Below are 56,630 nucleotides of genomic sequence, written 5' to 3' on the forward strand. Positions count from 1 at the left end.
AACGCCATCTACCACGCCGAACTCATTCTGAAACGATCAGTAACTACGCCGCGGACTGGGAACGGTTCACCACCTGGTGCGCCCGGGAAGGGCATGTCGCGTTGCCGGCGCATCCGCTCACCGTCGCCGCCTACCTCCACGACGCGGCATCGACGGTGTCGGAGGCGGGGGAGCGGGCCTACTCACCCTCGACGTTGGCCCGCTGGGTCGCCGGCATCGGCTTCCACCATCGCCGCGCCGGCCATTCCGCCCCCGGGGCGGACGAGCTGGTCACCGCGACCCTGTCCGGGATCCGGCGGGACTATGCCGCGGCGGGGGAGCGGCCCCGGTCTCCGCGGGCGCCGTTGCTTACCGCCGACATCGTCACCATCGTCGAGAAGATGCGGGCGGACAGCGGCAGTTGGGCCGCGGAGGTGTTGGAACGCCGCGACTCCGCCATTTTCTTGGTGGGGTTCGCCGGGGCGTTCCGCCGCAGCGAACTCGTTGCGCTCACCTGCAGTGACGTGTCCTTGCATCGGCTCGATGGCCTGCATATCCGCCTCCGCAAATCCAAGACCGATCAGGAAGGGCGGGGGAGTATCCGGGCGCTGCCGTTCACGCACAGTCATGCGAGTTGCCCGCCGTGTGCGTGGCTGCGGTGGGCGCAGGTCGTCGCCGCCTTCGACGCCGGTGGCCGGCCCGCCGTCATCCGGCTGCTGCGCACCGCCCAGCAGTTCGAGGCGCACGTGTGCCGTGGGTCGCGGCCGCGTATGGTGCCGGGCTCGCCGTGGTTGCGGGCGATCCGTAAGAACGGCAACCTCTCCGACACCGCCCTGTCGGGAGCGGCGGTACACAAAGCGATCCGCCGCCGCGCCGCCCAGGCCGGCTACGACCCCGAGATCGTCCAGCAGCTCGGTGGGCATTCGCTGCGGGCCGGGTTCGTCACCCAGGCTTTCCGCAACGGCGCCAGTGCGCACGCGATCATGCGCCAGACCGGGCACACCACTCCCGCCATGCTCGAAACCTACGCCCGCGAACACGCCCCTCTCATCGGCAACGCCGTCACCAACCTTGGACTCTGAGCGCGATGACCGATGCTGATCGGACAGTCCACCGCCGCAATGATGTTCACGATGCCGACCTTGGTTTGCGCATCCCGAGTCGCTACCGGCACGACTGGGCGCTGTTCGCGGACTGGTGCTCTGCCGCCGACCACCGGCCCATTCCCGCCGCGCCTGAGACCCTGGCCATGTTCCTGCACGAGCACCCGGCCGCGGTCGCGACGCAGCGGCGTCGCCTGTCGGTGATCAACGCCGTGCACACCGGGCACGGCTACCCCGCCCCGGGGCGCACGGAGACGGTTCGCCGACACCTCGACACCACCCGCGCTTCACGTCTCGATCGGCTCGGCCAGCTACTGCTGCAGCGAGCAACCGAGCTGCCCACTTTAGGGTGGCCGAGTGGGCTGTTCGGCCGCCGCGATGCCCTGCTGCTGGTCCTCGCCGCCACCGGCATGGCCTTCACCGACATCACCCGGCTGCGCCGCCGCGACCTCCGCCTCGACAGTGGCGCCCTGGTGGCCACCACCCGCGCTGGTGAACGCTTCCGGATCGCGCCGGTTCCCGAGACTGGGGACAACCCGGCCGCCACGATCTACCAGCGCTGGGCGGAGATCCAGACGTTTCTCGATCAACACCCGGGCACCCATCTGTTGCGCCATCACCTCACCGACCCGGTCGAGATCATCGCGGATCCGCTCGATGCGGAGCAGGCCCGCCAGCCGTTGCTGTGTCCGATCGACCGCTGGGGACACCTCCCACACGCGCAATCAATGGCTCCGCAGTCGGTGTCGATGCTGGTGCGGGCACATCTGTCCGGCCGGGCCCCGGTACGGAAGGTGGTGCCCGTTCCTCCGCAAGACGACAGCGACACCTCGGTTGAGCTTGAGATCGAGCTGGATCCGGACTACTACGACCGCGGTACCACCGCCCGGCGTCGTGACCACGAGGCACTCGAGGACCTCACCGACGTCTTTGGTGACATCGAACAACGGGCCGACGCCTTGTTGGATGAGCTACTCGCGATATTGGAGGAGCCGCAAACCTGCCGTTGATCGAGCAACACACGGCGCACAGCGCTTCGGCCACGCCGGCGCGCACATTGCGTTGCATGCACGTCCCGAACTGACACTGCATTACAAACGCCGAGGTAGGACGAGGTGATGAGCGAAGCCGTCATCTTCGACAGCTATTGCGGTGAGCCCCTCGCCTGGTGGCGAGTCGGCGACCTATCATCGGGTCCGAGTGGACCGGGCACGGCAACCGGGGCGATTACCGAGCGTGTGAGCCCGGCCGACGAGGTACGGAAGTACGGTCCGGTCACCGAGATGGGGCTGGGTCCACACGACGGGTTCGAATCTGCCACCTACGGCGCCATGAAATTCCTCGCAAAGTCCCTGGACCCACGCCGTACCGGGTCGCACCACCGGCGAGTCGGACTTCGGTGGCATCGATCTGGTAGCAGTCGCGGGTCGAGTCCAGGCGAATCGTCGCTTCGACGACCGGGCGTTCGCGGGCCCGTCAACGATGAGTCCATGGCGACGCAGGATCTTGTGGATCGTCGCGCGTGAGGGAACGGTCCATCCTCGAGTGTCCCCTCGGGTGCTGCCGGTCGAGGCCGGCGAGGTGGTAGACGATGGGGTCGGCACCGTTGTCGTGACGCAGGGGCCATCGCAGCTGCACGATCTGCACTTCGACCTGAGGTGGAGGGTGGTGCGGGCAGCGAGAACGCCGGTGGGACCATGGGGTCCACCAGACTTCTTGCTCGATTCGTTTCTTGTGCCGGTAGGCAGTGACGCGGAATATGCCGTTGGTCTCGCACCAGCGCGCGAAGCTGCCGTCGAACACTCGGCGTCCCGAATCCCGGATCAAAGATGGCACACCAATCTGGTTGACCCGGGATCGACGTGCTGATGCAGAGGTGTCCCGCCAGGGCACCTGTGATCCACAGACGACGTCGGGCGGACGACCGCCAAATTCTCAATGCTCCTGTGAGTGTCGCCTCCCGTTCACAGGTACCTCTCGACCGGGACGAACATTTTGAGGATCTCGTCACGGTACAAGATCCGTTGAGCCTGGTGTACCAGGGATTCGTGCTCGCGGACGGTATGTGCGAGCCACCGCAACCACCGCCGGGGGTTCTGATATTCGGACTTTGCTGGGTTCGACCTAACAGTTGCCGTATTCAGTACTCAAGCACTGGTCTGGGCTATATCGCGACAACCAGCAGCATTGATTCTGCTTACTTCAAGCAATGACCGACCGACGGTCACGTAGGTGTCGCCCCGGTTCACTGGTCCGCTAGTCGAATCGCCGTCGCTGGGCAAGCATCGGCCGATTCCCGGACCGAGCTGTCCAGTTCGGATGCGGGGTTCTCGATCAACAGCATCACCACGCCGTCACCGTCGCGCTGATCGAACACTTCCGGCGCGTGCAGTACGCACATCCCGGAACCGATGCACTTCTGAGTATCAACGGTCACCTTCATGAGAGATCTCCTTCTCATCGTTCATATGCGGCGCACCTATATGAACGAAAACCATTGGCAGACATGCGCCTGTCGAGTACGGTACATCACATCTCAGACGCGTGTCTGAGATGTTCTCGGGGGCGCCGGAGCGCGAGGAGTGTCATGCACGACATGATGATGACCATGCCCAAGAACTCGTCCGACTTCTCCTCTCAGCCCGTTTCACGAAAGGAGCAGGGCGAGGCCACGCGACAACTTTTACTCACCACTGCAGAACGGTTGTTTGCCGAACAGGGCATGGCTCAGGTTTCGATGCGACACATCGTCGAAGCAGCTGGGATCGGCAACAATTCTGCGCTGAAATACCACATCGGCACCCGCGTAGACCTGGTTCGCGCGATCATCCGGCGACACGGTGAACCGATCGCCGCTCGCACCCGAGAATTGAGCGAACAGGTGCGCGACTCCGACGACCTGCGCGACCACGTAGCAAGCTTCATCCGACCGCATATCGAGCACCTGGCCGAGCTCGGAAATCCGAGCTGGCAAGCACGCTTCATCGCTCAGGTGGACGTCGACCCGGTGCTCCGTGACGAGATTTTGACCGGCGCGCTGGTGCAAGTTCCGCGATACGACAAATGGTCCGGTGTGCCCGAGCTTCCGCCTGCCGAGGAGGCCCTACGGAGGCGGGCGGTGCGAATGGTCGTCCTGCACACCTGCGCCGCGGAGGAACGTCTCGCCGCGAGCACAGGAGTGCCCGCCGACTGGCACATGGTCGGCGAGGCTCTGATCGACGCAGTCACAGGAATGCTCACCGCCCCCCGCTACCCCCGACGCGCTCACTTCGCCCCCACCGCACATGAAGGGAACAGTCCATGAAAGCAACTGCGACGACCGCCCCGATCGGATCATTGACCGGCCGGCGACCTCTACCCCCCGAAATGTTCGAAAGGACCGGGTGTCCCTTCGACCCGCCCCCCGCACGGTTCCGATTACAAGAGGAACAGGGCCCGGTCGCAAAGGTGCCACTGCTCAATGGCGCACACATCTGGCTGATCACCGGGTATCAAGAAGTACGCAACGCCATTTCCGACACCCGCCTCAGCTCCGATGTGGTTCGCAACACCAACGCCATGTCCCTGACCCCGGAACAGGTGACGGCCGGCAACTGCCCCGCCCAGCCGGACATGCAACGTGCCGACGGCATGTTCATCTTCATGGATCCTCCGGAACACTCCCGGCTACGACGGGTACTTGCCAGCCAGTTCACCGTGCGTCGCATGCGTGCCCTGGATCAGCGAGTGCACGAGTTCACCGACGAACTCATTACCGCCATGCAGGACTCCGGCACCACGGCCGATCTCGTGGAAGATTTCGCGTTGGCTCTACCGTCACTGGTGATCTGCGAGCTCCTCGGCGTGCCGTACGAGGACCGGGCCGAGTTCCAGGAACGGAGCGCGATCACTCTCAATATCAACAATACTCCGGAACAGCAGCGCGATGCTGGGATCGCACTGTGGGAGTTCATGCGCAATCTGGTCACCGCCAAACGCGCCGCGCCCGGTGACGACATGCTCTCGGGCATGATCAGTGGCGAATTGGCGGCCGATCCACCGCTGACCGACGCCGAATTGGTCGACATCGGCGTGACACTTCTCGGCGCGGGCCACGAGACGACCGCCAATATGCTTGCGCTGAGCGTTTTTGCACTGCTCGAACACCCGGAACAGCTCGCTGCACTCCAAAACGATCCGACACTCATCGACGCAGCCATCGAGGAGCTGTTGCGGTACCTGTCGGTGTCGCATACCGGTCCGACTCGCATCGCGTTGGAAGACATCACCCTCGGAGGGGTCACGATTCCGGCCGGCGACACTGTCGTGATTTCGTTGCCCACCGCTAACCGGGACGAGACGCGCTGGCCGGAACCCGGCCAGTTGGATGTCACCCGCCCGCGCGACACCGGACACATGGCCTTCGGCTACGGCATCCACCAGTGCCTCGGTCAGCAGCTTGCACGTGTAGAGCTGCGCGTGGGACTCATCGAACTGTTCAAGCGCCTGCCAGGTCTCAGGCTCACCGTTCCGGCCGCAGAGATCCCACTACGGACCGACATGGTGGTCTTCGGAGTTCATTCCCTGCCCGTCGCATGGGGCTGACGCACACCACATCCGCCGGAGGTAACTCCGCACGAAAATTCGGGGCCGCGACCGTTGCGCTCCGCACGCACCCAGTCATCGGATCGGCACACTCCACGCGGCCGAGCCGGTACTGGGTGCGTGCTCTCACTGCGTCCGTGAGGAGCCTGTCCCGGGATGTCCGGCTCACCCGTGTCCCCGATCCTGCAGTCCGTTACACCCATTCGCAGCAACACTTCTGGGCGTTCGTAAACCGAAGTGGTTTCGACATCCGATCGGTGATTGACACATCGTCCTCCAACCTTTAACTTGACCACTGAGTATTGTTTCTCCGGGTGCAACGAAAATCTTGCAGCCTCGATCGACGGCACTGCGATGCACCTTCGAATGTCTTGTCGATGTTCGGAACGTCTTCACACCATGCAGTTCGTTGTCGTCGGGTTCGAGCCCGCGATTACGTAGGACCACAGCGCACGGTCGCAATCTGCAAGTACCGAAAGGAGTCAGGTGGTGACCCACAGTTCTCGACGTCTGACTATGCCTGAGCCGGAAACAGCACAGTCCCGAGCAGGCCGATGACTGCTACCGAAAAAGACACGCGCAGCTCAGTCGGCACCCGTGTCCCACGGATCGAAGACGCACGGTTACTCACCGGCGCAGGGTCTTTCGTGGACGATATCGTTCGACCAGGCATGCTACACGCGCATTTCTTGCGCAGCCCCTACGCTCGCGCACAGATTCTCGGTATCGACACCTCGGACGCGCTCGCGCTCGAAGGAGTCATCACGATATACCTCGCTGCAGATCTGAATCCCGGCGTCCACGAGTTCAGATACACGGCAGAACGTGTCGTCGGCAAACCGGTACGTCCGCCGCTGGCCGAGGGCGAAGTTCGCTTCGCCGGAGACCCGGTAGCACTCATCATCGCCGAAGACCGTTACATCGCAGAAGACGCCGCAGAGCGGATAGTCGTCGAATACGAGCCCCTGACACCGGTAGTCGATTACGAAACAGCCTACGAGAGTGACAATCTCGTACACTCAGTGTTTCCGGACAATCTGGCCGGCGAGATGGCCGGTCGACCGATGTCGGAATTGGAACCCCTCTTCACGAATGCCGCGCACGTTGTCGAGCAGACAGTGCACCAGCAGGCCCATATGCCGATACCAATGGAAACTCGTGGCGTGGTTGCCGAATGGTCGGCCGCGACGGGCGATATGACGGTCTGGGCGTCCACCCAGTCGCCGCACGAGGTGCGGATGGTGTGTGCACGAGTCCTCGGAATCGATGAACATCGGGTACGAGTGATCGTGAAGGACACGGGAGGCGGCTTCGGACAAAAGGTGGTGCCGCAGCGCGAGGACATCTGCGTGATGCTCGCTGCCAAGAAACTCGGGTCCTCACTGAAGTGGATCGAAGATCGGCAAGAACATCTGATGTCCGCGGGAATGGCACGCCAGGAGCATGGTACCGGTCGCTTCGCCTTCGATGCCGACGGAAGGATCCTGGCCGCCGACCTCGACTACGTGCAGAATGTGGGCGCTTACCCGATCACTTCTCCGATGACTGCAGGCGCAGTGGTCGGCATGCTATTCCCGGGACCGTACCGAGTACCCGAGGCGACATTCAGAACGAAGTTGGTGTATTCCAACACAGTTGGACGCACAGCCTACCGCGGGCCCTGGCAGTTCGAATCCATGGCACGTGAAGTGGCACTCGACACCGCGGCGCGGCGCCTCTGCATCGATCCGATAGAACTTCGCAGGCGCAACCTGCTACGAGTCGACGAACTGCCCGCGACGAACCCCAACGGCATGCCGTACTCGAACATCACACCGCGTGAAACATTCGAACAGGCACTCGAGATCCTCGACTATCCTGCATTTCGAAGCGAACAGCATCTCGCACGCATGGATGGCCGGTTCATCGGAGTGGGAACATGCACGTATCTCGAACCCACCACAGGAGCCACTGCATACCACGCCACGGAAGGTGCAACGATTCGCATCGAGCCCTCGGGCAAGGTCAACGTCTACGTTGCCGGCGGATCATGCGGAAACAGCCTGGAGACCACCGTGGTGCAACTGACCGCAGACGCGCTCAGTGTCGAGATCGGGGACGTCAACACGGTACAGGGCGACACCGCGGTCACTCCGTTCGGTGCGGGAACCGGCGGTAGCCGATCCGCGTCGATGACGGCCGGCGCCGTGGCTCAGGCCGCGGCGGTCCTTCGGAAACGGATTCTGGCAATCGCTGCGCACACGTTCGAAGTCGACACCGACGATGTGGAGTTCTCGCGCGGTCGGGCCACCGTTCGCGGTGTGCCGAACAGGGAGTTGAGCCTGACCCAGATCGCCGACATCGCATACTTCCAAGCTCAGACACTTCCGCCCGACATACCCTCAGGGCTGGAAGTCAGCGAGCGTTACCGGGCTGCCAGTCCCTTGATCTGGGCCAACGCGACCCATGTGTGCACATGCGAGGTCGACGTCGAGACGGGCGAAGTAACACTGTTGCGTTACATAGTGAGTGACGATTGCGGCCCCATGATCAACCCCAACGTGGTCGAAGGACAGATCTACGGCGGCACGGTACAGGGCATCGGTGGCGCTCTCTACGAACATCTCGCCTATGACGACGCCGGGAACCCGATCACGACGACATTCATGGACTACCTCCTCCCGACGGCCAACGAGACCCCCGTGATCGAACTGGGTCACATCGAAACCCCGGGCCCCGGCCCGGGCGGCTACAAAGGCGTCGGCGAAGGTGGAGCGATCGGATCTGCTCCGGCGGTGGTCAACGCCGTCGTCGATGCTCTTGCGCCCTTCGGAGTGGAAGTTGATCATCTGCCGCTGAGCCCCTCCAGGATCATCGACATGCTCGATGCCGCTCGCACCAAGGCGGTGAACAAGTGAAACCCTCCGCGTTCGAATATCACCGGCCCACCACACCCGAGGAGGCAGCCGAACTCCTCGAGGAGTTCGGAGACGAAGCGAAAGTCATTGCAGGCGGACAGAGTTTGATGCCGATGCTCAACCTCCGGCTGGCCGCTTTCGATCACCTGATCGATATTGCGCGTCTGACCGAGCTCAGCGGTATCACGCATGATTCGACTTCTGTCACTGTAGGTGCCACCACGAAACAGGCAACGATCGGCAGGTCGACCACCATCCGTACCTCGGTCCCCTTACTCTCCAGGGCGACATCGCTGATCGGCCACCTCCCGATCCGCAACCGCGGCACCATCGGTGGTTCCGTTGCCCACGCCGATGCCGCCGCCGAGTACCCGGCGGTGGCGTTGACTCTCGACGCGGAACTCGAGGCACTCTCCTCTGCCGGCCGCCGCACCATACAGGCGGCGGAGTTCTTCACCGGGATGTGGAGTACAGCGCTACGTGACGACGAACTTCTCACGAAAGTCACCTTCCCGAGGTGGGAAGGCCGGAGCGGGTACTCGATCGCTGAATTCTCCCGTCGCAAGGGCGACTTCGCTTTGTCAGGTGCCTGCGTGGCCGTGAAGGTCGACGAGAATGCGCGAGTAGAGCAGTGCAATATAGGGCTCTTCGGGCTGGGACCGGTGCCGATGCGAGCGACCGCAATCGAACGGTCCTTGGTGGGATGCTCGATCGACGCGCTGGAGGTGCGCGAGATCGGGCACGCCGCGGTAGCCGATTTGAGTTCTGTCCCTGCCGATCTGCACGGATCTTCCGCATACCGCACACGAGTCGGAGCAACTATGGTGGCGCGCGCCCTGACAAGCGCCCTCGAGGAGGCAATCGATGACTGACATCGAGATCACGGTCGAGATCAACGGCGCTGTGAGACGCTCGTCCATCGCGCCGAGACTCACGCTGGCAGACTTCTTACGCGTCGACTGCGGGCTGACCGGCACCCACGTGGGGTGTGAACACGGAGTCTGCGGCGCGTGCACGGTGATGATGGACGGCGAGGCCGTGCGCGCATGCCTCGTCTTCGCAGTGCAAGCAGACGGTACCCAGATGACCACCATCGAGGGCATTGCTTCGCCCGACGGCACGCTGGCACCGATCCAAGAGGCCTTCCGTGAGCATCACGCGCTCCAATGCGGGTTTTGCACACCCGGTTTCATTCTCACTGCTACGGCCCTGTTGCAGGAGAACCCCACCCCGACAGACGAAGAGATCCGAGACGGCATCTCCGGAAGCATCTGCCGCTGCACCGGCTATCAAGGGATCGTGGCGGCCATCCGTGCCGCATCGACAGCCACCTGAACTGCTGATTCGACCAATACAAGGATCTGCATGAAACTGGAGAACACCTTCTGCATCGCCGTTCCGGTCGATGAGGCCTGGCGTGTACTACTCGATATCGGACGTGTCGCGCCCTGCGTTCCGGGAGCGGCCATCACTTCCCGCGACGGCGATCAGTATTCCGGCAGCATCAAGGTCAAAGTCGGCCCGATCGCCTTGAAGTATGCCGGTATCATCGAAACGCGTTCGAAGGACGAAACCGCGAAGGCGGTGGTCTTCGAAGGTAGAGGTCGCGAGGCCCGAGGCAATGGCACGGCGAGCGCGGTCATCACGTGTCGGCTGTCCGGGTCGGACGGACATACCGATGTCTTCGTCGAAACCGAACTCGAAATCACAGGTAAGACCGCGCAGTTCGGACGTGGAGCTCTTGCTGAGGTTGCCAACAAGCTCATCGGGCAGTTCGCCGCCAACCTCGCAGAACAGATCCTTGTGTCTGCAGGAACTTCGAACGTTGATGCCTCGGAGAACGCAGGTCCACGGCTATCGGATGGCGCAGACCCGACCGACGTGGTAGCAAGCCAGGGCAGCTCGACGCACATCGCCGACCGCACTGCTCCTGCACCGCCGATAGAACTCTTCGGTATCGGTGGCCGACGTGGCCGTATCACCAGAGTGCTCATCCCCGCAGCGGCGGTGGTGCTTGCGGTCCCTCTGTTGATCCGGCGGCGCCACCGCACTTCTGCCTGAATCTCGGATTTCCGCGTTGATCGACGGGATCCACCCATCCGGTCGGAACGAGCGACTCAGTGGAGCCGCTCATGAACAGAAATGAGGCACAACATGTCAGGAAAGCTAGAAGGAAAAGTAGCCTTCATCACCGGTGCAGCTCGAGGGCAAGGTCGGAGTCACGCGATCCGGATGGCGAAAGAAGGCGCCGACATCATCGCGATCGATGTCTGCAAACAGCTCGACGGCGTCAAGATTGCGATGTCGACACCAGATGATCTCGCCGAAACTGCCGCCCAGGTCGAGGCGTTGGGCCGTCGCATACATGCCGTCGAAGCCGACGTACGCGACGAAGACGTCCTGGCCGAAGTCGTCCGCGAGGGCGTCGGCAAATTCGGTCGCCTCGATATCGTCGTGGCCAATGCAGGATTGGCGAGTGAAGGCGCAACCCTTGACGAAATGACGCAGAAGGCATGGCGCGACATGATCGACGTCAACCTGACCGGTGTTTGGACCACCACAAAGGTCGCTACTCCCCACATCGTGGCCGGTGGCCGAGGCGGATCGATCATCCTGACCAGCTCCGTGGGCGGCTTGCGTGGTGCGCGGCACATCGGCCACTACATCGCGGCGAAACACGGTGTCATAGGTCTGATGCGCACGCTGGCGTTGGAGCTGGGCGACAAGCGCATTCGTGTGAACACGCTGTGCCCCACCAATGTGGGCACACCGATGCTCCTCAACGACGAAACCTACCGACTCTTTCTACCCCACATGCCGAACCCGACGAAGGACGACTTCGCCAAGGTCGCTCAGATGGGCCAGGTCCTGCCGACACCGTGGGTCGAACCGGACGACATCAGCGCAGCAGCACTCTTTCTCGCCTCCGACGACGCTCGCTTCATCACTGGCGTCGCTCTGCCCATCGACGCAGGGACATTGCTCAGATAGGGCGGCCAGAGCAGGGGTATTCCGAACGCGACAGTCCGGCTCGTCCTCCTCGCGAGGTAATCGTTCGCTGATGCCTTCTTCGGCGAACGACCGTTCGGATCTGCGGCAGGACTGAGCAATCGATCGGCGCTCGGTCGACAGTAGCCGAGAACCTTTCGGCGTCCACTTCATCCGTGATCCATTTTGTGCGTCAAGTCCGAGAGGTCGATCATGCGCCGAATCTCACCGTATTCGAAGCTCGCCGCAGCACTGTGCAGCAGTGCGTTGCTCCTTTTCGTCGCGGCCTGCGGAGCCGGCACCCCGGAGAGTGAGTCCGGGGGCGAGGAGAGCAGTCCCGTAGCCGGTGGCTCGATGACGATCCTGCAGGGTGCCGAACCCCCGTCTCTGGACCCGGCTTCAATGTCCAATGTCTTCGCGTTTCACCCAGCATTGGGTAATGCGCTGTACGGGACATTGATGATCAACGACACCGAGACGTTCACCATCGCGTACAAGATGGCAACCGAATTCTCGTCCTCCGACGGAGGAACCACGTACAACCTGGAGCTCCGCCCCGGCCTGATGTTCACCGACGGCACCCCGCTGGACGCCTCAGCAGTCAAATTCAACTGGGACCGTCTGCGCGACCCGGCTCTCGGCTCGACCTCGATCAGACAAGCAGTCCAGGTTGCAGAAACCGAGGTCATCGATGCTACGAATCTGAAAGTCACGATGGTGGCACCCAACCCGCATTTCGCGGAATCGCTCGTTGCCGGCGCCATGAACTGGATCGCGTCACCCACAGCCCTGGAGAAAGGACGGCAGGCCTTCGACGAGAACCCGGTCGGCGCCGGTCCGTTCACTCTGGTCAGCTGGACCCGACAGAGTGCCATCGAGCTGGAAAAGAACCCGGACTACTGGGACGCCCCCAAACCCTATCTCGACCGCCTCACGATCAAGAGCGTTCACGACAGCAACCAGCGCATCAACGCGATGACTACCGGCGCCGCAGATTTGTCTCTGGAGTCGACCATGGCCAATATCGCCATGGCGCATGAGGCCGGGCTCGAAACGGAAACCCTGCCCACCGGCGGTGGCCAGATGATCGGCATGAACGAACGTCGTGCCCCCTTCGACGATGTGCGTGCCCGCCGTGCCGTTCGATTGGCTTTGGATCTCGATGCCCTCAACACCATCGTGTACAACGGCGAAGGTGAAGTCCCCGAGACTTTCTTTCCCGAAGAATCCCCCTTCTACAGCAACATGGCTTTTCAGACGTCGGATCCCGTCGAAGCCCAACGACTGTTCGACGAACTGGCTGCGGAAGGAAAGCCTGTCCGGTTCTCCTTCGCTTCCTTCCCCACCACGGATTCCAGAGTTCTTGCCGAGGGCGTGCAGGCACAGCTGAGTACGTACGACAATGTGGAGGTGAGTATCGACATGCTCGATGCTGCAACAGCCACCACGCGGCTCGCTACCGGCGACTTCGACATGATTATCACCGCCACAATCGTCCAGGACCCTGATTTTGCACTGTGGACCGCGCTGCATTCGCAATCAACTGGCAACTTCACAGGCACCAACGACGCCGAGCTCGACGCAGCACTCGATGCCGGACGTGTCAGCGAGTCGTTCGAGGACCGTAAGGCCGCCTACAACACCGTGCAGGAGCGCCTGATCGAGGTGGTTCCGGGGATCTGGTACATCCGGTCGGTTCCCTCGGTCATGTACGACACCGACGTGCATGGCGTCCAGTTGTACACGCTCGGCTCACCTCTGCCCGAAGAACTGTGGATAAGCTGACGATCGTCCGAGGCGGCCGCTCCTGCGCACCTCCCAAACATCCGGGCATGTGATTGCAGTCGCGGATGGCTGGGGGTTGGTGCTGGCGATGAAGTCCGGATGGGCGGGGTGTCCTGCGTCCATGTCGGCGAGCCGGTCACGGAACCACGGGGACTGCACACGTCCTGGACGTTCCCACGCCTGGTGCACGCACCAGCGCGCGAAATCGCGTTGCCTGCCGGCGTCGAGTGCTTCAACCCGGTCGGTGAGGTCGCGGTCCAGTCCCGCGACGTGCCGAGCGGCGCAGATCGCCTCGAGAACCGGCGTGAGCGGTCTTCCGCCGAAGGTGTACAGGACGGCGCGCACGACCAGGGCTTCGCGGTTCTGCGGAGGCACGGTGATCACCTTCCCGGATTCGTCCCCGGATATAGACGTACGCCCTCGACGGTTCCGGCTGGTCGATCTGAGGTTGCGGTGACCATGTGCTGTCGGTTTTGTGGAGTGTTCGTACCTGCGCATCCGAGGTGACGATGGTGGGCCACAGGCGGATCAGATAGTCGTCGACCTTGAGACCGAAATGAGTGTCGCGGCCACGAGCGTCTGGCCGCACCTGATAGGTGCCCGCCGGCACCGGATCGAGAGTGGTGCAGACGGTGCCGTCGAGAGCGGAGACGACCAACGCCTGTGTCGTCTAGAGGGTGGTTTCCTCGATGACTTCCCAGTCGTCCTGCGCAGGATCGGTCGGAGGCTGATCGAGCAGCTCGACGCTGACGCGGACCGGGCCGTAGGCGATGCCGGTGTAGAACGAGACGGCACCGTCACCGGCTTCGATCAGGGTGCCGTGCGTGAGCGGATCGAGAGTGTCGACCGTGGGGTTGCCGAAGCTGAACTGGTGATGGTCGACCTGGACCACGCCGTCGGACTGCACCGCACGATCATCGCGTATCGGACTCTGCTGCGCCGGCCGTCACGCTGCGTCCGGCGTGGCGGAGTTGCCGCGTCCCACAATGGTGGACGTCACAGGTTCGCGTGTCGCGCAACTCGTGCCTGTTGATCATGGATAACCCCGATTATCCGTGAAGTTCAGATGGGGAAATGCCGTCTACGAGGAGAGGTCGTCGCTGATGCGCTTCGACGAGTATTGCGGGGCGGCCGACGCGTCCTCGGTGGCCATACCGCCACCCAGATGGTTCTGTCGTCGCCGCGAACCATGGGCCGCCTGCCGAAGGCGCGCGTCCGCCAGGCTGCGGCGCCGGTCGACGTCCGTCCGAGGCACAGGTATCCGGTAGCCGGGGAGCTCTGGTGCGCGCCGACAGGCTGCGCGATCGGATCGGTCGCTGGAGCACCGTCATCCGTAGTAAGAGAGGCGAACAAAGTTGCTAGTTAACATAAGAGTTCGCTATCGGCGTGCGATGCACGCGGTGCGTGCGATGCACGCACCGCGCATATGGCGTGTGGGGCGGCCCGGCTTCCTGACGGTCTCGCTGTTCGTCGGCTGCGTCCGCGCCGGGTATCTCATTCGGGTCGCGCTACGCGCCGGACTCGTCACTATCTGGCGATGTGAAAGCTTCCTCGTCCACACCGGGCTGATCGATACCTGGAAGGCTCCAGAGCGCGAGCTCCGGCGCTTGGCGATCCCGGATTCGATCTGGCTTGAAGAGATAGAAATAAGGGTCATCACCTGGCCGAAATCTCACCTTGAACCCTTTTGCTTCTCCCGCGTCCAGAGCTGCGAGAGCTTCCTCGCTATTCAAGGCCACCGCATGAGGATGGAATGCCCCTACCTGGCCAAGATTCAATTCACGAGTTCCCAATCGCAGGATGAACTCCTGGACAGGAAATCTAATCATGCCTCCCTCGACAAGCAGGGCTCGTACGTCCGGAGAGTCGGTGCCGCTGAGTCCGAGAATTCCGGTAGGTGCCTCCGGCGATGCGACCATATATCCCTCGATCAGGATGCGGGCCACCCGGAGATTGACTCGTTCCAGAGGAGTTAGCTCATCGGGAATGACGAAGCGGGTGTTGCAGTACTCCTGCACTATGGCGAGGTCACGCGCTAGCCCGTACATCTCGGTGAGATAGGCGTCGGCATCGTCCCTCGTCACCTCCTCATGAGTAGCCAACGACCAAAGGAGGTGACCGTCGATGTAGGTCCTGCACACTCCGGGCGTTCGCAATGCACGCACAAGGTCGATCACCCGCAGCGCATCCGTCGGGCGGATACGACGGAAGTTGTACGAGATCTGTACATCTCCGGGAAGCGCCTTGTTGTTGAGGGGATAGTGCAACTCCACCTCGGCATGTCCGTAGAACCTGATCTTTAGTGTGACCCCGAGGCTGCCTTCGTTGATGTAGGTGACTTCCCCTTCAAAGACTGACTCTTGTTCATCGACGCCGATGAATCTGAGTTCGGCTACTGCCCCCACGTGAGGACTGTCGCTGAGCGGTTCCAAGTGAACTTCGACGTTGCTGTGTTGTCCGGCGAGCAGCTCAGGTCCGCTGATGGTCAGCTGACGAACGACCTCTGGTGGAAGAACGACGCGTCCCGATGCTCCATACCTGAGAGCCTGCTCGAACTGACGTTGCACCTCAGTGTGCTCATCCCCGAAACTGCCGGTGATCGTGGCGGTTATAGGACTCTTGATATGAGCGTCTGGATCTTTCGGGCGGGCTGTATACGTCACCTGGTTGCCCCGGCGAGCGAAGTCAACGGCCCAGTAGAGGTCTGCCGAGTCCGCGAGGTCTCCCAGACCGGAGACGCGTTCAGTCAGAGAGTCGATCCCCCCGAGTAAGGTTGCTGTCTCCAACCTATAGAGTTCGACATCTGACCTCATTTGCTCGCGCCCGAGATAGGCATAGACGTCCGGGTTCTCGACCGCGAGAAGATCGAGCCCGACACGATCGAGAATGCTGATCTTCGGTGGCTTCGTGCCCTCTTCTACGTACTGCACCAGCTCTTCGACGAAGCTGCGCTCTCCCGGAGTGAGCTTTGACGGGACGACCAGTATCCACTCCACGGGCGGCGGGTCCAGCTTCATTGCGCGCCTGAACGAGTTGCGAATCTGCTCCGTGCGTGTCTTCTTCATGTTGCCGGAGAAGCCGTCTGTGAAGTACTTCAGCTGGTAGATGCGCCGGCGGGCTCCTTGTCGTACTTCGATATCGATACCGTCGTCGCCGCCCCTTCCATCAGGGCAAGTGACCTTCGCGAGGCCTTTCCATTTGCGAGCGACAAGAGTGTCGACTATCCGTTCAAACTTGTCGATACCAATCCTGTCCCAATCGATCGCGTTCAACGGGTCCGCCTTCCGGGTGTGCCTCTGGACGAGTATGCAACGTCACTCCGACGCGCCTGACGACGGCAGCTCTGCGGCCGCACGGTCATCGCAGCCCCCGAGTCGTCGCGACCATAGACGTGCGCCCGAGACGGTTCCGGAGAGTTGACCCGCGGCTCGACAGACCATGCCGTGTCACTGCAGGACCAACGGGTGGACCCAGGACTTCATGAATCCGCGTCGGCACGGATGCGTGCAGTGCGTGCGACGCATGCACGCATCGCGAGCAGTGCACGCGCAGTGGCTCACACAGCGTGCGAGGGGTTCCTCCCAAGCGGTCATTGCGGACTCACAGCTCCAGGTCGGGACCGCCCTGGGGACTGTGGTCGGGTGGCTCCGACTGGGTCAGGGTCGTACTGCCGTTGGGTGCGCCGGGCTTCGGACGGTGCGGGTGACCCGGACATGGCAGTGCGCAGAGCGGAGAGCAATGCCTGCTGTCCGCTGGGATCACGAGCGATCTGCTGCGCGGTGCCGGTGGGCGGTCGGGTTGTGTGGGGGTCGGCGACGTAGCGGCGGATGAGGACGGACAGACGTGCCGGGGCGATGGTCAGCCCGTCGATGCGCTGACCGCGATCGAGCATGGTGACCAGCGCGTGCAGCGCCTGTGCTGCGTCCTTGCGGGCGCCGGTGCGGGCGATGTGCAGTTTCCAGTCGGTCTCGGTGTTCGTGGGTGATTGTCAGCAGGGTGCACAGGTCGGCGATGTCCTTGGCGGCGAGGCGGCTGCGCCAGGCGAGCGCCTTGAGCACCACCGCCTGCTCGACGCCGGGCACCGGCACCTCGAAACGCAAGATCTCGCTAGTCGTCAATTGTGCCCGCACGCGCACCTGCATCGGGTCGGCGGCCAGGGCGAGAGTCAGGCCGGGGATGGCGTCGAAGCCGCGCCCGGCGTACTCGATGTGCTTGAGCCGGCAACTGCCGGTGCCGGGAACGAGGAGATCTACGGACAGGGGAGTGTCGTCGCCGGAGGTGCCTCGTAGTGGTTGCCGACCACCAGCCGATAGCCCCGGGCGAGCAGTGCGGTGTGGAAGGTGGCGTCGGCCGCGGCGACGGTCTCCATGCCGGCATCGGCGTCAGCGGTGACCCGGGCAGCGGTGTCGGTGGGGTAGAGGCGACCGAGCAGGTGCACCATGTGCCCGCCGACGACCCGGTAGTTGCTCCCGGCCGCCGCCGCGGCGAGATCGGCTAGCGCCCGCAGGCCGCGGTCGGCGGCATTCGACGCGGCGAGGATTTCCACCTCGGGCACATCACTCATAGGGCGGCCTTCTGCCGGATCGTGGCGAGCACATGGTCGGCGGCTTCGGCAGCGTCGGCGCCCCCGGTACGCAGCACATCGCCCGCGGTGATCAGGGGATCGGCCAGCAATGCCGGTTCGCTGATCTCCGCGGTGCGCCACAGTGTCGGGTCGGCCGGGACCTGCACGGCCAGGGTGTACTCGGCCTCGGTGGCGGGACCGAAGCCCGCGGCGCTCAGGTCGACGAGCCGATCGGTGTAGAGCAGCGCCCGGGTCGGCAGCCGCCACGGGGCGTACACATCGGCCGCCGCATCGCCGCTGACCAACACTGCCACCTCCTGCCGGGCGCAGAAGTCGACTGCGGCGGTGGCCTGCGCGATCACCGGATCCAGGCCGTACCAATAGGTCACGGCACCCCCAGGACCGGGATAACCGGCCAGATAGTCCGCGAGCAGTTCCTCGGGGGATACAGCGAGCCAGCCGTGCTCGGTGCGCCGCACCGCCTGGAGCTGTTTGAGGGCGAGCGAGACCGCCTGCTGGGAGACTCCCAGCAGCTCGGCGAGCCGGTGCTGGCTCTGCGCCGTATCCGAGAGCAGCAGGGCGCGGGCGAGTGCCCAGCGCACCCACGGTTTCCGGCCCCGCGCAGCACGAATAGGGGCCGCCGCGGCGGACGCGGCATCGGTCACGTCGTAGCGCACGCCGGCGAGCACGAGCAGCTCCTCATCCACGGCGATCACATCGATCTCGCCGTTCGTCGCGAGCGTCCGCAGATGCGCCGTGGCGCGAGCGGTCACCACGAGTACACGTCGGACCGGGTCCGGTTCGGCGAGCAGCTGGGCGAGGACCGTGGGGGTGGGTGGCCGCCGGGATACCCGCACCCGGGTCGGCAATTCCCGGCCGTCGGGCAGAGCCAGGTCCCAGGCGTCGAGGGAACCGGAGACAAGGCGGATGCCGGCACGACGCAGCAGTGCGATCGCGCCGGAGAGAAGCTGTGATGTTTCGGCCATGCTCGCCACCTCGACGTGTACAAGCTTAGATGATTTATCTTGTATTAGGTGGTAGAGCGTATGAGGAAGCCGAAGTTCGCCCGGTCGCTGGTCGTCTGGAGGTACGAGCGGGCACTGAACGGTGGAGCGGCTCGGCGCCGGCGTGCCTAACGTGACGGTGTCCGGTTCTGGTACACCTTCCGTGACGATCCAGTGGCGAGGTCGGTATCACCGGTTGCCGGGGTGAGACGGTCGCCGGGTCCCGATCCAGTGAATACCGTCGGGGCCAGGCGAATACGGGTGCGGCAGGTAGCGGGGATAGAACTCGCCGGTGTGCCAGGCGCTCGCGACTGTCTCCGGATCGTCGGGTGCGAAACCTGCTCGGATTGCGGGCAGGTGTTCGCGCCAACCGACCAGGCCGGAGTCATCGCGACCCCATACCCGCACCACCAATGTCATGACCGAATCCGCCCAGCTCAGCCGTTCGATCTCGTACGCCCCAGTGTCCCAGGGTCGTGCCGACAGATGTCTGGTGAGCGCGGACAAAAAGCGCATGTCCCAGTCCGCTTGTTCGAAGTCACCGTGCCGGACGATCGGCAGTTCCTCACCGACGTCGTTGGTGCTGTAGTACTCGTAGCGACCGTTGTTTCCGGTGCCTCGGTTCCGGTCCATGGTCGAAGTCTGCCAGACGGAAATGCCAGGATCCCTACACTGAGTCGCAGTATCGCACTATCACGCACAGTGGTCCAGAACCAGTCTTCGATTGCCGTTGACAAGGGAGGGATTGGCGGCTGCCTCCAGCCACTGTGCCCCGGAGTCGATCGTCGGACCGGGCCGGCATCCAATTCGCATCCCGGCACGGCGACGGGCTGGTGCTCTGGGCGCTGCACGAGCGTCCCGGTGACGGACCGGTCAGCAAGAACATCACGGTGCTGGACTACGGCGCCGTCGAGGAGCGCGATCCCGACCTGATCGAAGCGACGCGCCTGCACAACCTGGTCTGGGCGGACGACTGAATTACCCGGCGGCACAGTGGCGCAGCGCTGTGCGAAGCTGATCGGACACGTACTCGACCCGGAGGGGACGACAATGCCCAAGGCTGTGACCCTGATTCGTTCCAACTCGTTATCGGACGCGGCGGAGTACGCCTACGCCGCTACCGCGCCTGCAGAAGCGCGTCTGATCTTTCTGGCGGGATCGTGCCCACTGAACAATGATGGATCGACCTACGGTGAAGGTGACTTCGCAGCGCAGGCCGCCAAGTGCATCGAGAACATGAAAGTCGCCCTCGGGGAGGCCGGCGCCGCGCTGGAGGATGTCATCGCCACGCGTGTGCTCGTCGCCTCGTCCGATCAGGACGACCTCGTGACGGCGTGGGAGGTCGTCCGCGACGCATTCGGTGACCATGACGTGCCGAGCACGCTGATCGGTATTGCCGCACTCGGCTACGACCACCAGCTTGTGGAAGTCGAAGCTACGGCTGCCGTGATCGATTGATGCTCGTCATCGGAGACATGCCCTGGAAGGCACGGGTGCGTCGGAGGCGTGCCCGCGCCGGCACCCGAACGTCCGGGAACCGGTTGGCCGGAACTGGCTCGCCGAGCTCAGTTCGGTGGTGACAGAAGCCCTTCGAGGGTGCCCGGTGAGTATCCACCCTCGCGGCACAACTGGACCGTGGGGGCACGTCGCCCCGGATACTCGATGCACGGCATGTTGCGCGCCCCGCGCACCGCGATGGGGGAGTCCACCGGCAGCGTGCAGTACAGATCGGGTGGGGTCTCGGGCACGTCCAACTCGGTGGGGGAGCGCCGTTGCTCCGGCGGCAGGAAACCGGTGATACACGGTGGCGGATCGTTGAAGGTCGTGGTGAAGTACGTATTCTGCGCCGGGTTGTCGATGTTGGGCAGGGCCGCGGACTGTGTCGACGCCATGATCGACGGGAACAGCACCAGCATCTGCTCGAGCGACGGCCGATACACGGCGGCGACCTGTTCGACGGTGACGAGATTGGCGAGCAGCAAGGGCAGGGTGGGTTCGGCTTCCTCGAACAGTGCCTGGACTTGCGCGGCTGCCGGCGCCGCCGTTCCGAGCAGTGCGCGGACGTCCGTGTCGGAGTCGCGCAGCCGCCCGGTGATGCCCGTCAGCGAGGACGCCCACCGGGCGATCGTGTCGGACGACTCGACCTGCGCGTCGAGCAGTGGGCCGGCCTGGTCGATCAACGCCGCGATGTCGTCCGCATCCGCGGCGGCCCGAGCGCTCACCGCTGCGGTCGCGTCGACGAGTGTGCGCAACGAATCAGCGGAATCACCTACTGCCGTGTGGGTTTCGTCGAGAAGAACTGCGAGACGATCGGGCCCGACGGACTGCAGGGTGTCGTCGAGGCGGTCGAGAGCCCCACCGATCGGCTCCGGAACCGATGTGCGCTCTCGCGGGATCACCGACCCGGCCGTGAGATACGGGCCTTCCTCACCGGCCGGCAGGAACTCGACGTACTGTTCACCGATGGCCGACATGCTGCGGACCTGCGCGGTCGAGTCGACCGGGACAGCGACATCCGAATCGAGCGAGAGCACGGCCTCGGCGCCGTCTACGGTTCTCGTCAGCGACGACACCTGCCCGATGTCGATTCCCCGATAGGTGACATTGGCCGAGGGATACAGGCCGCCGGCGTCGACGAGATCGAGCCGGACCTCGTATCGACCGACACCGGCCAGTGCCGGCAGATTGACGAAGAACAGCGCCACGATCAGTACCGCAGCCAGGCCGACGGTGAAGAACACCAGCAGCCGGCGGCGCAGGGCCGCGGCGGGGCTCATCGGGCGGGCTCCGTCACGGGCGGCACCAGCAGCGAGATCAGATCCGGGAGAGGACGTCCGTCGCCGGTGAGAGCATTCTCGAAGGGAGTGCCGAGCAACAGCGCGTTCTCCAGGGTGGGCAGCGTGAGGTCGAGGATGACGGTGCCGTTCGCGTAATCGCCGCGCACCGCGTTGCGGTAGGTGTCGATCGGGAACGGGAAGGTCAGCAGATAGCGCAACGACTCGGTGAGCGAGTCGCCGGCCGACGTGAGCGAGGCCAGCACCGGTTCGAGATCGCGCAGGTTCGCGACGAGGTCGTCGCCGCTCGCCGTGACGACCTCGTTCGCGACGCGTCCGAACTGTCCCAGTGCGTCGGCGGCCCGCGTGAGGTCGTCACGCTGGGACGCGAGCACGTCCAGCGCCGGTGCGAGACTGTCGGTCGCCGCGGCGATCTCGGCGTTGTGCTCGGCGACTTCCACCGCGAGCGCGTCGAGCGATTCCATCGCGCTCACGATCTGCTCCTTCTGTCCGTCCAGTCCGGCGAGCACGACGTCGAGGCGGGTGAGCATCGCGCGTACCGATTCCTGCCGCCCGTCCAACGCGCGATTCAGTTCACGGGTGATCTCCTGAGCCTGGGCGAGGCCACCTCCGCTGAGCACCAGCGACAGCGACGACAGGGTCTGTTCGGTGGTGGGGAAGGCACCCGCTCGCTCGAGGGGGATGACGTCACCGTCCCCGAGCCTGCCCCGGGCGGGCTCTCCGAGCGGCGGGGACAGTTCGACGTGGGCGGAGCCCAGCAGGCTCGTCTGCCCGATCTTCGCTACCGCGTTGCCCGGCAACACGGTGCTTCCGTCGACCGCCACCGTCACGAGTGCGTGCCCGTCCCCGAGCCGCAGGTCGGCGACCCGGCCGACGGTGACATCCCCGACGCGGACCCGCGAATTGCGTTCGAGGGTCGTGACGTCCGGCATCTCGATCGTCACGGAGAACGCGTCGTCGCCGCGGCCGTGGGTGCCGGGAAGCGGCAAGCTGTTCAGCCCTTTCAAGTCGCACCCGGTGGTGAGCGCCAGGCAGGCCAGCAGGCTCAGAGCGTGCACGGCTCGTGTTCTCACGGCGCCCCCGGTGACAACAGGTCGGCCAGCGAGGTCGGTGACGGTGCGCCGGGCGACGGCATCAGTTCGGGTTCGGTGTACACGAGCTGGCCGGGAAGCGCACCGACGCCACGGGTGGGGTTGATGCGCACCGGGGGGTAGTCCATTGCGAGCAACGGGAGGATCGGCCCGAGATACTGCACGCACAGTTCCGATCCGGTGTGCGCGTCCACCTGTTCTGCTGCGGCCAGCGCTGAACAGATGAACTGGGCAGGATTCGCGAAGTTGGTCAGCGACACCGCGGAGACCACGCTGTTGTGCGCGGGCTGGTAGATCCCCTGCAGATTGGACAGCGCGGTGGGCGCGACATGCAGCACTTGCGCGATCCCGTCGCGCTGGGAGGCCAGGGTCTCCGTGAGGGCGGTCGTGCGATCGACGGCCGTGTCGACGTTCTCGCGGTTGTTGCGGACGAACCGTTCGACATCGACGAGGACCGCGTCGAGGCCCGAGAGCGCGGCGCCCAGGTCGTCGCGGTTCGCGTCGAGGATCTCCGTCACGGCCGCGAGGCGGTCGTGGAAGGAGACGATCTGATCCCCGCTCATCGACAGGGCGTCGACGAACACCTGCAGATTGCCCAGGGTGCCGAAGAGATCGTTCCGGCCGTCGGAGATCGTGCGCATCGCCGCGGACAGCTGTCGCAGGCTCTCACGCAGTGCAGGGCCGTGTCCTTCGGCGTTCGCGGCCGCGACGTCGAGCACCTCGCCCAGTGCGCCTTGCGGATCGGTGTCGCTCGGGCCGAGTTCGGTGGTCAGCCGCGTGAGTTGTTCGGTGATCTCGTCCCATTCGACGGGCACCGCCGTGCGCTCGACGGGAATCGTTGCGCCTACGGCGAGTTCGGGACCTCCCGTGTGGGGTGGGGTGAGTTGCACGAAGCGGGCGGATACCAGCGTCGGAGCGACGATCGCGGCCTGCGCGTCGGCAGGGATGCGCCGGCCGGAATCGACGTCGAAACGCACCAGCACACGATCTCCGCGGGGCTCGATCTCCGTCACTCGCCCGACCTCGACTCCCATGATCCGTACGTCGTCGCCGACGTACAGGCCACGGCTGGTGGTGAATTCGGCGGCGTACTCGTCGGCCGACCGCCACGGTGCGAGGGCGAACGAGACGGCCGCGATCACGGCGAGAACGAGAATCGGGACACCCCAGGAGATCAGGGGACGCAGCCGGGTCATCGTGTTCCCCCCGCCGGAGCGATGCCGGCCTTCTCCAGTGCAGCGGTCAGGGCAGGTTCGACGACCTGCATGGGCAGCAGATTCTGAATGTAGGAGTTGAAGAACGGGCCGGAGGCGACGGCCTCGCCGAGCTCGGTCGCATACGGGCCCAGCCGTTCGATGGCCAGCGCGATGCTCTCGCGGTTGCGTTCGAGGATCGCGAGCACAGCGTTCACCTTGCCGAGCGTGGGTTCGAGCTGTGCTTCGTTGTCGGCGACGAGATTCGAGATCTCGGCCGACAACGCCTCGATGTTCGCGAACAGGCTGTCGAGAGCGGTCCGGCGCTGGTAGAGCTCGCCGAGAATGCGATCGGCGTCGACGACGAGAGCGTCGATCGCGTCGCTGCGCTCGGCGAGCACCGCCGTGACCTGTTCGGCGTGCGTCAGCAGCGACCGCAGGGATTCGTCGCGTGACGCCAGGGTCTCGGACAATCGTGTCACCCCGTCGAGCGCGGCGCCCACGTCGTCGGGGGTCTCGCGGAGGGTGTCCGACAGCACGCGCATCGATTCGCGGAGTTGCTCGGTGTCGACGGCCGCGGTGGTGTCGGTGAGATCGCCGAGCGCGTCGGTCAGCTGATACGGCGCGACCGTGCAATCGAGGTCGATCGTGGCTCCGTCCTCGAGGCGGCCCGGGCCGGCCGGTCGTACCCGGAGATTCCGTGCGCCGAGGGCGGTGGCCGTGGCGATCTCGACGGTGGTGTCGGTTCCCAATGTGACCGCCCGGTCGACGGTGAAGGTGACGGCCACGGCGTCGTGGTCGATGTCGATGTCCTTCACGCGTCCGGCATCCTTGCCGGCGACCTGCACGGTGTCGCCCGTGCTCAGGCCACCGGCGTCCACGAATCTCGCCCGGTAGGTCGCGCCCGCGTCGAAGAAGGGCAGCGAGTGGATGTTCAGGGCCCCGAGCACGAGCACGACGAGCACGATGGTGCCGACGACACCGACGCGCACGGGATTCTTCTCTCGGAACTGTGTCATGCCGGCGCGCACCTGCCCGTCGTCTGCCCGAACAGCGGTGAGGTGACGGAATTACCGGACGGATCGCTGATCTCGATGAGCATGCCGCACAGGTAGTAGTTGAAGAACCCCCCGTAGGCGCCGAGCCGGATGAGGGCGGCATAGGCGTCGGGGAGTTCCGTCGTCAGCTGTTCGACGGTGTCGCTGCGCGAGTCCACTTGTGCTGCGAGGTTGCCGGTTTCGCGGATCGTCCCGGCCAGGGGGAAGCGGGCCTGCGTGAGCAGGTCTGCGACCGACCCGGTCGCGGCATCGATGTGGGTGACGGCATCGCCGACGAGCGTGGCGTCCTGTGCCAGCCGGGCGGTCAGTTCGTGTGCGCGCAGCAGGGCGGTGTCGAGGGTGTCGCGGTGTGCGGCGAGGTTCGTGAGGGCCGAATCGAGATTCGCGATGACCTGTCCGACGAGTACGTCCCGGTCGGCGATGCTCGATGTGAGCGAAGCCGCATGGGAGAGGATGGATTCGACACTTCCGCCCTGGCCCTGCAGCACCGTGATCAGATCGGCGGACAAGCGGTTGACCTGTTCGGGTTCGAGTGCGTCGAACAACGGGGTGAAGCTGCCGATGAGTACGTCCAGATCGAGTGCGGGGCGTGTCCGGTCGGTACCGATGGTCTCGTCGGCTTTCATGGGTGTGGGATCGCCGGGAGCGTCGGCCACTTCGAGATAACGGTCGCCGACGAGATTGAGATAGCGCACGGTGGCGATGCTCGCGCGGGTCGGGGTGTACGACGCGTCGAGTTCGAAGGTGACGTCGATCCGGTTGTTCTCGCCGAATTCGACGGCGGTGACCCGGCCGACCTCGACTCCCGACACGCGCACGAATTGGCCCTCCTCCAGACCGGAGACCTCGTCGAAGACCGCGTGGTAGCGAGTGTGCTCACCGAATCGGACCTGACCGAACACGACGAACAGCCCGGCGAGGATCAGGATCATGACGAGGGCGTAGATGCCCGAGGCGATCGCGGTGCGCGTCATCCGGCACCTCCGGTGAGAAGTTCGAACAGCGACCCGGGGACGAAGACCGGCGATGTGCTGCCTGCTTCGAAAGGGTTGGCGCCGGTGTCCGCCACGACGTACGGCGCCGGCGTCTCGTCGGGCGTCACGATCGGCAGTGGGCCGCATCGCGGTCCACCGGTGGCTTCGACCACCGGCAGGTTGCGTGGATATTCGTAGGGGTCCACGCCGAGCAGGATGGTCGACTTCAGCATCATCGACGATCCGTTCCCACCCGAGGCCGGTTCGGCGAGTTGCCGGGCACGGTCGGCACCCTGGAGGAAACACGGGAGCACCGGCGAGTACTCCTCGAACAGTGAGGCGGTCGGGCGCAGGAGATCGAGCACGTCGACGATGCCTGCGCTGTTCGGTTCGACGACGCGGCGACCGGCGTCGCCCATCCCGATCGAAGCGAGGAGCACGCGGTCCAGATCGTCGGCTCGGTCGACGAGGGTCGTGCCGGTGACCGCGAGGTTGTCGAGTGACGCGACGATCTCGTCGGTGGCTCCTGCGTAGATGTCGGCGGTCACCTCCGCGGCCGCGAGGTCGCGTCGCAGTGTCTCGGTGCGCGGCTCGATCCGGGTGAGGACGGTATCGGTGTCGACGAGAGCACGACCGAACGCTTCGCCTTGCCCGCGCAGTGCCGACGACAACGCGCCGAGGGTGCGGTTCAACTCTGCCGGGTCGACCGCCCGCAGGACGTCGGAGAGCGATTCGAAGACGGTGTTCGTCTCGACGGTCACGCGCGAGGCCTGCAGCACGGTGCCTTCGGCCAGTCCTACCGGGCCGGGGGCCGGGGGATCGGTGAGCGTGACGTACTTGGCGCCGAAGACGGTCGTCGCCCGGATGTCGGCGCCGACACCGGCCGGCAACTGCGCGGCAGCATCCGGATCCAGACGCAATTCGACGACCGCGCCGGAGGCAGTGTGGTGCACCGCGGTGACGCTGCCGACGTGTACGCCGTGCGCTTTGACCATGGCGCCGTGCTCGAGCACCAGGCCGGAGCGCCCGCTCTCCACGGTCACCCTCACGCCGGGCGTGAACGAGCCACGGAAGCCGTGATAGGCGAGTACGAGAACGGCGACGGCGAAGACGACGAAGCCCGCCGCGGCGAACTTCGGCATCCACGCGGGCACGGTCGTCACCCCGCCAGGTGCAGCCGGCGGCTGCTGCCGTAGAGGACGAGGGAGATCAGGAGGGTCACCGTGACGACCGCGATGAGCGACATCCGCACCGCGCGGCCCGTCGCGACACCGACACCGGACGGGCCGCCGGTGGCGGTGTAGCCGTAGTAGCTGTGCACGGTCATGACGACGACGGCCATGGTGATCGCCTGTCCGAAGGACCAGAGCACGTCGGTGGGGCGGAGGAAGGTCGCGAAGTAGTGGTCGTAGACGCCGGGCGACTGTCCGAGTATCACCACGGTGGCGATACGGCTCGACAGGAAAGCGGCGAGTACCGACAGCGAGTACAGCGGCACCACGGCGATCAATCCGGCCAGGATGCGGGTGCCCACCAGATAGGGCACCGACTTGATCGCCATGACCTCGAGCGCGTCGATCTCCTCGCTGATGCGCATCGCGCCGAGCTGGGCGGTGGTCCCGGCACCGATGGTCGCGGCCAGGCCGACACCGGCGGTCACGGGTGCGACCACCCGGACGTTGACGTAGGCGGAGAGGAAACCGGTGAGTGCCTCGACGCCGATGTTGCCGAGCGAGGTGAAGCCCTGCACCGCTACCGTCGCGCCGGCGAAGAGGGTGAGGAAACCCATGACGGCGACGCTGCCGCCGACCATGGCGAGCACCCCGGTGCCGAGTCCGATCTCCGAGACCGCGCGCAGCGTCTCGCGGGGATAGTGCCGCGCCGCCCGCAGCGTCGAGAACAGGGCACCGACGAGGAAGACGACCTGACGTCCCAGATTGTCGACCGCACGGGACGAGGTGCGGCCGAGGCGACGCACCGCGTGCGCGGTGCGTCCCGTGCCCGCGCGGGGGAAGCTCATCGGCCCATCACCGTGATCCCGATCGAAGTGAGCAGCATGTTGGCGAGGAACAGCGCGACGAACGCGAAGACCACCGTTTCGTTGACCGCTTCGCCGACACTCTTGGGGCCGCCGCTGACCGACAGGCCGCGATGGCATGCGATCAGTCCTGCGAGCAGGCCGAAGACCGCGGCCTTGACCGTCGAGAGCAGCAGTTCTCCGGGGCCGACGAGCAGGGTCACGCCCGCTGCGTACGCGCCGGGGTCGACGTTCTGGAGCGATACCGAGAAGAAGAATCCGCCGATGAGACCGATAGCGCACACCGCGCCGTTGAGGGTGACGGCGACGGCCGTCGACGCGAGCGCACGCGGCAGCACGAGCCTGGCGGCAGGATCGATCCCGAGTACCTCGAGGGCCGCGATCTCGTCGCGGATGGTGCGTGAACCGAGATCGGCCGCGATGGCGGTCGCTCCGGCGCCGGCGACGACGAGCACCGTCACGAGCGGTCCGATCTGTGTGATCGCCCCGAGGCCGGCGCCCGCTCCGCTCAGGTCACCCGCCCCGATCTCGAGGAGCAGGGAGTTGAGGGTGAACACGACGAGGACGGTGAACGGGACGGACATCAGGATGGTGGGAATGAGGGACACCCGGGCGATGAACCAGAACTGGGCGAGGAATTCACGCCACGCGAAGGGAGAACGGATCAGGGCCGTGCCCGCGTCGAGGGACAGCGCGTAGAAACTGCCGAGTGCGTGTGCGGTAGCGCGGGGCACCGATCCCATGAATCCTCACTTCTTCCACGGTTGCCGCGACGAAACCGCGTTCCGATCTCTCGGTGTGCGCCGAACATACCCCAGGGTATGTAAAGCGGCAAGGGTGCGGTTCCGGGCTCCGGAAAGACGCTATCGCGCAGAAGGGCCGGTCGTAGCGGGTTCGAGAAGGTGCGTCAGTTCGGCTGACAACAAGCGGAATTCGGAATCACCGCGTTCCCGGACCCACACCGGATCGGAACAATGCCACCGTTCGGCGGCCAGTGAGCGCGTGAGGACCTTGAAGGTCGCCGTGCGAGGGAACTCGCGGCAGACCCGGATCAGCGAGGGAATCTGCTTCGGGCCCAGATCGGTCTGCGCCTCGAGGAAACGTGCGAAAGCGACGGGATCGAAGTCTTTCCCGGCCACGGGAATCACCGCGGCCATCACGCGGTCGCCCACCTGCCGATCGGGCACGCCGTACACCGAGACCTGGGCGACGCCGTCGTACCGCATCAGGATGCGTTCGATCGGTGCCGCGCCGAGGTTCTCGCCGTCGACCCGGAGCCAGCCCGAGCTGCGTCCGGCGAAGTACACGAAACCCTCCGCGTCCCGGTAGGCGAGATCGCCGCTGTGATACCGGCCGCCGCGAAGCCGTTCGGCGTCCGCGGCGGGATTCGCATAGTAGCCGTCGAACAAGCCGGGCCCGCGCACGTTGACGAGCTCACCCGTCGCCGCGTCGGCGTTGACGATCCTGCCGTCCGCATCGAACTCGGCAGGGGGACAGGGGAGCCCGGTCTCGGGATCGAGAATCTCCACTCCCTCCGGAAGCCGCCCCAGGGCCCCTGCGGGAGCGCCGGGAACCGACGCGATCGAGATTCCGCCCTCGGTCGATCCGAAGCCGTCGATCACTCGCGCGCCGAAGCGGCGGGCGAACTCGGCGGCATGGGCGGCCGATGCCTCGTTGCCGTACATGATGCGCAACGGATTGTCGTGGTCGTCGGGTCGCTCGGGCGTCGCCACGATGTAGGACAGCGGTTTACCGACGTAGTTCGCGAAGGTCACGCCGAAGCGGCGCACGTCGGGCAGGAATCCGGAGGCCGAGAAGCGGCGCCGCAGGGCGATGCTCCCGCGGGCCGCCAACCCGATCGACCATCCGGCGATCATCGCGTTGGAATGGAACATCGGCATCGAGACGTACACCGTGTCGTCGGGACCGAGGCCGAAGCGGGCGGCGAGCATCGCCGCCGGTTCGGTGAACTTGCGGTGCGTGCAGCGCACGGCCTTCGGATCGCCGCTCGTGCCGGAGGTGAAGATGAGCATGAACAGATCGCCGGGCGACGTCGCGGCGGGCTCCACGACGGCCCCGGTGTACGGGGCGAGCATCGTCGTCCACTCGGGGGTGTCGATCTCGATCACCCGCACGTCGCCGAGCTCCACGCCCTCGAGCAGTGCCGAGTGCGCGGCCTCGGTGAACACGACCTGGCAGTCGGCGAGCGCGATGTCGCAGGCGAGTGCCTCACCTCGCCGGGTCGTGTTCAAGCCCACCACCACCGCGCCGGAGAAGGCCGCGGCGCCGAGCAGCAGGGAGAACTCCGGGATGTTGTCCATGAGGATGCCGATGTGCGGCGGCGATGTCTCGTCGAGCAGGTCGCGCAGCAGAGCGGCACGCCGACGGGACAGGACGACGTGTTCGCGCCACGACAGTTCGACGTCCTCGAAGCGCAGGCCGCGGTCGTCGACCTCGGCGAGTTGTTCGAGCAGATCGGTGAGGGTGGGTGCGGACATGACGTCAGGCCGGAAGCTCGGCGAGTTCGCGACCGAGGGCACGCAACTGGTCGGTGGCCGAACCCAGCGCGAACTCGTGGTGCTTGGCCGCGAGGAAGTAGCGGTGGACCGGGTGGTCCTCGTCGAGTCCTACGCCGCCGTGCACGTGTACGGCCGTGTGGGCGACGCGGTGCCCCGCGTCGGCCGCCCAGAATGCGGCGGTACGCAGTGCGTCGTCGTGGGGTTGACCGGAATCCATGCGGAATGCGGCCTGCCACAACGTCAGTCGCACCGCCTTGACGTCGATGTAGGCGTCGGCGAGTCGCTGCGAGACGGCCTGGAAGCTACCGATGGGACGGTCGAACTGGACGCGTTCGCGCGCATACTGCGCGGTGAGCTCGAGTGCCTGCTCGAGCACTCCGCACTGGTAGGCCGCCGAACCGAGCAGGCTGCGGTCGCGCAGCCACGCCGCGACCCGCGCTCCCTCGGTGCCGAGGAGACGATCGGCCGCAAGGGCGACGCCGTCGAGGGTGAGGATGCCGCGACTGCCGAAATCGGTGGTCCGCTGCCGGGTCACGGAGACACCGGCATCACCGGGCCGGACGAGGAAGATCGACACGCCGCCGTCGACGGCGGCCGGGACGAGGAAGCCGTCGGCGACCGGTGCCGCGTCGACGAGGATCTTGACGCCGTCGAGGACGTATCCGCCGTCCGAGGCACTCGCACGCGTCGTGGGAAGGGCGGGGTCGGAGGTCAGTTCCTCGGCCAGTGCGGCGGAGAGGATCTGCTCCCCGGTGGCGGCAGGACGGCCCCATTCGGAAAGTTGTTCGGGAGAACCGAATTCGGCGATCGCCGCGGCGCATGCGGTGACGGACGTGAGATAGGGAACGGCCGCGACGCCGCGGCCGAGTTCACGCAGGATGCTCGCCTGCTCGAGCGGTCCGTATCCGTCTCCGCCCACGGACTCGGGCAGAGCGGCACCGAGTACTCCGGACGAGGCGAGCGCCTCCCACAGAGTGCGGTCGATACGGTCCTCGGCGGCATCGAGGGTGCGCAGGTGCTCGTTGGTGACGATGTCCGTGACGATGCTGCGGGTCAGGCCCGCGAGATCCTGCTGGGCCTCGGTGAGAATGAAGTCCACGGTTGAACGTCCTTTGTTTCAGCGCTTGGCGGGCGGCTGGCCGAGCGCGGTCATGGCGATGATGTCGCGCTGGACCTCGTTGGTTCCGCCTCCGAAGGTGAGGATGAGCGAGCTGCGTTGCATGCGTTCGATCCGGCCGCGCAGCAGGGCCCCGGGCGAATTCTGCCGCACCGTGGCCGCGGGTCCGAGGACCTCCATGAGCAGTCGATAGGCCTCGGTCGCGAACTCGGTTCCGAACACCTTGTTCGCCGAGGCGGCCTCGGGGCCGAGGGGGGTCGTGCCGGCGCTCGAGGCGATATCCCAGTTCATGAGCTTGAGGTATTCGGCCTTGGCGTGGACACGTGCCAGATTCACCCGCACCCATTCCTGGTCGATCACCCGCCGTCCGTCGGGCAGTGTGGTCTGCTGCGCCCACCGCCGGACCTCCGTCAGGGCGGTGAGGACGGGGCCGGCGGAGGTGAGCGCGACCCGCTCGTGGTTGAGCTGGTTGGTGATGAGTGCCCAGCCGCCGTTCACTTCGCCGACGAGGGCGGATGCGGGGATGCGCACGTCCTGGTAGTAGGTGGCGCTCGTGTCCGGTCCGGCCATGGTGTGGACGGGGGTGTAGGAGAAGCCCGGAGCGTCCGTCGGCACGATGAAGACGCTGATACCCCGGTGCTTCCTGGCGTCCGGATCGGTCCGGGCGGCGAGCCACACGTAGTCGGCGTACGCGATCAGGCTCGTCCACATCTTCTGGCCGTTGATCACCCACTCGTCACCGTCGCGGACGGCGGTGGTGCGCAGGGAGGCCAGATCGGTACCGGCACCGGGTTCGGAATAGCCGATGGAGAAGTGCAGTTCACCCGCCGAGATCCGGGGAAGGAAGAATTCCTTCTGCTCGTCCGTCCCGTAGTGCATGATCGTCGGGGCGACGGAATCGATCGTGAGGAAGGGCACCGGGGCGCCGGCGATGGCGGCCTCGTCGGTGAAGATGAGTTGGTCCATCGCGGAACGATTCTGGCCCCCGTACTCCTCCGGCCAGCCCAGGGTGAGCCATCCGTCCTTGCCCATCTGCTGGACGACGTCCCGGTACACCGTGCCTGCGCCGTATTCTCCGGTCGTGGCGGCGAGCGCTTCGCGGCGCTCGGGCGTCATGAGTTGCGAGAAGTAGCCCCGCAATTCCTCGCGGAGGGCCTGTTGTTCGGGGGTGTAGGAGATGTCCACGCACGCTCCGTTTCGTTCTGCGTGAGACCCGCGAATCGTCTGTGCGGGATCCTCGCGAATCATTGCACAGAATTGGAACGCGTTCTAGTCTGAACTGCAATCGGTCGGTGCGAACATGAAGCGAGGTCCTCGGAATGGATGTCAAGGTCGACTTCGATCGCTGCGAAGCGAACGGCGTATGCGTGGGACTGGCTCCCGACGTGTTCGATCTCAACGACGACGACGAGTTGACGGTCACGCATCCGGTGCCGGAGGGGAGCGAGGACGCCGTCCGCGAGGCCGTCGCCCAGTGTCCGCGGGCCGCGCTCGCCGAGGCGTGAGGGGCGGCAGGTCCCCGGTATTCGGGTCTTGCCAGGAAAAATAACACGTTCTACATTTCCGATACCCCGGTCTTCGCGGGGAACGTACCGGCGTACGGCCGGGAATCGGCCCGAATCTCGAGGAGTGCGTGGATGAGTTCTGTCGCCAACGACGGCGTGGGGGACGACGGGCAGATGTCCTTCGGTGGCCCGGTGTCTCTCGAGGGGCGGGTCGCCGTCGTCACGGGTGCAGGCGCCGGTCTCGGGCGCGCCGAGGCGCTCGCGCTGGCGCGTGCCGGAGCATCGGTGGTCGTCAACGACCTGGCGGAGAACGACGTGGTGGAGGACACCCTCGCCCGGATCCGCGATCTCGGTGCCGAGGTCGAATTCGTGCCCGGGAGTGTGGCCGAGCGTGAGACGGCCGACGCGATGCTCGCCGCCGCCCACGGTAAGTTCGGCGGACTCGACATCGTCGTCAACAATGCGGGTATCACGCGGGATCGGATGCTGCCCAACATGTCCGACGACGAATGGGACTCGGTGATCGCCGTGCATCTGCGCGGTCACTTCCTGCTGTGCCGCAACGCGGCGGCCTACTGGCGCGACAGGTCGAAGCAGGAGGGTGGACCCGTCTACGGGCGGATCGTCAACACGTCCTCGGAGGCCGGTCTGCTCGGGCCGCCCGGGCAGGCGAACTACGGTGCGGCGAAGGCCGGTATCACCGCGCTGACACTGTCGGCGGCCCGCGGGCTCGAGCGCTACGGCGTCCGCGCCAACGTGATCTGCCCGAGAGCCCGTACGTCGATGACCGAGGCCGTCTTCGGTGACGCGCCGACCGACCGCATCGACCCGCTCTCGCCCGACCACGTCGCCGGTCTGGTGGCTTATCTCGCGTCGCCGGCGGCCGAACGGATCAACGGCCAGGTCTTCATCGTCTACGGCCCGATGGTGGCGCTGATGGCGGCTCCGGTCGTCGAGCAACGCTTCGACGCCGAGGCGCAGTGGACTCCGGAGGCGCTCGCCGCCGAACTCGGTGGCTACTTCGCGGATCGCGATCCGGGGCGGACGTTCTCGGCGTCGACGGCACTCGATCTCTGATCCGCGGCCTCACCGCTGTTCCCGGGGTGGGACGGCGGTGCGTCGCCGTGCCGTGACCCGGTCGAGATCCTCGGACTTCCGGTGACGTCTACCGGGGATCTCGGGTAGCGTCACGCGCACTCGGACAGTCGTCGCGGCCCGGTGGAATACGCGTGAGCGCGAGTAGTACGCGTTCTAGTTTCAAGTACTGACAGACACCCGGATCCGCGGCCGGAGGCGCCCTCGATGTGATGGCGGCCGGCACCTTTCCCACTCGGCGTTTGTTCTCGAAATCCCAGCGTAAACCCTCTTACGGGCATGTCGGTGTCCTGTTCTCGTTACCGGCATGCATCTTTCGGACGGAAGTGGATCGACATGTCGATCGATGCATCTTTGACAGGTGAACACGTTCTAGTTACTATGACCCGGGTCACAGCAGAAGCCACGGTTCGGCTGAGTGCCGACGACGCGAGGATCGAAGGGGGCACACGGTGGTAGACCTCCTGGAGGTCCCCTTACGGGCGGTCGGCGGGCTGTTCGCCATGACCGGCGAGACCGCCAGGGCGGCGTTCTCCCGCCCGTTCCAGCGACGCGAGTTCGTCGATCAGGCCTGGTTCGTCGCGCGGGTCTCCCTCGTTCCCACGGTTCTGGTCGCGGTCCCGTTCACGGTGCTCGTCAGCTTCACGCTCAACATCCTGTTGCGCGAGATCGGCGCCGCCGACCTCAGTGGCGCGGGCGCCGCGCTCGGAGCGGTGACGCAGGTGGGGCCGATGGTCACCGTGCTCATCGTCGCCGGCGCCGGGGCCACCGCGATCTGCGCAGACCTCGCCGCGCGCACCATCCGCGAAGAGATCGATGCGATGCGCGTGCTCGGCATCAATCCCATCCAGCGCCTCGTCGTGCCGCGGGTGCTCGCGTCCACCGTCGTCGCACTGCTGCTCAACGGGCTCGTGTGCACCATCGGCATTCTCGGTGGGTTCGCCTTCTCCGTCTTCCTCCAGGACGTGAACCCCGGGGCGTTCGTCAACGGCATCACCCTGCTCACCGGCTTCGGCGAGCTGATGATCTCCCAGATCAAGGCAGGGTTGTTCGGCATGATCGCCGGCCTGGTCGCCTCCTATCTCGGTCTCAACGTCAAAGGCGGTGCGAAGAGCGTCGGCGACGCCGTGAACCAGACGGTCGTGTTCGCGTTCATGGCGCTGTTCGTGGTCAACCTCCTCGTCACCGCGGTCGGCATCAAGCTGACCTCGGGATGAGGGGAGCGGAGAATTCATGGCAGTGATGTCCTGGCGCTTTCCCCGTGCGGTCCGACGCGTGACACACGTGTCGTCCACCGTGGACCGGATGGGAGAGCAGGCGCTGTTCTTCGCGCGCGCCGTCGCGACCATCCCGCGCGCACTCGTGCACTACCCCAAGGAGACCGTCCGCCTCGTCGCCGAGATCAGCATGGGCACGGGTGCTCTCGCGGTCATCGGCGGCACCGTCGTCATCGTCGGCTTCCTCACGCTGTTCACCGGCGGGATCATCGCCGTGCAGGGTTTCAGCTCGCTCGGCAACATCGGCGTCGAGGCGCTCACCGGCTTCTTCGCGGCGTTCATCAACGTGCGCATCGCCGCCCCGACGATCGCCGGCATCGGGCTGGCGGCCACCATCGGCGCCGGTTCCACGGCCCAGCTCGGCGCCATGCGTGTCTCCGAGGAGATCGACGCCCTCGAAACGATGGCCATCCCGTCGATCCCGTATCTCGTCTCCACCCGCGTACTCGCCGGGATGATCGCGATCATCCCGCTCTATTCGCTCGCGGTGATCGCCTCCTTCGTCGCGAGCCGGTTCGCGACGGTCGTGCTCTACGGACAGTCGGCGGGCGTGTACGACCACTACTTCACGACCTTCCTGATACCCACCGACATCCTGTGGTCGTTCGTCCAGGCGATCGTCATGGCCGTCGCCGTCATGCTCATCCACACCTACTACGGCTTCAACGCCAGTGGAGGCCCGGTCGGTGTGGGCGTCGCGGTCGGTAACGCGGTGCGCGCCTCGCTCGTCGCGGTCGTCACGGTCACCCTGCTCATCTCGCTCGCCGTCTACGGCGCGACCGGCAACTTCAACCTGTCGGGATAGGGCGCCTGAAAATGGACACTCCTTCGTGGAAGAAGAAACTCGCCGCCTTCGGGTTCGTGGGCGGGCTGGCCGTGATCGTCGTGATCGCACTGACGATGTTCGCCGGAGGATTCACCTCGACGGTTCCGCTCACGGTGACCTCCCCCCGTTCCGGGCTGGTGCTGGACCCCGACGCCAAGGTGAAACTGCGGGGAGTCGAGGTGGGCCGGGTGGCATCGATCGAGCACACACCCGCCGGTGCCGTGCTGCACCTGGACATGCAACCCGGCCAGATGGACCTCATCCCGTCCGACGCGCGGGTGGCGATCGAATCCACCACGGTCTTCGGCGCCAAGTTCGTCGACATCATCGTCCCCGACGATCCCTCACCCGTGCCGCTGCAGGAGGGGGCGGTGATCGCCGCCGACAACGTGACCGTCGAGTTCAACACCGTCTTCGAGCATCTGTCCGACGTTCTCGCCCAGATCCGGCCCGAGAAGCTCAATGCCACGCTCGGAGCATTGTCCGAAGCGCTCAACGGCCGCGGTGACGCGCTCGGTGCGACCTTGGCCGACGCCGACGCCTATCTCGCCGAGATGAATCCGTCACTGCCGCAGCTGCAGGCCGATCTCGTCTCCGCCGCGCAGGTGACCGAGATCTACGCCGATACGGCGCCGGACCTGATGACCACGATCGGCAACGCCACCGAGGTGGGCAACACCGTCGTCGACGAACAGCAGCAACTCGACCTGCTGCTGATGAACCTGACCGGTCTCGCCGACACCGGACGGGATGTCCTGGGCGGAAACGAAGCGCAGATCACGACCGCGCTCGACAGCCTCGCCCACACCACCGGGCTTCTCGGCGAGTACTCACCCGAACTGACCTGTTTCATCGTCGGTCTCAACGACGCCCGCGTGGCGTTCGAACCGATGGCGGGTACCGGTGAGTACGCGGCGCTGACGCTGAGCACGAGCTTCATGGGTGGTGCCACGCCCTACAACGATGCCCAGGATCTGCCGGTGGTCGGCGCGTCCGGCGGACCCAACTGCTGGGGCATGCCGAACTTCGATTCGCGTCGCGACGGCCACGCGCCGTTCGTCGTGACGAATACCGGAACCACCCCGTACAAACCCGCCACGGAGGCATGGGTGCGGTACCCGACGATCTTCCAGTACCTGTTCGGCGACCAGCTCGCGGGCGGGCGGTGACCATGAGAGCCACCACGATCAAGTTCCTGATCTTCGCCGTCACGATGGTGCTGATCTTCGCCGGGCTGGCCGTCGTGTTCAGTCAGGCCCGATTCACCGGAACCGAGAGCTATCGGGCGACCTTCACCGACGTGTCCGGCCTCGGTGCCGGCGACAAGGTGCGTATCGCCGGCGTGCAGGTCGGGTCCGTGAAGACGGTCGACATCGGACCGGACAACACGGCCGAGATCGAGTTCGACGTGGATTCGAAGCACACGCTCTACGCCGGTACCCGCGCGACGGTGCGCTACGAGAATCTCGTCGGCGACCGCTATCTCGAACTTCTCGAGGGTGCCGGCAGCGTCGACGTCCTCCAGCCCGGAGGCAGTATCCCCGTCTCCCTGACCGAGCCCGCTCTCGATCTCGATCTGCTCCTCGGCGGGTTCAAACCGCTGCTGCAAGGACTCGACGCGCAGCAGGTCAACGAGCTCTCCGGTGCCCTCCTGCAGGTCTTCCAGGGGCAGGGCGACACACTCGTGTCCCTCCTGGGAAATACGAACTCGTTCACCAACTCCCTCGCCGACCGCGACCAGTTGATCGGCGACGTCATCGACAATCTCAACGCCGTCCTCGGAACCATCGACGATCACGATCGCGAGTTCGAGAACACGATCGAACAGTTGCACACGCTCGCCGGCGGCCTGGCCGCAGACCGCGATCCCATCGGCGCGTCGATCCCGCAGATCGCCGCCGGCACGGCGGATCTGGCCGCGCTGCTGCAGAACAACCGGCCCGACCTGCAGTCCGTGATCGCCGAGACCAACCGCACCATGACCCAACTCGACCTCGGGAAGGACGACATCAACCGCACGCTCGAACGACTGCCGTCCGACTACAAGAAACTCATCCGTGTGGGTGCATACGGAAACTTCTTCCAATTCTTCCTCTGTGCCAATACTTTCAAGTTCTCCGGCCCGGACGGCACCACCATCCGGTACACGACGGCGAACCACGACACGGGAAGGTGTGCAAAGGTCGAATGAGTGCGCCCCGTGAACCCAGCCACATCCGTACGGGCATCATCGGTCTCGCTGTTTCCGCCGCGATCGTGCTCGCCGGATTGCAATACGATCAACTGCACTTCCTCTCCGGCGGCCTGGACTACTCGGCCCGCTTCCAGGACGCGGGAGGTCTCGTCCCCGGCGACGACGTCATGCTCGCCGGGGTCAACGTCGGCGATGTGACCGACGTGCGTCTCGACGACCAGGCCGTGCTGGTGAGCTTCCGCATCCGGGACGGGATCGGGCTCGGCGACAGCACCGGAGCCGACATCAAGACCAACACGGTGCTCGGCCGGAAGTCGTTGGCGCTGCGGCCCGGCGGCGACGGAGTGATGCGTCCCGGCTCGGTCATCGCGATCGAGCGCACCAATTCGCCGTACTCGCTCACCGACGCGCTGGGCGACCTCACCACGAGCGTGTCCGAACTCGATACCGATCGGATCAACGAGTCCCTCGACGCGCTGTCGCAGTCCCTCGAGAACACCCCTCCGGAGATCCGGGGTGCTCTGGACGGGATGACACGCCTGTCGCAGTCGATCAACGCGCGCGACGAGTCGCTGAAGCAACTGCTCGAACGCACCGAGAACGTGACGGGCATCCTGGCCGAGCGCAGCGATCAGGTCAACGCGCTCATCGTCGATGCGAACGCCCTGTTCGGCGAACTGAGCATGCGCCGCGACGCCATCACCCAGCTGATCACGAACATCTCCTCCGTCTCGCGTCAGCTCACCGGGCTCGTGCAGGACAACCAGGCACAGATGGCACCCACGCTCGAGAAGCTCAATCTCGTCACGGCCAATCTGCAGGCGAACAAGGAGAACATCGCCGGCGCGCTCGACGGTCTGGGCCCGTACATCAGTGCGCTCGGCGAGTCGGTGGCCAGCGGCCCGTTCTTCAACGCGTACGTCTCCAACATCCTGCCCGCCCCGTGGTGGAAGGCCGTGGTGGACAGCCAGGTCGCGCCCGATCTTCTCCCCGAGGATCTCCAGGACGTGATCCCCGACGAGCCACCGACGATCAAGAGGGACGGCGAATGAGCACCGACACGGCCGCGGCGGGCACCACGACCCGCCCGCGACGCCCAGGACTCCTGCGACGGCCGGGCCTGCTGGTACCGGCGATCATCGCTGCCGTCGTCGCACTCGTGGTCGCAGGTCTCGTCGTGTTCGTCCTGCCCGACTTCGGCAAGCGCACGATCCACGCCGAATTCGCATCCACCAGCGGTCTGTACGAGGGCGACGACGTGCGCGTGCTGGGGGTCTCGGTGGGGCGCATCAGCGACATCGAACCGCACGACGACCTCGTACGAGTGACGATGAAGGTCGACGACGGCGTACAGGTCCCTGCCGACGCGGCCGCCGTCGTCATCGCGCAGAGCCTCGTCTCGGCGCGTTTCGTCCAGCTCACCCCCGTGTACTCGGGAGGCCCGACGATCGAGGACGGCGCGACGATCCCGATGCAGCGCACGGCCTCGCCGGTGGAGTGGGATCAGATCAAGACGGAACTGATGCGACTGTCCGAATCGCTCGGTCCCGAGGAGCTCGACCCGCAAGGATCCCTCGGCCGGTTCATCGACACCGCAGCCGAGAATCTCGAGGGCAACGGGCAGACCGTGCGTGCCGCACTGCGCGAGCTGTCCGACACGATGCGCACCCTCTCGGAAGGGCGCACCGATCTGTTCTCGACGATCCGCAACCTGCAGACCTTCGTGTCGGTCCTCTCGTCGAGCAACGAGCAGATCGTGCAGTTCGGCGGTCGTCTCGCGTCGGTCTCGGACGTGCTCGCGCAGAGTTCGGACCAGCTCGGAGTGTCGCTGACCGATCTGAACGTCGCCGTCGGTGACGTCCAGCGGTTCGTCCAGGACAACCGTGCCGGGCTCAGCGAATCGGTCCAGCGACTCGCCGACGCGACCGAGGTGCTCGCCCGCAAGCGGCCCGAGATCGAACGGGTGCTGCACTCGGGCCCGACCTCCCTCGCGAACTTCTACAACATCTACAAGCCGGCGCAGGGCTCCCTCACCGGTGCGCTCGCGATCAACAACCTCGCCAACCCGGTCGAGTGGATGTGCGGGTCGGTCGCGGCAGCGGCCAACGCGACCTCGGAGCGCAGCGAGGAGCTGTGCCGTCAGCAGCTCGGGCCGGTGTTGTCCTCGATCAACGCGAACTACCTTCCGTTGCTGGTCAATCCGCTCGCCGGTGTGCAGGCCTTCCCTGGCGACATCGTCTACAGCGAGCCCGGGCTCGAAGAGGCCTCGCAGGGGCGTGGGACGGCACCCGGGCCGTCGCTGTCCGAAGGCGCCTCCCCGCTCGACGGGATCCTCGGTGGCCTGCCCTCCCTGCAGGTTCCGCAGGATCTCGGTTCCCTGTTGCAGCCGGGAGGAGGACGATGACCGGCCGTCCGATGTTGCGCCGACTCGGCGTAGCGGCCACCGCGATCGCGGTGAGCGCCAGCTTGACCGCCTGCGAGTGGGGCGGACTCAACTCGATTCCCATGCCCGGGACCGCCGGTCGCGGCGAGGGCGCCTATCGGGTGCAGATCCAGATGCCGAACGTGACGACGCTGACCCAGAACTCGCCGGTGCGGATCGACGACGTGACGGTCGGTTCGATCGCGGGCATCGAGCTCGAGGGCTGGCACGCCCTCGTGACGGTCTCGCTCGACGAGGACGTCGTGGTGCCGGCGAACTCGCTCGCGCGGATCGGGCAGACGAGTCTGCTCGGCTCCCAGCATCTCGAACTCGTGCCGCCCGTCGACGAACCCCCGCAGGGGAGGCTCGAGGACGGCGATCTCATCCCGCTCGAACGCGCCGGTGCGTATCCGACCACCGAACAGACGCTCTCGTCGTTGTCCGTGGTGCTCAACGGAGGGGGACTCGCGCAGATCAACGACATCACGACCGAACTCAACGCCGCTCTGGTGGGCCGTGAGGATTCGATCCGGAATCTGCTCCCGCGACTGGACGAGCTGGTCTCCACGCTCGACACGCAGCGCGGCGACATCGTCGCGGCACTGGAGGGCATGAACCGCCTGGCAGCGACCGTCGACGACCAGAACGCAACCCTCGTCCGCGCCCTCGAGGAGCTGCCACCCGCTCTCGAAGTGCTCTCGACGCAACGCTCGAATCTCACCGCCGCCATGAGTTCGCTCGGGGAACTCAGCACGGTGGCGAGCCGGCTCGTCGAGAACTCGAACGACGATCTGAAGGCGAATCTCGAGGGCCTCGCGCCGACTCTGCGGGCCTTGGCGGATTCGGGCAGCTCGCTCACGGAGGTGCTCGGTGTGCTGCTCACCTATCCCTTCCCGCAGGCAGGTATCAACAACATCATCCGGGGCGACTACGCGAACCTCGCGATGACCATCGATCTCAGCCTCGATCGCCTCGACCTGAACTTCCTGTCCGGAACCCCGCTCGCGGGGCGTCTCGCCGGACCGGAAGGCATTCTCGGCCAGGATGCGGGGCTCGCCGCGCAGGCCACCGATCCGTTCCGCGCACCGCTCGAACCACCCCCGCCGCCGCCTCCCGGCCCCGAGGGGAAGCTGACGATTCCCGGTATCGGGGAGATCACCATTCCCGGCCTGCCTCTGGGGGTGCCCGCACCATGATGCTCACGCGGTTCGTCCGCATCCAGCTCACGATCTTCGCGATCCTCACGGTCGTCGGTCTGGTCGTCATGTCGCTGATGTACGTGAAGTTGCCTGCCCTGTTCGGGATCGGCCGATACGAGGTCGTCGTCGAACTGAACTCGACGGGTGGTCTGTACCCGCACTCGAACGTCACCTACCGCGGCAATACCGTCGGCACCGTTCAGAGCGTCTCCCTCTCGCCTGTGGGTGTGGAAGCGACACTGTCCATCGACAGCGACGCGAAGATCCCCGCCGATGTGGACGCGGCGGTGCGCAGCGTCTCGGCCGTCGGCGAACAGTACGTCGATCTCGTGCCGCGCGACGGAGGGTCCGGCGGTGCCCGTCTCGCGGACGGGGACGTGATCCCGGCCGACCGCACGACCGTCCCGCAGGAGGTCGGAGCACTGCTCGACCAGGCGGACGTGCTGCTCGCGTCCATCAGCGACACGCGCCTGCAGACCGTCGTCGACGAGGCGTTCGAGGCGTTCAACGGCTCGGGCCCCGAACTGCAGGAGCTGATCGATTCGACGCGCCTGTTCGTGCAGGAGGCCTCGGGGAGCAGCGCCGAGACGCGGCAACTGATCGACCGGATCGGTCCGCTGCTCGACACCCAGGTGGTCACGAGCGACGCGATCCGGTCGTGGACGCGCGACATGGTGACCTTCACCGACCGTCTGCGGGAGAGCGACCCGGATCTCCGGGCCCTGCTCGACACCGGCCCGGGTGCTGCCGCGGAAGCCGAAGCCCTGCTGCAGGATCTGAAACCGACCCTGCCTCTGCTGCTCTCGAACCTGGTGAGTGTCGGCGAGGTGGGCGTCATCTACAACGCGGGTATCGAACAGATCCTGGTGCTGTATCCGCCGATGACGACGGCGCTGATCACCGCGGCCGGTGACGGTCCTCCCGAGGACGGCGCGGTGGTGGACTTCCACCTGCAGTTGCACGATCCGCCGCCGTGCCTCGCGGGTTTCGTGCCGCCCGAGCAGTGGCGCAGCCCGGCCGACACCTCGATGGTCGATACCCCCGGCGACGTGTTCTGTCAGTTGCCCCAGGACTTCCCCAACGCGGTACGCGGAGCCCGGAACCTGCCGTGCATGGAGTATCCGGGCCGCCGTGCGCCGACTCCCGACATGTGCCGGACCGGATACAGCCCGACGTTCTCGGACAACCCGTGGACCGGACCGCCGACACCGGTGGCCTCGGAGGACGTCGCACCGACGCCGGCCTCCTACGGCACCGAGGACGACACGGCTCCCGCCGGGGTCGCCGCGCGACGCATCGATCCGCAGACCGGGACGTACATTGGTCCCGACGGCACCGTGTACACACACGCCGATCTCGGAGGAGACCGGAGCTTGGAGAGTTACATGAAGGCGCAGCAAGGCTGATGGCAGACGACATCGACGAGAAGACGAGGCCGAAGACGAAGCCGACATGGGCCAAGCCGGTGACGGTGATCGCGTCCGTCCTCGTGGTCGCTCTCGTGGCGGTGGGCGCCTGGCTCATCGTCGACCGGCAGTCCACGAACGAACAGGGCGAGAAGCGGGAGGCGTTCCTGCAGGCGGCCCGGCAGACGGTGCTCAACCTGACCACGATCAGCGCGGAATCCGCCGATGCCGACGTCGCACGTCTGCTCGAGGGTGCCACCGGCGACTTCAAGGCCGAGTTCGAAGGGCGTGAAGGGCCTTTCGTGGAGGTCGTGCAGCAGGCCGGTGTCGACACCACCGGTGAGGTCCTCGAAGCCGGAATCCAGAACGAGGACGGCACGTGTGCGTCGTCGCTCGTCGCATCGCGCGCGATGGTGAGCAACGCCGACCAGAGTGAGCCCGAAGCCCGGGATTTCCGTCTGCGGGTGACGATCTGCGACGAGAACGGAAAATTGCTGGCGTCGAAGGTGGAGTTCGTGCCGTGACCGACGAGAAGGACGATCGCGTGACACTCGCGAAGACGACCGACGAGACCGTGAAGGTGGACGACGATCCCACCGCGGGAGCGGCCCCCACCGACGACGGGACCGAGGCACCCACCGGAGCCGACACCGCCGCTACGGCCGAGACCGAGACCGAGGCCGATTCCGCCGCACAGACGTCCTATCTGCCGCACGTGGCGATCGGATCATCCGTCGTCGCACTGGTGTTCGCGGTACTGGTGGGCTGGCTCGCCTACGGTGCGATCCAGGAGTCCGCCGCGGAATCCGCCCGGACCGAGGCCCGGGTCGCCGCCGAGGAGCAGGCCGTCGCCATGCTGGCCTACACCCACGAGGAGGTCGATGCCCAGACCGAGGCCGCAGCGGAGGGTCTCACCGGCGATTTCCGTGACGAGTACACGAATCTGATGAAGAACATCATCGCTCCGGGCGCCAAGGAGAAGGCGATCAGCGTCCAGGTGAGCGTGCAGGCATCCTCGGTGGTCTCCGCCGACGCCGACAGCGCGGTCACCCTGCTGTTCCTCAACCAGATCACGACCAGTTCGGAGAACCCGGAAGCGGTGAGCAGCGGGAGCCGTGTGCGTGTCGAACTCGAAAAGCACGACGGCCGTTGGCTCGTGAACCGGCTGACCCCGATCTAGACCTACCGGGGAGGCTCACGGGACCCGGACGCGCCACCGGGCGGTGTCGCACCGGCCGTCGGTGTGGTCGCCGGTCGCGAGGACGGCTCCGTCGGCGCGAAGCCCGAGGGTGTGTGCCGACCCGGCGGCAACGGCCACGATGTCGCGCCACGACGCGACATCGCACTGTCCCCGGCTGTTGTCGCCCGCGGCGAAGACCCGCCCTCGCGCATCGACCCCGACGGTGTGGCGGCTTCCTGCAGAGACCCCGACCATCTCGCGCCAGCCGGCCATCTCGTCGACACCGGAGGCCGTGGCTCCGGCAGCGAGGACCCGGCCGTCGTCGGTGACAGCGACCGAATGCAACCAGCCCGCCGCGATCGCGTGCACGCGGCGCCATCCCGCGACGTCGCACTGCCCCCTGCGGCCGACGCCCACAGCCGTGGCCGTGCCGTCCGCACGCAGACCGACGGAATGCCAGTCCCCGGCGGCGACGGCGATGATCTCGCGCCATCGGTCGACATCGCAGGCGCCCTCACGCCGCCGGCCCGCCGCGCGGACGGTGCCGTCGGCGAGGACTGCCAGCGTGCGTCGCCAGCCGGCCGCGATCCGGACGACATCGGTCCACCCGGCGACATCGCACTGACCGGCGTCGTTCCACCCGGCCGCGACGACGGTTCCGTCCGCGCGCAGACCCACGGTGTGCGACCGGCCCGTGTTCGAGGCGGTGTGCACGTTCCCTGCGGCCACCGCCACGATGTCCTGCCACGCTTCGACGCGGCACTCCGGAGCCCCGGGAATACCCGCTGTGGACACTCTTCCGTCCGTACCCACCCCTGCGGAATGACGCCGCCCGGCAGCGATCACCGTCGATCGCACGCCGGTCTCCGTCAGCCCTGGCCCGGTTCGCCGACCTCGTCGGGAGCGATCAGTGCGCGGCCGGCGGCTCCGGTGTTGGCGAGTGTGTCGAGGAACGAACGGGCCCAACGGTTCACGTCGTGCGTGAGCACCTGGCGGCGCAGGGCGCGCATCCGTTTGCGGCCGTCCTCACGCGGCACCTCGATCGCGGCCTGGATCTTGTCCTTGACGTCCTCGAGATCGTGCGGATTGCACAGGAAGGCCTGACGCAGTTCGGCTGCGGCACCGGTGAACTCGCTGAGCACCAGCGCGCCACCGAGATCGCTCCGGCAGGCGATGTACTCCTTGGCGACGAGATTCATGCCGTCGCGCAGCGGCGTCACGAGCATCACGTCGGCCGCTACGAAGAACGCGATGAGCTCGTCGCGGGGGACCGGCCGGTGGATGTAGTGCACCACCGGGCGTCCCACCTCGGCGTACTCGCCGTTGATGCGGCTGACGGTCTTCTCGATCTCACCGCGCATCTGCACGTACGAATCGACCCGTTCGCGGCTCGGCGTCGCGAGCTGCACCATCACGGTGTCCTTCGGATCCATACGGCCTTCGGCCAGGAGTTCGTGCAGCGCATCGAGCCGCACGTCGATGCCCTTGGTGTAATCGAGGCGGTCGACCCCGAGCAGGATCTTCTTCGGATTGCCGAGTTCCTTGCGCAACGCTCTGGCGCGGTCGCGGATCGCCTTGCTCCGCGACTGCTGGTCGAGCCGGCCCGACTCGATCGAGATGGGAAAGGCACCCACCCGTACCGAGCGGAAGCCGACCTGGACGACGCCGAGCTTCGATCGGATGCCGATGTTGCCGCGCGAGGTCTGCGCCCCCGCCAGGCGGCGTGCGAGATAGAGGAAGTTCTGGGCGCCGCCGGGCAGGTGGAAGCCGATGAGATCGGCGCCGAGGAGACCTTCGACGATCTCGGTCCGCCACGGCAGCTGCATGAACAGTTCGATGGGCGGGAAGGGGATGTGCAGGAAGAAGCCGATCGTCAGATCCGGCCGGAGCATCCGCAGCATCTTCGGTACCAGCTGCAGCTGGTAGTCCTGGATCCAGACGGTCGCGCCCTCGGCCGCGGCTTTCGCGGCTTCCTCCGCGAACCGCCGGTTGATCTCCACATAGGAGTTCCACCACTCGCGCCGGTACTCCGGCCGCACGATCACGTCGTGGTAGAGCGGCCACAGGGTGGCGTTGGAGAAGCCCTCGTAGTAGTCGGCGATGTCCTCGGTGCTCAGCCGGACCGAATGCAGGGTCAGACCGTCCTCGACGATGACGCCCGCGTCGGCGTCGGCGACGCCCGCCCAGCCGACCCACGCGCCGTTGTTCGAACGCAGGATCGGCTCGAGCGCAGTCACGAGCCCGCCGGGACTGCGTTTCCATCGGGTGGTGCCGTCGGGCAATCGTTCGAGGTCCACCGGCAGGCGATTGGCGACGACCACGAAGTCCGATCCGGCGTGCGAGCCGTGTTTCTCCGCTGCGTCCGCTTCGCCTGCTGTCACGTTCTGGTCCTCTTTCGATGCCCGGGTCGGCGGGATGATGTCGGTACTCGTCAGTGCTTGTCGCTGGGACCGATGCCGAGCATCGACAGCAGCATGCGGCATTCATCCGCGTTCTCTGCATACGCTGCGACGACGCGCTGCGCCTGTCGTGCGGTTTCGTCGGCGACGGGTTCGAGGTCCTCGTCGACGAGGTCGTTCGCGGTGGTCGGATCCGCGGCCATGATTGTCCTCCCGGGGTCGCTGCTCTGTGCGAGCACGCATCGTCCTTCGACTCTAGGAGAATCGGACTCCCCGCCGCCACCCGCCCGCCGGGTTCGTCCTGGCTCGGTCCCGCGGTGATCCCTCGCGGTACCGTAGGACCCGTCATCGCCGCATGCGCCGACCCGCTGCGCGCACCCCGTGCTCTCGTCGAGGAAGGTCTTCATGCCCATCGCCACCGTGAACGGCATCCCGCTGAACTACCAGGTCAAGGGGGAGGGGGATCTCGTAGTTCTCATCATGGGGACGGGGAGCCCGGGGCGTGTATGGGATCTGCACCAGGTTCCTGCCCTCGTGAAGGCCGGCTACCGGGTCGCCACCTTCGACAATCGTGGGATCGCGCCGTCCGGGGAGAGCCTGGCCGGGATGACGATCGACGATCTCGTCGCGGACACGGCCGGGCTGATCGAGCTCCTCGGTGGTCCCGCCTACGTGATCGGCACGTCGATGGGCGCGCGTGTCGCTCAGGAACTGGCCCTGTCGCGCCCGGACCTCGTCCGCAAGGCCGTCTTCCTGGCCGGGCACGCGCGCATGGACCAGTTCCAGCTGACCCTGACGGAGGGGGAGCGGCAACTCCACGACAGCGGTGTGGAACTGCCGCCGAAATACCGCGCCGCGGTGACCGCGGTGATGAATCTGTCCCCGGCGTCGCTCGCCGACGAGCATGCCGCGCGCGACTGGCTGGACGTCTTCGAGTTCAGCGGGGGCAAGATCTCGGCCGGCGTGCGGGCGCAGCTCGGGATGGACCGTGAGTTCGATCGTCGCGCGGCCTACCGCGAGGTGAAGGTGCCCTGTCTGGCAGTCGGATTCGCCGACGACCGCATGATTCCTGCCTATCTGTCACGCGAGGTCGCCGATGCGATTCCGGGCGCGCGGTACGAGGAGGTCCCGGACGCCGGGCACTACGGCTATCTCGAACGTCCCGAGGCGGTCAACAAGCTTCTGGTGGACTTCCTGGCCGGCTAGACCGAGCGACGTCGAACGCGGTGGAATCGAGAACGATTCCACCGCGTTCGGCGCTTCCGGGACCCGACGGGGTCGTTGTGACCCGGCTCGTCGAGACATCCCCGCGTGGCGTGCAACGCTGGTACGCTGCGGCGAGCATAGGTTAGCCTGGGCTACCTTCGGTGCCTCGTACGAACCGTCCGGGCCGGTGGCCCCCGAGTACGGAAGTTGGATGGATGACCGACCGTTCCAGCCTTGTCGCCGATGACGCGGGGAGGTCGGAGGGCAGCCCACAGGGAGACGTCTTCGACCTCGTCGGTATAGGTTTCGGGCCTTCGAACCTGGCGCTCGCGATCGCCCTCGAAGAGCACAACACCGACAATCCCGGATCGACGATCCGGGCGCGATTCTTCGAACGGCAGGAGGCGTTCGCCTGGCATCCGGGCATGTTGCTCGAGGGAGCGACGATGCAGATCGCGTTCCCCAAGGATCTCGTCACCTTCCGCAACCCCACGAGCTCCTACAGCTTCTTCTCCTATCTGCACGATCGCGGCCGTCTCGTGGACTTCGTCAACCATCAGACGTTCTTCCCCACCCGGCACGAATTCCAGGACTACCTGCAGTGGGCCGCTTCCCGGGTCGACGCCGACGTCCGCTACGGGACGCAGGTCGACGCGGTCGAGGCCGTCCGGGACCACAACGGTGTCGCCGATCTGTTCGCGATCCGTACCGCGGACGGTGTCGTCTATGCACGCAGCGTCGTGGTGGGAGTCGGGCTGCGCGCGCGTGTCCCGCACTGGGCGACCGAATCCGCTCGGTGCTTCCACAACCACCGCTTCCTGTTCCATCTCGAGGACATGCCCGAGCCGGTACACCAGCGGTTCGTGGTCGTCGGGGCGGGGCAGAGCGCGGCGGAGGTCGTGGACTATCTGCACACCCACTATCCGCAGGCCGAGGTCCACAGCGTCTTCAACCGGTTCGGCTACAGCCCCGCCGACGACAGCCCCTATGCGAACCGCATCTTCGACCCCGAGGTCGTCGGCCAGTTGCACGGTGCTCCCCTCGCCGAGCGAGAACGGCTGCTGGCGCTGCACCGCAGCACGAACTACTCCGTCGTCGCACCCGAGCTCATCGAGGCCCTCTACGCGACCGAGTACCGCGAACGTGTCAGCGGCCGGCGTCGCCTGTTCATGCGCCGCGCCTCCGAGGTGCTGTCGGCGACCGAGACCGCCGAGGGCATCGACGTCGAGATCCGCGACAATCTCGCGGGCGACACCGAGACGCTCGCGTGCGATGCCGTCGTACTCGCGACGGGATTCGAACCCGCATCGCTGCGGCCCCTGTTCGGAGACCTCGCGCCCGGATCCCCGATCCTGTCCGTCGCCCGGGACTACCGTCTGCCGACGCCCGAGGACGTCACGGCCGACATCTATCTTCAGGGCGGAACCGAGAAGACGCACGGTCTGACCGCGTCGCTGCTGTCGAACGCAGCGATCCGCGCGGGCGAAATCCTGTCCTCGATCGTCGAACGCAGGGACCTGCGTCTGTCCGGAGCACCGGGCGGAATCGACGGGCTTGGTAGGCTAACGGACCATCACACCTACGCAACAAGTGAGGCGAGATGAGCACGAATCCATTTGACGACGAAGACGGCCGCTTCTACGTCCTCATCAACGATGAGGAGCAGTACTCCCTGTGGCCGACCTTCGCCGAGGTCCCGCAGGGGTGGCGGGTGGTATTCGGCGAAGAGTCGCGCGCCGCGTGCGTCGAGTACGTAGAGCAGAACTGGACCGACATGCGTCCGAAGAGCCTTCGCGACGCCATGGAAGCCGACGAGAAGGCCCGCCAGGGCAGCTGAACGCTTCCGTCAGATCCGCCGAGAGTCACGCTTGCGCCGAAAGCGCAGCGTGGCTCTCGTCGTTTGCAGGGTCGATCCGGTGTCGGACGAGGACGAACCGAGACTGCTCATGGGGATCGGGCCGGTCGCCAGCGGCCCCGCCGCGATCGGGCCGGTAGGGATCGGGCCGGTCGCGAGCGGACCCGTGGCGAGGGGACCGGTCGGTGGCCCGGTCCGGATCGGGCCGGTTCCGGGAGCGATGGGTATCGGCCCGGTGTGGAACGATCCTGCGGGGATCGGGCCCGTGGCGGGCCCCGGCGCCGGTCGCCACACCGGCCGGTTCTTGTCGAGCCGGATTCGCGGGATGCGCCGCAGTTGAGGTCGGCGCAGGGTGCCGACCCGGAGCACGCTGCGCGGGTTGCGGGTGCGGCGGGCGAGCCACTCGCCGAGCGTGACCCCCGCGGCGAGCGCGCAACCGATACCGAACGCCGCGAACAGGGCCGTCATCCCGGTGGCCATCTGATTGCGGAGCATCGCGTACAGGCCGCGATAGAGCGCGAGACCGGGCAGCAGCGGCGTGATACCGGCGACGGCGACGACCAGCGGCGGGGTGAGGGCACGGCGGGCCATCAGGCCACCGGCGAAACCGATGACGGTCGCGGCCAGGGCCGACGAGATGATCGGGCCCAGCGAGAGCCCGAGGGCGAGCTGATAACCCAGGCTGCCCGTGGCGCCGGCGAGTGCGGCGACCGTCAGAGCCCGACGCTCGGCGTAACACGCGAGCGCGTAGAACAGGGCGGCCGCGGCACCGGCGAGAATCTTGGTGGGAAGCTGCGTGAGGTCGGGTAGGGCTTCGTAGCTGATGAGAGGAAGCTCGGCGCCGAACACCGAGGCGATCCGCAGGGTGGTCGCGACACCCGCGATGATGCCGCCCGTCATCATCAGCACTTCGAAGAACCGCGCGGAGGCCGTGATGGGTGCCCCCGTGATCGCGTCCTGGACCGAACCGACGAGCGACAGGCCCGACAGCAGCACCGTCACGCCGGCGGCGATGATCAGTCCCGGCGAGACCTCCACGCCGATGGTGTCCCGCATCCCGTACAGGGTGATCGCGGGGGCGGTGGCGACGATGCCGCCCACGAGATGCTGGAAGAAGAACGGCAGCCCCGCCGCGTTGAGTTTGCGGTTGACGCGGTCGATCACGAACGTCGAGCCGAACGCGACGAGAGCGACCAGCGCGTCGCCACCGAGAAGGACGGAAATCGAGGCGGCCATGGCGGACCACGCCATCGTCGCGACCCAGCGGTTGTAGGGGTGCGCCTTGGTGGTGATCGCGAGCAGTTCCTCGTGCGCCTGCGCGGGGGAGATCGCGTCGCGGCGGATGCGCCGGGTCAGGCGATCGACCGCCGCGAGTCGCGTGAAGTCCATCGAGCGGTAGTGCACCACGCGCATCGTGCTCGACGGCGGCATGGTCGGTCCGCGATAGGCCGACAGGACGATCGAGTTGTAGGTGACGTCGACGTCGCACTGGGCCAGGCCGTAGGTGGCGGCCACGAACCGCACCTGCTCGGCGGTGTCGATCGCACCCGTGCCGGAGGCGAGCAGCACCTCGCCGACACGCACGGCCACGTCGAGTGCCTCGGCCACCACGGCGTCGTCGGTCAGATCGATCGGCTGCAGTGGTGCCGGCGCTTCGATGACCGCGTCGACGGTCGCGCGGCGGGTACCGAGAACCCGATCGAGGAAGTCGTCGAAGCGGCTCACCGTCCGCTGCCTCCGGTACGGCTGGGGGAACAGTGGAGGGTGGGCATGCAAACCACCGTAACGAAGGTGGGTGGGTGCGCGCCGTGAGTGTGACGCGCTATATGATGGGCGTCGCTCACGGGCGCCACGCGACCGTCGAGTTCAGTGCCTCCTTAGCTCAGTGGTAGAGCACTCGCCTTGTAAGCGAGCGGTCGTCAGTTCAATCCTGACAGGGGGCTCCACGAGCGGGTCGTCGCGCACAGCCGCCGGCCCGCAGCGTTCGTTCGGGGCGTATATCCGTTCCGCGTCTCCGAGATCTCGCGCCCGGCGTTCGGCCAGGTCCACGACCGTGGCGATGCCAGGGGAGCGCGGCGACTCACGTGCTTCGCGCGCTGCGGTGATCCGGCCGAATACGAGAGCGACCAGCGGGGAGGCCGTGAGCCATCCGAGAAGCGGCCAGCCGATCCATGTCATACCCGGTGAAACGGTGGGAGAGACTGCGGCGTTAGCGGATCGCTGCTGTATTCACCTGCGTAATCACCCCGCGGCGGGACTCCGGCTCGTGCGGCGATACGGGAGTGGCGAAGAGAATTCGGTCAGGACTCCGACGACTCGAAGGCGTCCATGTCCACGAAGACGAGGCGGCCGTCGTCGAGGGCCACGGCCCATCGGCGCACCGGTGCCCAATCGCGGCCCAGCTCGTCGCCCACGGCTTCCTGGGCCGGTCCGAAGTCTTCGACGATGGTGCCGGGACATGCATCGTCGCCCGCTACGCCCGCGCGCACGACGACCTTCGCGCCCACTGTGGGCTTCGGGGGAGTATTCGACGATCCGGCCATAAGTCGAATAATGCCATTACCGGAAGAAATTATCGGGAGAATTCGCTCATCGGTGTCCGGAGCCACACGTCGATCGGGTGAAAAGACCGGAATGCCCCTTTTCGAGCCGCCGAAACGCACTTCGCCCACACCGGATGGTGCGGGCGAAGTGGATTCTCCGATCGGGAAAAGCTCGACGATCAGCGCAGTGCGAGTTTCTCGCGAGCCTGATCTGCGAACTCGGAATCGACCATGAGGTCGTAGCGGGAGGCCTCGATGCTCTTGCGGGAGACGAAGTCGCGGCGCCCCCCGGTGCTCCAATGGGTCACGAAGCCGAGTGATCCGCCCCATACCGCACCGACGGCGACGGCGGCGAGGATCACGCCGGCCATATCGGGGGTCGGGAGGAAGATAGCGAGGAGGAGACCGAAGAGCAGACCCGTCCAGATGCCGGCGGCTCCGCCGCGGAGTGCGGCCTTGCCGGTGGTCATACGGCCTTCGATGTGTTCGACGGTGGTGACTCCCTGGCCGACGACCCGCAGGTATTCGACGGGAAAGCCCTCGTCCGAGAGGTGATCGATGGCTCGCTCGACGGCATCGTAGGTCCGATAACTCTCGAGGAGGGTTTCCGAGTCGGTGAAGCGTCCGGGCGCCGGTGCGTAGATATCTGTCATGCGTTCCCCTCTCGTCGTCAGAACGATACGATGATCGTAGCGTATCGTTTCGTATCGTTTGATTCAGGGTCGGGTTTTCGGGAGACTCGGGAATCCTGCGGGTGTACTCCCGCGCGAGGAGGATGTGGACATGGTGGGCGAAACCGAGACGGAGTCCGCGGCCGCGACGGCTCGACGTGCCGTCAAGGATCGCGCCGGGACGGACGCGCGCATCGTGCGGGCGGCACTCGAGATCCTGCGGCTCCACGGCCCGCATCGAGTCACCGTCGAAGCGGTCGCGGCACTGTCGGGTGTGGCCAAGACGACGATCTACCGGCGGTACGCCAACCGGGAGGAGATCCTCGAAGCAGCGCTGCATTCGCAGATGGCGTCGCCGTGTGTGCCCGACGGGCTGTGCGTCTACGACCGCGTGAAATGGACTATCGAACTGATCCGGCGCGGACTGTCGAGCGATGTGGGCATGGGCAGCGTCGGTGCACTGCTCACCGACCAGGAGCCCGGCTTCACCGAGCCGATCCGCGAGATCATCAACGCTCGCAGCGAGGTCGTCGCCGAGGTACTGCGGAATGCGATCGACGCGGGCGCGATCCGCGACGATCTCGACGTCGACACCGCTGTGTCGATGCTGGTCGGCGCTTATCTCGGTGCCTATCTCCGCCACGGCGAGGTGGGGGAGTCGTGGGCCGACGAAGTCGTCCACATCGTGTGCCCCGAACTCGAACCGGACACGACGGAACAGCGGCCGTAGGCTCTACCCGTGGCCGAGCCGACTCGATGCGTGGTGGCGGTCGTCGGATCGCTCAACCTCGATCTGACGGTCCTCGTGACGCGTGCCCCGGAAGAAGGCGAGACGGTCCTCGGGCGACGTCTGAGCACGTATCCCGGAGGGAAAGGGGCGAACCAGGCCGTCGGTTCCGGCCGTCTCGCTCCCACGGCGATCGTGGGTGCCGTAGGCCGTGACAACGCCGGCCGGATGCTGCGTCGCGTGCAGGAGGAAGCCGGGGTGGACACCACCCATCTCCGGACGACGTCGGCCCCGACCGGCCGCGCGATCATCGTCGTCTCCGACGACGGGCAGAACCGGATCGTCGTCGTTCCCGAGGCCAATTCGCTGTTGCGGGCAGAAGAGGTCACCGCCTCCCTCGACGCACTCGACCCCGCGGTGGTGCTCACCCAGCTCGAACTGCTCCCGGCGGTGACCCGGGCCGCTGCCGAATGGGCGCGTGCTCACGACCGGCGGTTCGTGCTCAACCCCAGCCCCGTCACCGATCTCGACGACCGGATCCTCTCCGGCGCCGATCCGCTCGTGCTGAACGAGCAGGAAGCCCTCCACTATGCGGGCCTTCCCGCGGGCAGCGCCGTCGACAACGTGGTGGCCCTCGTGCTCGAACGAGTGCAGACCGTGGTGATCACCCGGGGAGGTGAGGACGTGGTGGTCGGCACCGAGGACGCAATCGAACACCTGCGGTTCCGCATGTCGACGTCGTCGACACCACGGGCGCGGGCGACCATTTCGCGGGCACCCTGGCCGCGCTGCTCGGCAACGGAGAGGACCTGTTCGCCGCGGCGCGCCGGGCCTCGGAGGACGCCGCCCGGCTGGTCGCTTCCCGTCGCGTCGATCGCTGACCGGGACGAGGACTTCTCGTCGCGGACTCAGGTGGGCGGAAGCAGTTCGCCTTTCCCGCCGCGCAGCCAGCGTCCGGGGAGCCGGCCGGCGAGATCGCCGAGCGGGCCGACGGCGCCTCGCAACAGTTCGACCGTCTCCTGCAACGTGTCGACGCTCGCATTCATCTGGACGATGCCGGGGGTGAGGTGCGCGAGGGTCTCCGACAGCGACACGATCTGGTCGAGCGGGCCGCCCTCGGCGAGCAGGCGTTCGAGAGCGCCCCGCTCGGAGAGCAGGATGTCGAGCACTCCTCCTTCGGCGAGGGCGCGCTCGACGATCCCTCCGGGGCGGATCGCCACGTCGACGATGCCGCCCGGTGAGGTGAGCCGTTCGACGGCCCCGTCCTGAGCCAGGAGTCGTTCGAGCGGACCGTCGTGCGCGGTGAGCCGGTCGAGCAGGCCGCCTTCGGAGACGAGACGGTCGAGTGCGCCGTCGTCGGCGAGAATCCGGTCGAGGGGACCACCCGGAGCGGTGAGCCGGTCGACGGGACCGCCCGGTTCGAGCAGCCGGTCGAGCAGGCCGCCCGGTGCCGTGAGGCGGTCGACGGGACCGCCGGGCTCGAGCAGCCGGTCGAGCGGGCCCCCGGGGCGCAGGGCCTGACCGAGCCCGCGATCCTCGGAGGTCAGCGACGAGATCTGTTGCAGCAGCCCCAGAGAGTTACGGGTGTCGGGCAGACCGACCGCGCCGAGCGCCGAATAGGTGGTGGGCGACACCGCGACTCGCACGGTACCGACGACGGTCTCGGCGACGCTCAGTGCCGCCTCGGCAGCGGTCAGGCCCACACGTACCGGCAACACGAGCACGGACCCGAGGTTCATAGCCTCGACTGTAACTGTCAGTGCACGAGTTTGAGACCGACGACGCACACGACGATGCCGGCGATCAGCGCGATCTTCAGCAGAGAGGCCGGCTCGGTTCCGGTGATCATCGCGTACCCGACGGTGAGGGCGGCACCGATACCGACCCATATCGCATAGGACGTGCCCACCGGCAGGCTGCGCAAGGCATACGCGAGCCCGGCCATGCTCAGGACCAGGGCGACGGCGAACACCACCGTCGGGGCGAGCCGGGTGAATCCGGCTGATCTACCGAGGGCTGTCGCCCAGACTGCTTCGAGGACACCGGACAGGACGAGAACGATCCAAGCCATGACGTACAACGCTCCTGCACCGTCTTGTCGCTCGCCGGGTACGGTGCGCTCGTCCGGGTGGCCGTCTACGGCCGCCTTCGTCCAGGTTAGGAAGTGTGGGCGAGGGTGACAAATCGTTCAGGACACGCGCAGCAGCTGTGTGTCCTCGGCAACCACGCTGCACGAGCACCGGCCGTCGATCTCGGCGCAGTCGAGCACGAGGGTGTGGCGCACGATCCCGAAGTCGGCGCAGTCGGGATCTGTACAGTCCGCCGGGGCCTCGGCGTGGATCACGAGGGTGCCGTGGCAGTGGTCGAGATCGTGATTGCACTGTGAACACGTCATGCGTCCTTGATAGCACCGCCGTCGGACACGGCACCCTTCGA

55 protein-coding genes, 1 tRNA gene, 3 pseudogenes and 1 riboswitch are annotated in these 56,630 nt (G+C 66.2%); of the genes and pseudogenes, 31 read left to right on the top strand and 28 right to left on the bottom strand.

What is annotated here, in order from left to right; all coding sequences use genetic code 11:
• Positions 1-35: 35 nt before the first annotated feature.
• Positions 36-1,061: a site-specific integrase gene (locus MOM01_RS11185; RefSeq protein ID WP_241385827.1), complete on the top strand. Its 1,026-nt coding sequence runs from the start codon at positions 36-38 to the stop codon at positions 1,059-1,061.
• A 5-nt stretch (positions 1,062-1,066) separates the two neighbouring features.
• Positions 1,067-2,092, top strand: coding sequence for a hypothetical protein (locus MOM01_RS11190; RefSeq protein ID WP_241385511.1), 1,026 nt, complete (start codon positions 1,067-1,069; stop codon positions 2,090-2,092).
• A 1,235-nt stretch (positions 2,093-3,327) separates the two neighbouring features.
• On the opposite strand, the gene MOM01_RS11195 is transcribed toward MOM01_RS11190, so the two are convergent.
• A complete protein-coding gene (locus MOM01_RS11195) occupies positions 3,328-3,525 on the bottom strand; it encodes a ferredoxin (RefSeq protein ID WP_241385512.1) in 198 nt (65 codons plus the stop codon).
• 144 nt (positions 3,526-3,669) lie between these two features.
• Here MOM01_RS11195 and MOM01_RS11200 point away from each other — a divergent pair, with 144 nt between their 5' ends.
• The 8 genes from MOM01_RS11200 (at position 3,670) to MOM01_RS11235 (ending at position 13,336) form a co-directional block, all read left to right on the top strand.
• Positions 3,670-4,386 carry a TetR/AcrR family transcriptional regulator gene (locus MOM01_RS11200; protein ID WP_241385513.1) on the top strand — a complete coding sequence of 239 codons (717 nt, stop codon included), beginning with the start codon at positions 3,670-3,672 and terminating at the stop codon, positions 4,384-4,386.
• A gap of 143 nt (positions 4,387-4,529) precedes the next feature.
• A complete protein-coding gene (locus MOM01_RS11205; RefSeq protein ID WP_241385514.1) occupies positions 4,530-5,666 on the top strand; it encodes a cytochrome P450 in 1,137 nt (378 codons plus the stop codon).
• Between the two features lie 554 nt (positions 5,667-6,220).
• The gene (locus MOM01_RS11210) at positions 6,221-8,563 is read left to right on the top strand and encodes a xanthine dehydrogenase family protein molybdopterin-binding subunit (RefSeq protein WP_241385515.1); all 2,343 of its coding nucleotides are present in this window, start codon (positions 6,221-6,223) and stop codon (positions 8,561-8,563) included.
• Positions 8,560-9,435, top strand: a complete 876-nt coding sequence (locus tag MOM01_RS11215) for an FAD binding domain-containing protein (RefSeq protein ID WP_241385516.1) — start codon at positions 8,560-8,562, stop codon at positions 9,433-9,435. Before MOM01_RS11210 ends, MOM01_RS11215 begins: the two co-directional genes overlap by 4 nt.
• Entirely contained in the window at positions 9,428-9,898 is a 471-nt protein-coding gene (locus tag MOM01_RS11220) for a (2Fe-2S)-binding protein (protein WP_241385517.1), read from the top strand. Before MOM01_RS11215 ends, MOM01_RS11220 begins: the two co-directional genes overlap by 8 nt.
• A gap of 30 nt (positions 9,899-9,928) precedes the next feature.
• Positions 9,929-10,624, top strand: coding sequence for an SRPBCC family protein (locus MOM01_RS11225; protein WP_241385518.1), 696 nt, complete (start codon positions 9,929-9,931; stop codon positions 10,622-10,624).
• A 93-nt stretch (positions 10,625-10,717) separates the two neighbouring features.
• Positions 10,718-11,554 (top strand): mycofactocin-coupled SDR family oxidoreductase, encoded by an 837-nt coding sequence (locus MOM01_RS11230; RefSeq protein WP_241385828.1) that lies wholly within the window; start codon positions 10,718-10,720, stop codon positions 11,552-11,554.
• 351 nt (positions 11,555-11,905) lie between these two features.
• Positions 11,906-13,336: an ABC transporter substrate-binding protein gene (locus MOM01_RS11235; protein ID WP_241385519.1), complete on the top strand. Its 1,431-nt coding sequence runs from the start codon at positions 11,906-11,908 to the stop codon at positions 13,334-13,336.
• On the opposite strand, the gene MOM01_RS11240 is transcribed toward MOM01_RS11235, so the two are convergent.
• The 7 genes from MOM01_RS11240 to MOM01_RS11270 all read right to left on the bottom strand — a co-directional run bounded on the left by MOM01_RS11240 (position 13,304) and on the right by MOM01_RS11270 (position 19,537).
• Entirely contained in the window at positions 13,304-13,711 is a 408-nt protein-coding gene (locus MOM01_RS11240) for a hypothetical protein (protein ID WP_241385520.1), read from the bottom strand. The two genes, MOM01_RS11235 and MOM01_RS11240, sit on opposite strands and share 33 nt — an antisense overlap.
• Positions 13,712-14,006: 295 nt before the next feature.
• Positions 14,007-14,243, bottom strand: a complete 237-nt coding sequence (locus MOM01_RS11245; protein ID WP_241385521.1) for a hypothetical protein — start codon at positions 14,241-14,243, stop codon at positions 14,007-14,009.
• A 174-nt stretch (positions 14,244-14,417) separates the two neighbouring features.
• Positions 14,418-14,591, bottom strand: coding sequence for a hypothetical protein (locus tag MOM01_RS11250; RefSeq protein WP_241385522.1), 174 nt, complete (start codon positions 14,589-14,591; stop codon positions 14,418-14,420).
• Positions 14,592-14,844: 253 nt separating this feature from the next.
• Positions 14,845-16,608: a hypothetical protein gene (locus MOM01_RS11255; RefSeq protein ID WP_241385523.1), complete on the bottom strand. Its 1,764-nt coding sequence runs from the start codon at positions 16,606-16,608 to the stop codon at positions 14,845-14,847.
• 977 nt (positions 16,609-17,585) lie between these two features.
• Entirely contained in the window at positions 17,586-17,900 is a 315-nt protein-coding gene (locus tag MOM01_RS11260; protein ID WP_241385524.1) for a hypothetical protein, read from the bottom strand.
• Positions 17,897-18,886 (bottom strand): hypothetical protein, encoded by a 990-nt coding sequence (locus MOM01_RS11265; protein ID WP_241385525.1) that lies wholly within the window; start codon positions 18,884-18,886, stop codon positions 17,897-17,899. The genes MOM01_RS11260 and MOM01_RS11265 overlap by 4 nt, the downstream gene beginning before the upstream one ends.
• A 207-nt stretch (positions 18,887-19,093) precedes the next feature.
• Positions 19,094-19,537, bottom strand: a complete 444-nt coding sequence (locus MOM01_RS11270) for a hypothetical protein (protein WP_241385526.1) — start codon at positions 19,535-19,537, stop codon at positions 19,094-19,096.
• Between the two features lie 134 nt (positions 19,538-19,671).
• On the opposite strand from MOM01_RS11270, the gene MOM01_RS11275 reads away from it, so the two are divergent.
• Together MOM01_RS11275 and MOM01_RS11280 are read left to right on the top strand one after the other, a co-directional pair.
• Entirely contained in the window at positions 19,672-19,881 is a 210-nt protein-coding gene (locus MOM01_RS11275; protein ID WP_241385527.1) for a hypothetical protein, read from the top strand.
• Positions 19,882-19,954: 73 nt separating this feature from the next.
• Positions 19,955-20,362, top strand: coding sequence for a RidA family protein (locus MOM01_RS11280; protein WP_241385528.1), 408 nt, complete (start codon positions 19,955-19,957; stop codon positions 20,360-20,362).
• A 107-nt stretch (positions 20,363-20,469) separates the two neighbouring features.
• Here MOM01_RS11280 and MOM01_RS11285 read toward each other — a convergent pair whose 3' ends face one another.
• From MOM01_RS11285 to MOM01_RS11335, 11 genes are all read right to left on the bottom strand, one after another.
• Complete coding sequence (locus MOM01_RS11285) at positions 20,470-21,681, bottom strand: MCE family protein (protein ID WP_241385529.1); 1,212 nt, start codon at positions 21,679-21,681, stop codon at positions 20,470-20,472.
• Positions 21,678-22,772 (bottom strand): MCE family protein, encoded by a 1,095-nt coding sequence (locus MOM01_RS11290; RefSeq protein WP_241385530.1) that lies wholly within the window; start codon positions 22,770-22,772, stop codon positions 21,678-21,680. The genes MOM01_RS11285 and MOM01_RS11290 overlap by 4 nt, the downstream gene beginning before the upstream one ends.
• The gene (locus MOM01_RS11295) at positions 22,769-23,986 is read right to left on the bottom strand and encodes an MCE family protein (RefSeq protein ID WP_241385531.1); all 1,218 of its coding nucleotides are present in this window, start codon (positions 23,984-23,986) and stop codon (positions 22,769-22,771) included. The genes MOM01_RS11290 and MOM01_RS11295 overlap by 4 nt, the downstream gene beginning before the upstream one ends.
• On the bottom strand, positions 23,983-25,002 hold the full coding sequence (locus MOM01_RS11300) for an MCE family protein (protein ID WP_241385532.1): 1,020 nt from the start codon (positions 25,000-25,002) through the stop codon (positions 23,983-23,985). The genes MOM01_RS11295 and MOM01_RS11300 overlap by 4 nt, the downstream gene beginning before the upstream one ends.
• On the bottom strand, positions 24,999-26,015 hold the full coding sequence (locus tag MOM01_RS11305; protein WP_241385533.1) for an MCE family protein: 1,017 nt from the start codon (positions 26,013-26,015) through the stop codon (positions 24,999-25,001). The genes MOM01_RS11300 and MOM01_RS11305 overlap by 4 nt, the downstream gene beginning before the upstream one ends.
• Positions 26,012-27,178, bottom strand: coding sequence for an MCE family protein (locus MOM01_RS11310; RefSeq protein WP_241385534.1), 1,167 nt, complete (start codon positions 27,176-27,178; stop codon positions 26,012-26,014). The genes MOM01_RS11305 and MOM01_RS11310 overlap by 4 nt, the downstream gene beginning before the upstream one ends.
• Positions 27,175-28,035, bottom strand: coding sequence for an MlaE family ABC transporter permease (locus tag MOM01_RS11315; RefSeq protein WP_241385535.1), 861 nt, complete (start codon positions 28,033-28,035; stop codon positions 27,175-27,177). The genes MOM01_RS11310 and MOM01_RS11315 overlap by 4 nt, the downstream gene beginning before the upstream one ends.
• Positions 28,032-28,796 (bottom strand): MlaE family ABC transporter permease, encoded by a 765-nt coding sequence (locus MOM01_RS11320; RefSeq protein WP_241385536.1) that lies wholly within the window; start codon positions 28,794-28,796, stop codon positions 28,032-28,034. Before MOM01_RS11320 ends, MOM01_RS11315 begins: the two co-directional genes overlap by 4 nt.
• Before the next feature lie 120 nt (positions 28,797-28,916).
• On the bottom strand, positions 28,917-30,551 hold the full coding sequence (locus MOM01_RS11325) for a long-chain-fatty-acid--CoA ligase (RefSeq protein WP_241385537.1): 1,635 nt from the start codon (positions 30,549-30,551) through the stop codon (positions 28,917-28,919).
• Positions 30,552-30,555: 4 nt separating this feature from the next.
• On the bottom strand, positions 30,556-31,671 hold the full coding sequence (locus MOM01_RS11330; RefSeq protein ID WP_241385538.1) for an acyl-CoA dehydrogenase family protein: 1,116 nt from the start codon (positions 31,669-31,671) through the stop codon (positions 30,556-30,558).
• Positions 31,672-31,689: 18 nt separating this feature from the next.
• Positions 31,690-32,874: an acyl-CoA dehydrogenase family protein gene (locus tag MOM01_RS11335; RefSeq protein ID WP_241385539.1), complete on the bottom strand. Its 1,185-nt coding sequence runs from the start codon at positions 32,872-32,874 to the stop codon at positions 31,690-31,692.
• Between the two features lie 134 nt (positions 32,875-33,008).
• Between MOM01_RS11335 and MOM01_RS11340 the strand changes: the two genes are divergently transcribed.
• The 12 genes from MOM01_RS11340 to MOM01_RS11395 all read left to right on the top strand — a co-directional run bounded on the left by MOM01_RS11340 (position 33,009) and on the right by MOM01_RS11395 (position 44,793).
• Positions 33,009-33,194: a ferredoxin gene (locus MOM01_RS11340; protein ID WP_241385540.1), complete on the top strand. Its 186-nt coding sequence runs from the start codon at positions 33,009-33,011 to the stop codon at positions 33,192-33,194.
• A gap of 132 nt (positions 33,195-33,326) precedes the next feature.
• Complete coding sequence (locus tag MOM01_RS11345) at positions 33,327-34,271, top strand: 3-oxoacyl-ACP reductase (protein WP_241385541.1); 945 nt, start codon at positions 33,327-33,329, stop codon at positions 34,269-34,271.
• A gap of 470 nt (positions 34,272-34,741) precedes the next feature.
• A complete protein-coding gene (locus tag MOM01_RS11350; protein WP_241385542.1) occupies positions 34,742-35,506 on the top strand; it encodes an MlaE family ABC transporter permease in 765 nt (254 codons plus the stop codon).
• A gap of 16 nt (positions 35,507-35,522) precedes the next feature.
• A complete protein-coding gene (locus MOM01_RS11355) occupies positions 35,523-36,371 on the top strand; it encodes an MlaE family ABC transporter permease (RefSeq protein WP_241385543.1) in 849 nt (282 codons plus the stop codon).
• An 11-nt stretch (positions 36,372-36,382) separates the two neighbouring features.
• Positions 36,383-37,561, top strand: coding sequence for an MCE family protein (locus MOM01_RS11360; RefSeq protein ID WP_241385544.1), 1,179 nt, complete (start codon positions 36,383-36,385; stop codon positions 37,559-37,561).
• A gap of 2 nt (positions 37,562-37,563) precedes the next feature.
• A complete protein-coding gene (locus tag MOM01_RS11365) occupies positions 37,564-38,583 on the top strand; it encodes an MCE family protein (RefSeq protein WP_241385545.1) in 1,020 nt (339 codons plus the stop codon).
• The gene (locus MOM01_RS11370) at positions 38,580-39,638 is read left to right on the top strand and encodes an MCE family protein (protein WP_241385546.1); all 1,059 of its coding nucleotides are present in this window, start codon (positions 38,580-38,582) and stop codon (positions 39,636-39,638) included. The genes MOM01_RS11365 and MOM01_RS11370 overlap by 4 nt, the downstream gene beginning before the upstream one ends.
• Positions 39,635-40,990 (top strand): MCE family protein, encoded by a 1,356-nt coding sequence (locus MOM01_RS11375; protein WP_241385547.1) that lies wholly within the window; start codon positions 39,635-39,637, stop codon positions 40,988-40,990. Before MOM01_RS11370 ends, MOM01_RS11375 begins: the two co-directional genes overlap by 4 nt.
• Entirely contained in the window at positions 40,987-42,204 is a 1,218-nt protein-coding gene (locus MOM01_RS11380) for an MCE family protein (protein WP_241385548.1), read from the top strand. The genes MOM01_RS11375 and MOM01_RS11380 overlap by 4 nt, the downstream gene beginning before the upstream one ends.
• On the top strand, positions 42,201-43,613 hold the full coding sequence (locus tag MOM01_RS11385) for an MCE family protein (protein ID WP_241385549.1): 1,413 nt from the start codon (positions 42,201-42,203) through the stop codon (positions 43,611-43,613). Before MOM01_RS11380 ends, MOM01_RS11385 begins: the two co-directional genes overlap by 4 nt.
• Positions 43,613-44,137, top strand: a complete 525-nt coding sequence (locus MOM01_RS11390) for a hypothetical protein (protein ID WP_241385550.1) — start codon at positions 43,613-43,615, stop codon at positions 44,135-44,137. Before MOM01_RS11385 ends, MOM01_RS11390 begins: the two co-directional genes overlap by 1 nt.
• Positions 44,134-44,793 carry a twin-arginine translocation pathway signal gene (locus tag MOM01_RS11395; protein ID WP_241385551.1) on the top strand — a complete coding sequence of 220 codons (660 nt, stop codon included), beginning with the start codon at positions 44,134-44,136 and terminating at the stop codon, positions 44,791-44,793. The genes MOM01_RS11390 and MOM01_RS11395 overlap by 4 nt, the downstream gene beginning before the upstream one ends.
• Positions 44,794-44,808: 15 nt before the next feature.
• Here MOM01_RS11395 and MOM01_RS11400 read toward each other — a convergent pair whose 3' ends face one another.
• The 3 genes from MOM01_RS11400 to MOM01_RS11410 all read right to left on the bottom strand — a co-directional run bounded on the left by MOM01_RS11400 (position 44,809) and on the right by MOM01_RS11410 (position 47,395).
• Positions 44,809-45,588 (bottom strand): RCC1 domain-containing protein, encoded by a 780-nt coding sequence (locus tag MOM01_RS11400; RefSeq protein ID WP_241385552.1) that lies wholly within the window; start codon positions 45,586-45,588, stop codon positions 44,809-44,811.
• A gap of 74 nt (positions 45,589-45,662) precedes the next feature.
• Positions 45,663-47,276: an alpha,alpha-trehalose-phosphate synthase (UDP-forming) gene (locus MOM01_RS11405; protein ID WP_374112293.1), complete on the bottom strand. Its 1,614-nt coding sequence runs from the start codon at positions 47,274-47,276 to the stop codon at positions 45,663-45,665.
• Positions 47,225-47,395 carry a hypothetical protein gene (locus MOM01_RS11410; protein ID WP_241385554.1) on the bottom strand — a complete coding sequence of 57 codons (171 nt, stop codon included), beginning with the start codon at positions 47,393-47,395 and terminating at the stop codon, positions 47,225-47,227. Before MOM01_RS11410 ends, MOM01_RS11405 begins: the two co-directional genes overlap by 52 nt.
• A gap of 202 nt (positions 47,396-47,597) precedes the next feature.
• Between MOM01_RS11410 and MOM01_RS11415 the strand changes: the two genes are divergently transcribed.
• The 3 genes from MOM01_RS11415 to MOM01_RS11425 all read left to right on the top strand — a co-directional run bounded on the left by MOM01_RS11415 (position 47,598) and on the right by MOM01_RS11425 (position 50,235).
• Positions 47,598-48,398, top strand: coding sequence for an alpha/beta fold hydrolase (locus MOM01_RS11415; protein ID WP_241385555.1), 801 nt, complete (start codon positions 47,598-47,600; stop codon positions 48,396-48,398).
• A gap of 215 nt (positions 48,399-48,613) precedes the next feature.
• Positions 48,614-50,002, top strand: a complete 1,389-nt coding sequence (locus MOM01_RS11420) for a lysine N(6)-hydroxylase/L-ornithine N(5)-oxygenase family protein (RefSeq protein ID WP_241385556.1) — start codon at positions 48,614-48,616, stop codon at positions 50,000-50,002.
• Entirely contained in the window at positions 49,999-50,235 is a 237-nt protein-coding gene (locus MOM01_RS11425; protein ID WP_006551884.1) for an MbtH family protein, read from the top strand. Before MOM01_RS11420 ends, MOM01_RS11425 begins: the two co-directional genes overlap by 4 nt.
• A 345-nt stretch (positions 50,236-50,580) precedes the next feature.
• Here the strand turns inward: MOM01_RS11425 and MOM01_RS11430 are convergent.
• Positions 50,581-51,978, bottom strand: a pseudogene (locus MOM01_RS11430) (threonine/serine ThrE exporter family protein); the annotation flags it as partial.
• Positions 51,979-52,124: 146 nt separating this feature from the next.
• Here MOM01_RS11430 and MOM01_RS11435 point away from each other — a divergent pair.
• A tRNA-Thr gene (locus tag MOM01_RS11435) sits at positions 52,125-52,199 on the top strand.
• A 354-nt stretch (positions 52,200-52,553) separates the two neighbouring features.
• On the opposite strand, the gene MOM01_RS11440 is transcribed toward MOM01_RS11435, so the two are convergent.
• Both MOM01_RS11440 and MOM01_RS11445 read right to left on the bottom strand, forming a co-directional pair.
• Positions 52,554-52,796 carry a hypothetical protein gene (locus MOM01_RS11440; protein WP_241385557.1) on the bottom strand — a complete coding sequence of 81 codons (243 nt, stop codon included), beginning with the start codon at positions 52,794-52,796 and terminating at the stop codon, positions 52,554-52,556.
• Positions 52,797-52,975: 179 nt separating this feature from the next.
• On the bottom strand, positions 52,976-53,449 hold the full coding sequence (locus tag MOM01_RS11445; protein ID WP_241385558.1) for a general stress protein: 474 nt from the start codon (positions 53,447-53,449) through the stop codon (positions 52,976-52,978).
• A gap of 130 nt (positions 53,450-53,579) precedes the next feature.
• On the opposite strand from MOM01_RS11445, the gene MOM01_RS11450 reads away from it, so the two are divergent.
• The 3 genes and pseudogenes from MOM01_RS11450 to MOM01_RS23110 form a co-directional block, all read left to right on the top strand.
• Positions 53,580-54,197 carry a TetR/AcrR family transcriptional regulator gene (locus tag MOM01_RS11450; protein ID WP_241385559.1) on the top strand — a complete coding sequence of 206 codons (618 nt, stop codon included), beginning with the start codon at positions 53,580-53,582 and terminating at the stop codon, positions 54,195-54,197.
• Positions 54,198-54,272: 75 nt separating this feature from the next.
• Positions 54,273-54,839 (top strand): annotated as a pseudogene (locus MOM01_RS11455) (PfkB family carbohydrate kinase); the annotation flags it as partial.
• A gap of 122 nt (positions 54,840-54,961) precedes the next feature.
• Positions 54,962-55,075: pseudogene (locus MOM01_RS23110) on the top strand (ribokinase); the annotation flags it as partial.
• 27 nt (positions 55,076-55,102) lie between these two features.
• Here the strand turns inward: MOM01_RS23110 and MOM01_RS11460 are convergent.
• From MOM01_RS11460 to MOM01_RS11470, 3 genes are all read right to left on the bottom strand, one after another.
• Positions 55,103-55,933 carry an ABC transporter gene (locus tag MOM01_RS11460; protein WP_241385560.1) on the bottom strand — a complete coding sequence of 277 codons (831 nt, stop codon included), beginning with the start codon at positions 55,931-55,933 and terminating at the stop codon, positions 55,103-55,105.
• Between the two features lie 17 nt (positions 55,934-55,950).
• Entirely contained in the window at positions 55,951-56,265 is a 315-nt protein-coding gene (locus MOM01_RS11465; RefSeq protein ID WP_241385561.1) for a DMT family transporter, read from the bottom strand.
• Between the two features lie 13 nt (positions 56,266-56,278).
• Positions 56,279-56,343: riboswitch (guanidine-III (ykkC-III) riboswitch) on the bottom strand.
• 39 nt (positions 56,344-56,382) lie between these two features.
• Positions 56,383-56,589, bottom strand: coding sequence for a hypothetical protein (locus tag MOM01_RS11470; RefSeq protein WP_241385562.1), 207 nt, complete (start codon positions 56,587-56,589; stop codon positions 56,383-56,385).
• Positions 56,590-56,630: the final 41 nt, after the last annotated feature.

Origin of the sequence: Rhodococcus sp. CH91, assembly GCF_022554085.1 — a bacterium.
Taxonomy (GTDB): Bacteria; Actinomycetota; Actinomycetes; order Mycobacteriales; family Mycobacteriaceae; genus Rhodococcus.

What these genes read in the sequence shown, in the direction of transcription:
- MOM01_RS11405 (WP_374112293.1), bottom strand. Translation starts at nt 47,276, where the DNA reads ATGCCGCATGCTGCTGTCGATGCTCGGCATCGGTCCCAGCGACAAGCA.
- MOM01_RS11360 (WP_241385544.1), top strand. Translation starts at nt 36,383, where the DNA reads ATGGACACTCCTTCGTGGAAGAAGAAACTCGCCGCCTTCGGGTTCGTG.
- MOM01_RS11425 (WP_006551884.1), top strand. Translation starts at nt 49,999, where the DNA reads ATGAGCACGAATCCATTTGACGACGAAGACGGCCGCTTCTACGTCCTC.
- MOM01_RS11345 (WP_241385541.1), top strand. Translation starts at nt 33,327, where the DNA reads ATGAGTTCTGTCGCCAACGACGGCGTGGGGGACGACGGGCAGATGTCC.
- MOM01_RS11230 (WP_241385828.1), top strand. Translation starts at nt 10,718, where the DNA reads ATGTCAGGAAAGCTAGAAGGAAAAGTAGCCTTCATCACCGGTGCAGCT.
- MOM01_RS11465 (WP_241385561.1), bottom strand. Translation starts at nt 56,265, where the DNA reads ATGGCTTGGATCGTTCTCGTCCTGTCCGGTGTCCTCGAAGCAGTCTGG.
- MOM01_RS11340 (WP_241385540.1), top strand. Translation starts at nt 33,009, where the DNA reads ATGGATGTCAAGGTCGACTTCGATCGCTGCGAAGCGAACGGCGTATGC.
- MOM01_RS11445 (WP_241385558.1), bottom strand. Translation starts at nt 53,449, where the DNA reads ATGACAGATATCTACGCACCGGCGCCCGGACGCTTCACCGACTCGGAA.
- MOM01_RS11440 (WP_241385557.1), bottom strand. Translation starts at nt 52,796, where the DNA reads ATGGCCGGATCGTCGAATACTCCCCCGAAGCCCACAGTGGGCGCGAAG.
- MOM01_RS11370 (WP_241385546.1), top strand. Translation starts at nt 38,580, where the DNA reads ATGAGTGCGCCCCGTGAACCCAGCCACATCCGTACGGGCATCATCGGT.
- MOM01_RS11380 (WP_241385548.1), top strand. Translation starts at nt 40,987, where the DNA reads ATGACCGGCCGTCCGATGTTGCGCCGACTCGGCGTAGCGGCCACCGCG.
- MOM01_RS11385 (WP_241385549.1), top strand. Translation starts at nt 42,201, where the DNA reads ATGATGCTCACGCGGTTCGTCCGCATCCAGCTCACGATCTTCGCGATC.
- MOM01_RS11190 (WP_241385511.1), top strand. Translation starts at nt 1,067, where the DNA reads ATGACCGATGCTGATCGGACAGTCCACCGCCGCAATGATGTTCACGAT.
- MOM01_RS11200 (WP_241385513.1), top strand. Translation starts at nt 3,670, where the DNA reads ATGCACGACATGATGATGACCATGCCCAAGAACTCGTCCGACTTCTCC.
- MOM01_RS11460 (WP_241385560.1), bottom strand. Translation starts at nt 55,933, where the DNA reads ATGAACCTCGGGTCCGTGCTCGTGTTGCCGGTACGTGTGGGCCTGACC.
- MOM01_RS11305 (WP_241385533.1), bottom strand. Translation starts at nt 26,015, where the DNA reads ATGACGCGCACCGCGATCGCCTCGGGCATCTACGCCCTCGTCATGATC.
- MOM01_RS11420 (WP_241385556.1), top strand. Translation starts at nt 48,614, where the DNA reads ATGACCGACCGTTCCAGCCTTGTCGCCGATGACGCGGGGAGGTCGGAG.
- MOM01_RS11415 (WP_241385555.1), top strand. Translation starts at nt 47,598, where the DNA reads ATGCCCATCGCCACCGTGAACGGCATCCCGCTGAACTACCAGGTCAAG.
- MOM01_RS11270 (WP_241385526.1), bottom strand. Translation starts at nt 19,537, where the DNA reads ATGGACCGGAACCGAGGCACCGGAAACAACGGTCGCTACGAGTACTAC.
- MOM01_RS11285 (WP_241385529.1), bottom strand. Translation starts at nt 21,681, where the DNA reads ATGAGCCCCGCCGCGGCCCTGCGCCGCCGGCTGCTGGTGTTCTTCACC.
- MOM01_RS11235 (WP_241385519.1), top strand. Translation starts at nt 11,906, where the DNA reads ATGACGATCCTGCAGGGTGCCGAACCCCCGTCTCTGGACCCGGCTTCA.
- MOM01_RS11355 (WP_241385543.1), top strand. Translation starts at nt 35,523, where the DNA reads ATGGCAGTGATGTCCTGGCGCTTTCCCCGTGCGGTCCGACGCGTGACA.
- MOM01_RS11280 (WP_241385528.1), top strand. Translation starts at nt 19,955, where the DNA reads ATGCCCAAGGCTGTGACCCTGATTCGTTCCAACTCGTTATCGGACGCG.
- MOM01_RS11320 (WP_241385536.1), bottom strand. Translation starts at nt 28,796, where the DNA reads ATGGGATCGGTGCCCCGCGCTACCGCACACGCACTCGGCAGTTTCTAC.
- MOM01_RS11225 (WP_241385518.1), top strand. Translation starts at nt 9,929, where the DNA reads ATGAAACTGGAGAACACCTTCTGCATCGCCGTTCCGGTCGATGAGGCC.
- MOM01_RS11470 (WP_241385562.1), bottom strand. Translation starts at nt 56,589, where the DNA reads ATGACGTGTTCACAGTGCAATCACGATCTCGACCACTGCCACGGCACC.
- MOM01_RS11220 (WP_241385517.1), top strand. Translation starts at nt 9,428, where the DNA reads ATGACTGACATCGAGATCACGGTCGAGATCAACGGCGCTGTGAGACGC.
- MOM01_RS11265 (WP_241385525.1), bottom strand. Translation starts at nt 18,886, where the DNA reads ATGGCCGAAACATCACAGCTTCTCTCCGGCGCGATCGCACTGCTGCGT.
- MOM01_RS11450 (WP_241385559.1), top strand. Translation starts at nt 53,580, where the DNA reads ATGGTGGGCGAAACCGAGACGGAGTCCGCGGCCGCGACGGCTCGACGT.
- MOM01_RS11410 (WP_241385554.1), bottom strand. Translation starts at nt 47,395, where the DNA reads ATGGCCGCGGATCCGACCACCGCGAACGACCTCGTCGACGAGGACCTC.
- MOM01_RS11375 (WP_241385547.1), top strand. Translation starts at nt 39,635, where the DNA reads ATGAGCACCGACACGGCCGCGGCGGGCACCACGACCCGCCCGCGACGC.
- MOM01_RS11210 (WP_241385515.1), top strand. Translation starts at nt 6,221, where the DNA reads ATGACTGCTACCGAAAAAGACACGCGCAGCTCAGTCGGCACCCGTGTC.
- MOM01_RS11300 (WP_241385532.1), bottom strand. Translation starts at nt 25,002, where the DNA reads ATGACACAGTTCCGAGAGAAGAATCCCGTGCGCGTCGGTGTCGTCGGC.
- MOM01_RS11315 (WP_241385535.1), bottom strand. Translation starts at nt 28,035, where the DNA reads ATGAGCTTCCCCCGCGCGGGCACGGGACGCACCGCGCACGCGGTGCGT.
- MOM01_RS11195 (WP_241385512.1), bottom strand. Translation starts at nt 3,525, where the DNA reads ATGAAGGTGACCGTTGATACTCAGAAGTGCATCGGTTCCGGGATGTGC.
- MOM01_RS11365 (WP_241385545.1), top strand. Translation starts at nt 37,564, where the DNA reads ATGAGAGCCACCACGATCAAGTTCCTGATCTTCGCCGTCACGATGGTG.
- MOM01_RS11390 (WP_241385550.1), top strand. Translation starts at nt 43,613, where the DNA reads ATGGCAGACGACATCGACGAGAAGACGAGGCCGAAGACGAAGCCGACA.
- MOM01_RS11260 (WP_241385524.1), bottom strand. Translation starts at nt 17,900, where the DNA reads ATGAGTGATGTGCCCGAGGTGGAAATCCTCGCCGCGTCGAATGCCGCC.
- MOM01_RS11295 (WP_241385531.1), bottom strand. Translation starts at nt 23,986, where the DNA reads ATGACCCGGCTGCGTCCCCTGATCTCCTGGGGTGTCCCGATTCTCGTT.
- MOM01_RS11325 (WP_241385537.1), bottom strand. Translation starts at nt 30,551, where the DNA reads ATGTCCGCACCCACCCTCACCGATCTGCTCGAACAACTCGCCGAGGTC.